Genomic DNA, 56289 nt, shown 5'->3' with positions numbered 1-56289 from the left:
CTTCGGCCCGACCTGGACGCTGATCGGCCTGGTGCTGGGCAACCTGCTCGGCGGCATCGCGGTGGTCGAGACGGTGTTCACCATCCCCGGGTTGGGCCGGTTGCTGGTGGACGCGATCTTTGCGCGCGACTACCCGGTGATCCAGGGCTGCCTGCTGTTCGTGGCGGTGGTGTACGTGGTGGTGAACCTCGTCATCGACCTTTGCTACCCCCTCTTCGACCCTCGAGTCGCCGTCGAATGAGCACGATGAAACGCAAGAAGCGAATTCCCCTCAACGCCTTGATCGGCATCGTCATCGTCGRCCTGATCGTGGCAGCGGCGCTCGTCAGCCTCGTGTGGACGCCGCACGATCCGCTGCGCATCAATTTCGGCTCGCGGCTCAAGCTGCCCGGCGGCCGCTACCTGCTGGGCACCGACGAGTTCGGCCGCGACGAGCTGTCGCGCCTCATGGCCGGTGCCGCCACCAGCGTGTGGATTGCCGTGCTGACCGTGACCTTCTCCATCGTGGTCGGCAGCATCGTCGGCGTGCTGACGGGCTTTCTGCGCGGCTGGACCGACCGCATCGTGATGGCCTTCAACAACGCGCTGCTGGCCTTTCCGGGCCTGCTGCTGGCGCTGGGCCTGCTCGCGGTGGTGGGCGCCAACCAGTACGGCATCATCCTCGCGCTCGGGCTGGCTTACACGCCCTCGGTGACGCGCATCGTGCGCGGCACGGTGCTCTCGCTGCGCGAAAAGGAGTTCATCGAATCGTCGCGCGTGCTCGGCAACTCCGAGCTCTACACGATGGTGCGCCACGTGCTGCCCAACTGCACCGCGCCGCTCACGGTGCTGGCCACCTCGATGTTCGGCTGGGTGATCCTGGCCGAGAGCGCGCTCTCGTTCCTGGGCCTGGGCGTGCCGCCGCCGGCGCCCACCTGGGGCAACATGCTCGCATCGGCCCGCCCGTTCATGGCGCAGGCCAGCTACCTTTCCATCCTCCCGGGCCTGTGCATCGCGCTGACGCTGCTGGGCATCAACCTGCTGGGCGACGCGGTGCGCGACTGGCTCGATCCGCGCATGAAGGGCGTGCAATGACCCCCACGACGAACACGCCCCTGGTCAGCGTGGAAGGCCTGACGATCGCCGTCGGCATGGGCGGCCGCGAGATCGTGCGCAACGTGTCGTTCGACATCGCGCCGGGCGAGATGGTCGGCATCGTCGGCGAATCCGGCAGCGGCAAGACGCAGGCCGCACGCGCCCTGATGGGCCTGACGCCACCGCCGCTGGTGCGCACGGCAGGACGCATTCTTTTCGAAGGCGAAGACCTGGCACTCGCCAGGCCGGCACGGCTGCGCGAACTGCGCGGGGCGCGCGTCGGCATGGTGTTCCAGGAGCCGATGACTTCGTTGAATCCGTCGATGACGATCGGCAGGCAGCTCGGCGAGGCGCTCGCACTGCACCGCCGCGACCTGTCGCCGGCCGCGCGCGAAACGCGCATCCTCGACATGCTGGCGCGCGTCGGCATCCGCGATCCTCGGGGCGCGCTCGCGGCCTGGCCGCACGAGTTCTCGGGCGGCATGCGCCAGCGGATGATGCTGGCCTCGGTGATGCTGCTGGAGCCCGCGCTGCTGATCGCCGACGAACCCACCACCGCGCTCGACGCCGTGGTGCAGCGCGACGTGCTGGAGCTGATGGTGGGCCTCACGCGCGAGCATCGAACCGCCGTGCTGATGATCAGCCACGACCTGCCGATGGTCGCGCGCTTCACGCAGCGCATGGTCGTGATGCGACACGGCGAAGTAAAGGAGATCGGCAACACCGACGACCTGCTCGAACAGCCGAAGCACGACTACACCCGCGAGCTGCTGCAGGCCATGCCGCGCCGGCTGCCCGCGCGGCAGGTGGTGGACGATGCGCCCGTCGTAGAGGTGCGCAACCTGGTCGTCGACTACCCCGGCCACCGCCGGCTGTTCGCCAAGTCGGTGCCCAAGCGCGCGCTGCACGGCATCGACCTCGTGGTGCGGCCGCGCGAAGTGGTCGCGGTGGTTGGCGGCTCGGGCTCGGGCAAGACCACGCTGGGCCGCACCATCGCCGGCCTGCTGAAACCGAGCGGCGGCGAGATTCTTTTTCGCGGCCGCCCGATCGCGCGCTCGGACGCCGGCTGGCTCGACTACCGGCTGCAATGCCAGATGGTGTTCCAGGACCCGTACGCCTCGCTCGACCCGCGCATGACCGTCGGCCAGCTGGTCGGCGAGGGCCTGCGGCTGGTCAAGGGCATGTCGTCGGCCGACAAGGCGCGCCGCGTGGCCGAGGTGCTCGACGAGGTCGGCCTCGGCACCGCCTTTGCGCCGCGCCATGCGCACGAACTGTCGGGCGGGCAGCGGCAGCGCGTGGCCATTGCCCGCGCCATCGTGCGCCGCCCGGCCTTCGTGATCGCCGACGAACCGGTCTCCGCGCTCGACGTGACGGTGCGCGCCCAGGTGCTGGCGCTGTTCGCCGAACTGCAGAAGCGCCATGGCTTCTCGTGCCTCTTCATCAGCCACGACCTCGGCGTGGTCGAGCAGGTGGCCGACCGCGTGATCGTGATGCAGGACGGCCGCATCGTGGAACAGGGTTCGCGCGACACGGTGTTCGACGCACCGCAGCAGGACTACACGCGCAAACTGCTCTCGGCCATCCCGGCGCTGGAGCCGACCGATGCCGGCGGCGTGCGGCTGCGCTGGCGCTTCGGCGCCGAAGCCGCCCTCGCCTGACCGCCCATTTTTGTTGTATCTGCCCGCAGGAGTTCTTCATGCCCCGCTCTCTTTTCCGACCCGCAGCCATCGCCGGTGCCTGCCTCGCCTGCGCCACCGCGCTCGCCCAGACCACCGTGACGGTCGCGCAACCGGCCGACATCCGCTCCACCAACCCCGGCGTGAACCGCGACAACACCACCGACGGCATCGTGCTCAACATGGTCGAGGGGCTGGTGGGCTACCGCCAGGACGGCAGTGTCGGCCCGCTGCTCGCGCAGTCGGTCGAGACCTCGAAGGACGGCCTGACCTACACCTTCAAGCTGCGCAAGGGCGTGAAGTTCCACAACGACGCGCCGCTCACCTCGGCCGATGTCGCCTGGAGCTGGCAGCGCTACATGGACCCGAAGACCGACTGGCGCTGCATGAGCGAGTACGACGGCCGCAGCGGCCTCAAGGTGGTCGAGACCTCGACGCCCGACGACGCCACCTTCGTGATGAAGATCAACCGGCCCTCGGCGGTGTTCCTCGACACGCTGGCGCGCTCCGACTGCGGCATGACGGCCATCCTGCACAAGAGCTCTGTGAAGGCCGACGGCAGCTGGGACAAGCCCGTGGGCACCGGCCCGTTCAGGTTCGGCGAATGGAAGCGCGGCGAGTACGTCACGGTGACCGCCTTCAAGGGCTATACCTCGCCCCCGGGAGCCACCAAGGCCGACGGCTACGTGGGCCTGAAGGCCCCGTTGGTCGACACGGTGCGCTTCCTGGTCGTGCCCGATGCGGCCACGGCCGCGGCGGGCCTGAAGTCGGGCGCCATCGATRCCGCACAGATCACCTCGAGCGATGCGCAGGAGCTCAAGGCCGACCGCAACCTGGGGGTGCAGGCCCCCACCGAAGCCACCAAGAACGTGCTGCTGATCCAGACGCGCGACCCGCTGCTGAAAAACGTGAAACTGCGCCAGGCCATCGCGGCCTCGCTCGACATGGAACAGATCGTGGCGGCCGCTTCGGAGGGGCTGGGCACGGTCAACAACGCGGCCATCCACAAGACGTCGGCTTTCTACGGCGCCGCGCAGAAGAAGGGCTTCCACTACGACCCCGCGCTGGCCGCGAAGCTGCTGCGCGAGGCCGGCTACAAGAACGAGAAGATCACCATCCAGACCAACAAGCGCGCCCACGTGCCGAGCTACACGGTGGCGGTGCTGGCGCAGGCCATGATGCAGGCGGTGGGCATCAACGCGCAGATCGAGGTGCTCGAATGGGCCACGCAGCTCGACCGCTACAACAGCGGCAACTACCAGATGAGCTCGTTCACCTACTCCTCGCGCCTGGACCCGGCATTGAGCTTCGAGCAGTTCTCGGGGCCGAAGGACAAGCAGCCGCGCAAGATCTGGGAAGACCCGCAGGCGCTGAAGCTGATCGACGAGAGTTTCGCCGAAGCCGATCCGAAGAAGCGCCAGGCGCTGTTCGACCAGATCCATGCGCAGATGATCCAGCAGGTGCCGATGATCATGCTGTTCAACGGCATCGATGCCTGGGGCGTGCGCAAGCGCCTCAACGGGTTCTCGGTGTGGGAAGGCAAGCCGCGGCTGTGGGGCGTGTCGGCTGCGGCCAAGGCGGGCTGAGTTGTTCAGGGCGCGCTCACGCCGACGGGGTACCTTGCTCCGCGAATGTCCCCCGGCGCGGCCTAGGGCCGCAGGCCTCCTCCTTTATTTCGCTGCGCAAGGCACCCCATCGGCGTGATCGCTCAGAGCACTTGTTGATCAGCTCGCATAAGCGCTGCGCCCATCGTGCACAGGGCACCGGGTGCTCCCCGCAGCGAAATAAAGGAGGAGCGAAGCGGGGGACATTCGCGGAGGGGAGCACCCGGTGGCCTGTGCACGCACCCCGAATCAGCTGCGCACCACGCCGTGCAACTCGCCCCTGTCGCGCCGCGTGCGCAGCGTGATCGAGTAGCGCAGGGCTTCGGTGGGTGCGATGCCATGCTGCCATCCCCATCGTGCAGGCCCGCGCAACAGGTAGATCGAACGCGGCTCGACCAGCACCTGCAGGGCGGGCGCCTGCGAGGCGTAGGCGCCATCGGCGCGGTAGGGCCTGAACTGCATCACCGCATCGCCCAGCAGAGAGACGCCCACGATCTCCTCGAAATCCGGCACGTCGCGGTGCCAGCCGAGCGGCGTGCCGGGCTTGTACTCGGCGATCAGCACATGCGCGAGCGCTTCGGGCGCAACGCCGAGCCAGGCGGCTGCGCGAGCACGCAGCGGATGCAGCACCTCGGGCAACGGCACGCCGGGCCTGAGCCGGTTCGTGTCGAAGTCGTAGCTGCCGCCGAAGCCGATGCCACGGCGGCGCGCGGTGTATTCCTTGTACCGCATCTCCTTGAGCGGCAGGGCCTGGACGATGCGCAGCAGCTCGGTCTCTTCGGCGGCGGCCAGGAAGCCGCGCTCATAGCGCAGGCCTTCGATGGCGGCCACGGGCGCTTCGCCGAAGAGGTCGTCCTGCCCGGCATGTTCGAGGCGTCTAGCGGAACGCATTGCCGCCCCGCCCTGCCTGCACATGCCACCAGCGCGGCAGCAGTTCCCGGATCTCGGCCCGCGCGAAGCGGTCGTCGAGCAGATGCAGCACCCCGCGGTCTTCCTCGGTACGGATGACGCGGCCGGCCGCCTGCACCACCTTCTGCAGGCCCGGGTAGAGGTAGGTGTACTCGTAGCCCTTGCCGAAACGCGACTGCATGCGCTCGCGCGTGATCTCGTTGAGCGCGTTGTACTGCGGCAGGCCCAGGCTGGCGACGAAGGCGCCGACCAGCCGGCTGCCCGGCAGGTCGATGCCTTCGCCGAACGCACCGCCGAGCACGGCAAAGCCGATGCCGCGGCCACCCTCTTCGAAGCGCGCGATGAAACCGTGGCGGTCGGCCTCGCGCATGCCGCGCGTCTGCGCCCACACGGGCACGCCGGGATGCTGCGCCGAGAAGGCCGCGCGGGCGTTCTCCAGGTACTCGAAGCTGCTGAAGAAGGCCAGGTAGTTGCCGGGCATGCGCTCGAACTGGGCGCCGATGATGTCCGCCACGTTGCGCAGCGACCCGGCGCGGTCGCGGAAGCGGGTCGACACGTCCATCGCCACCTCGACCCGCAACTGCCGGCTGCTGAACGGCGAGGCCACATCGAGCAGCGCGGTGTCCGCCGGCAGGCCGAGCGCATCGCGGTAGAACTCGAACGGCGACAGCGTGCCCGAGAAGCAGGTGACCGACACCGCGTCCGCGAACCGGCCTTCGAGGAACGGCGCGGGCACGAGGTTGCGGATGGCGAGGGTTCGCTCCTGCTGCGCCGCACCCAGGGTGCGCTCGAACACGGAGTGGTCGTCGAAGACCTCGGCGAGCCGGGCGAAGTGCAGCGCATCGAAAAAGAAACGCTGCAGCGGCCCCTGCGCGGCCTCGGGCTTGGCCGCGAAGTATTCGGCCATTGCCATGTTGGCCGCCTGCAGGGCGCGGATGAAGCGCTCGGGAATCTCGTCGGCGGTCTCGTAGCTGGCGTCCTGCGACTGCTGGACGGTGTCCCACTCGCGGAACAGCCGGCCCAGCGGGCCGCGCACCGCGGCGGGCGCGGCGCGGTGCGCCTCTTCGAGCGCCGCGCCGTCGAGCTGCGCGGTGTACATGCCGCGCGCCCGCTCCAGCAGGTTGTGCGCTTCGTCCACCAGCACGGCAACGCGCCAGTCGGCGTCCTTCATGGTGGCGAAGAGGAAGGCGCTGCCGTCGAAGTAGTAGTTGTAGTCGCCCACGATCACGTCGCTCCAGTGCGCCATTTCCTGCGCCAGGAAATAGGGGCACACCTCGTGCGCCAGCGCAACCTGCCGCAGCGCCTGCCGGTCGAGCCAGCCGGCTTGCGCGGCCTCGGCGCGGGCAGCAGGCAGGCGGTCGTAGAAGCCCTTGGCGAGCGGGCACGAATCGCCGTTGCAGGCGCGGTCGGGGTACTCGCACACCTTTTCTCGGGCTGCGAGTTCGAGCACGCGCGGCTGCGCCCCGCCCTGCGCGCAGCCCTTGCCGAGCACCCGCAGCGCATCGAGCGCCACCGGGCGGCCAGAGGTCTTGGCGGTGAGAAAGAAAACCTTGTCGAGCTTCTGCGCCGCGCGGGCCTTGAGCAGCGGGAAGATGGTGGCCAGCGTCTTGCCGATGCCGGTGGGCGCCTGCGCCATGAGGCAGCGTCCGCCGGCGGCTGCGCGGTAGACCGCCTCCGCCAGTTCGCGCTGGCCGGTTCGGAAAGCCCGGTGCGGGAACTCGAGCGTCGCCAGCGTCTCGCCGAGCACTGCGCGGTGCGCGGCTTCGCGATCGGCCCAGGCGCCGTACCGGTCGCACAGCAGCTCGAAGTGTTCGCGCAGCGCTTCTCGGGTGTGCCGTTCTTCGAGCACGGTTTCCTCGCCCGTGGCCAGGTCGAGGTAGACGAGCGCCACCGTCATGGCCTCGTGGCCGTGCAGTTCGCACAGCATCCAGCCGTAGGTGCGGGCCTGGGCCCAATGCAAGGCGCGGTGGTTGCCGCGGATGGCATCGAAGTCGCCGCGGAAGGTCTTGATTTCTTCCACGCGGGGTTCGGCGGCTTCGTAGCCGTCGGCGCGGCCGCGAACCCGCAGCGTGCCGCCGGTGGCGGCCAGCGCCACCTCGCTCTGATAGTTGCTCCCCCGCCGGCCCTGCACCAGCGCATGGCCGGCCATGCCTTCGAGCGCGCTGGGCGCGGGCACGAAGCGCAGGTCGAGATCGCCCGCCTTCGCGCCGAAGGCGCAGAGCGCCTTGACGGAAACGACGTGCGCAACGGCCGCTGAATCTGAGGGATGAGAGGAAATCGGAGCCATCTCGCGATCACTGTATGAAATTACAGTATAGCGAGCGATGCCCCGTGGCCGCCGCCGGTCGGGTTCTGGTTTCGGGGTCTGCTCCGACAGGACAATCCTTGAATTTCGGCAAAACTCAAGAGGTTTTGCTTACAAGCGCGCCGATGAAAACTCCCACCGCCATCGATCCCGACGATTTCGACCGTCTGCTGAGCCGCAACCTCAAGCTCCCGCTGCTGGGGGGACTGTTCGGCGCCGTGGTGTTCGCCGGGCTCATCGCGTTCCTGCTGGCGACGCTCGGCTGGGTGGAGCACACCGACCGCGTCACCCGCGCGGCCGGCGAGCTGCAGCGGCGCAGCATCGACATGGAAACCGGCATGCGCGGCTTCCTGATCACCGGCGAGGAAAGCTTTCTGGAGCCCTATCAGAGCGCCGTGCCTCGTCTGAAAGCCGACACCGACGCGCTGCGGCGCATGGTTTCGGACAACCCCCAGCAGATGGAACGGGTCGACCGCATTGCGGGGCTGCAGGAGGCCTGGAACGAATTCGCGAGCGACCTGATTGCCGCACGCCGCGCCAATGCCGACGTGCAGGCCAAGCTGCGCCTCGGCCGCGGCAAGCGGCTGGGCGACGACATGCGCGCCGAATTCACCGGATTCCTGGAGACCCAGCAGGCCCTGCGCTTCCAGCGCAACAACGATGCCAATCGCACCAGCTGGTTGGTGGTGGGCCTGTTCCTGCTGTTCACGCTGACGATGACCGGGCTGATCGCCTACTTCGGCCGCCGCCAGCTGATACGGCTGTCGGACAGCTACGACGTCGTGCTCAAGGCGCAGGCGGAGCATACCGAGCGGCTCTCGGAAGAAGCCTGGCTGCGGGGCGCGCAAACCGAGTTGGTGGGCGAACTGGTCGGCGAGCTGAGCGCGCCGGACATGGGCCGCAAGATCCTTGCCTTCTTCTCGCGCCACCTGGGCAGCGCGGTCGGTGCGATGTACGTGCGCGAGCGCGCCGGCCCGCTGCGCCGGGCGGCGAGCTACGGTTTCTCGGACCGGGCGGAGGCCTCGGCGCAGGTCTTCTCGCCCACCGGGAGCCTGGTGGGGCAAGCCGCCGCCGAGCGGCGCCGCATGCTGATCGACCCGATCGACGCCGACTACCTGAAGGTCAATTCCGGCCTGGGCGAGATGGCGCCCAAGGCCGTGCTGCTGATGCCGGTGATGAACGGCGGCATGGTGAACGGCGTGATCGAACTCGGGCTGCCCGGTGCGCCCGACGAACGCGCGAGCGAACTGCTCGAGATGGTGGCGGACGACATCGGCACCTCCCTCGCGGCAGCACGCTACCGCGAGCAGCTCCAGGAGGTGCTGACCGAGACGCAGCAGCTCAACGAGGAACTGCAGGTGCAGCAGGAAGAGCTGCGCACCGCCAACGAAGAGCTGGAGGAACAGTCGCGCGCGCTGCGGGCTTCGCAGGCCATGCTGGAAAACCAGCAGGCCGAGCTGGAGCAGACCAACAGCCAGCTCTCCGAGCGCACCGAGGCGCTCGACCAGCGCAACGCCGCGCTGCGCCGCGTACAGCGCGACCTGGAAGACCGCGCCGACGAGCTGCAGCGCGCCAGCCGCTACAAGTCGGAGTTCCTGGCCAACATGTCGCACGAGCTGCGCACGCCGCTCAACAGCGCGCTGATCCTGGCCAAACTGCTGGGCGACAACCCGCAGGGCAACCTGTCTCTCGAGCAGGTGAAGTTCGCCGAGTCGATCTACGCGTCGGGCAACGACCTGCTGGTGCTGATCAACGACATCCTCGACATCGCCAAGGTCGAGGCGGGCAAGCTCGAGCTGGTGCCCGAGGACGTGGCGCTCGACAAGCTCGCCCGCAGCCTCGAAAGCACCTTCGGTCCGCTCGCGATGCAAAAGAGCCTGGGCTTCCGGCTCGAGCTCCGGCCCGACGCGCCGGCCTCCCTGGTGACCGACCGCCAGCGGGTCGAGCAGATCCTCAAGAACCTGCTGTCGAACGCGCTCAAGTTCACCGACCGGGGCGAGGTGACCGTGGTGGTTTCCGGCACGGCGGACGGCGGTGCAGCCTTTGCCGTCTCGGATTCGGGCATCGGCATCGATCCGCAGCAGCACGAGCTGATCTTCGAGGCCTTCCGCCAGGCCGACGGCACCACCAGCCGCCGCTATGGCGGCACCGGGCTGGGCCTGTCGATTTCGCGCGACCTCACGCAGCTGCTGGGCGGCACGCTGACGGTGCAGAGCCAGCCGGGCCAGGGCAGCACCTTCACGCTTCAATTGCCGGCCAAGGCGCCGCAGGTTTCGGGGCAGCAGCCTGCGGCGCCCCGGAGCATGCCGACTTACGCCCCGGGCCATCGAAGCCCAGTCGCCGCCCCCGTGCCGCAGGCGCCGGCGCCCAAGGCCGTGGTTCCCGCGCCGCAGTTCGCCGACGACCGCTCGCTGCCGCGCGACCAGGTGCGCCGCGTGCTGGTGATCGAGGACGAGCCGCAGTTCGCGCACATCCTCTACGACCTGGCGCACGAGCTGGGCTACCGATGCCTGGTGGCGCACGGCGCGGCCGACGGCTTCGAGCTGGCCACGCAGTTCGTGCCCGACGCGATCCTGCTCGACATGCGACTGCCCGACAGCACCGGGCTCGACGTGCTGCAGCGCCTGAAGGATTCGCCGCACACGCGCCACATCCCCATCCACGTGGTCTCGGCCGCCGACAACGGGCAGGCCGCCGCGCTGCACATGGGCGCCATCGGCTATGCGCTGAAGCCGGCCACGCGCGACGAGCTGACGAAGGTGTTCGGCCGGCTCGAGGAGAAGCTGACGCAGAAGGTCAAGGTCGTGCTGCTGGTGGAAGACGACGCGATGCAGCGCGAAAGCGTGATCCGGCTGATCGGCGACGACGACATCGAGATCGTCGCGGTCGGCTCCGGCAAAGAGGCGCTGGCGCTGCTGCGCAGCCGCGTGTTCGACTGCATGATCACCGACCTGCGGCTGCCCGACATGCAGGGCAGCGACCTGCTCAAGAGGATGGCGGCCGAAGAGATCGTGTCGTTCCCGCCCGTCATCGTCTACACCGGGCGCAACCTCACGCGCGACGAGGAGGCCGAGCTGCAGCGCTACTCGCGCTCGATCATCATCAAGGGCGCGCGCTCGCCCGAGCGGCTGCTCGACGAGGTGACGCTGTTCCTGCACAAGGTGGAGTCCGAGCTTTCGAGCGAACGCCAGGGCATGCTGAAGACGGTGCGCGGGCGCGACCGCATCTTCGAGGGCCGGACCATCCTGCTGGTGGACGACGACGTGCGCAACATCTTCGCGCTGACGAGCGCGCTGGAGCAGCGCGGCGCGACGGTCGAGATCGGCCGCAACGGCCGCGAAGCGCTCGAGAAGCTCGACCGGGTGAGCGAGATCGACCTCGTGCTGATGGACGTGATGATGCCGGAGATGGACGGCCTCGAGGCCACGCGGCGCCTGCGCGCCGACCCGCGCTTCGAGAAGATGCCGGTGATCGCCATCACCGCCAAGGCCATGAAGGACGACCGCGAGCAATGCCTGGCCGCAGGCGCCAACGACTATCTGGCCAAGCCGGTCGACCTGGAGCGCCTGTTCTCGCTGCTGCGCGTGTGGATGCCGAAGATGGAGCGCCTGTGACGAAAGCCGCCGCACCGAACACCCTGCCGCTGCAACCGCTGCAGCCGTTGAGCGACACCGAGATCGAGCTGCGGCTGCTGATGGAAGCCATCTACCTCAAGTACAGCTACGACTTCCGCAACTACACGGTGGCCTCGCAGAAGCGCCGCGTGCTGCATGCGCTCGACCAGCTGAGGCTGCCGAGCATCTCGGCGCTGCAGGAGAAGGTGCTTCGCGATGCGGCGCTCTTCGGCCGGCTGCTGCAGTTCCTGACGATTCCCGTGAGCGAGATGTTTCGCGACCCGCCCTACTTCCTGGCGCTGCGCCGGCATGTGGTGCCGATCCTGCACACCTACCCTTCGGTCAAGGTGTGGGTGGCCGGCTGCAGCACCGGCGAGGAAGTGTTCTCGCTCGCCATCCTGCTGCGCGAGGAAGGCCTGCTCGAACGCACGCAGATCTACGCCACCGACATCAACCCGGCCTCGCTGGAGAAGGCGCGCCTGGGCATCTTTCCGCTCGAGGCCCTCCGTGGCTACACCGCCAACTACCAGCGCGCGGGCGGACGGAATGCGTTCTCCGACTACTACACAGCGGCCTACGATGCCGCCCGCTTCGACCCCTCGCTCTGCGCCGACGTGATCTTTGCCGATCACAGCCTGGCCACCGACAGCGTGTTCGCCGAAACGCAGCTGGTGTCGTGCCGCAACGTGCTCATCTATTTCAACCGCCAGCTGCAGGACCGGGCCCTGGGGCTGTTCCACGAGTCGCTGTCGCATCGCGGCTTCCTCGGCCTGGGGTCGAAGGAAAGCATCGATTTTTCGAGCTACGCGGACCGCTTCGCGCCCCATGCCCGCGCCGAGCGCATCTATCGCAAGGGCACATGAGAAAGCCGTCTTTCTCCTCCGCTCGCAAGCGCGTGGAGGCCATCGTGCTCGGGGCTTCGGCCGGCGGCATCGATGCGCTGTCCGTGCTGCTGGACGGCCTGCCCGCAAACTGGCGCATTCCGATGACGGTCGTGCTCCATCTGCCCGAGGCGCACGAGAGTCATCTGGCCGAGATCTTCGCGCAGCGCCTGCCCATCCCGGTGCACGAGGCCGCCGACAAGATGCCGCTCGCGGCCGGCAGCCTCTACTTCGCGCCGCCCGGCTACCATCTCTCGATCGAGCGCGAGCGCTGCTTCTCGCTCAGCTGCGAGCCGCCGGTGCTGTTCTCGCGGCCGTCCATCGACGTGCTGATGGCTTCCGCCGCCGACACCTACGGCCCCGCGGTGGCCGGTTTTCTCCTGACCGGCGCCAACGACGACGGCGCCGAAGGCCTGTACCGCATTCACCTCGCCGGCGGGCTCACCGCCGTGCAGGACCCGAAAGAAGCCCTGATTTCCATCATGCCCAGCGCCGCCATCGCGCGCCACGCCCCCGACCACGTGCTTCCCCTTCGCGAACTTCGCACCCTGCTTCTGCAACTGGAGTCCGCCCATGCCGTTTGACGTCCAAAGCAAGCTGCTGATCGTCGATGACCTGCCGGAGAACCTGCTGGCACTCGAAGCGTTGATCCGCGCGCCGGACCGCAGCGTCTACCGCGCCGGTTCGGCCGAAGCCGCGCTCACGCTGCTGCTCGAGCATGAATTCGCGCTCGCCATCGTCGACGTGCAGATGCCCGGAATGAACGGCTTCGAGCTGGCCGAGCTGATGCGCGGCACCGAGCGCACGCGGCACATCCCGATCATTTTCGTGAGCGCCGCCGGGCGCGAACTGAACTACGCCTTCCAGGGCTACGAGAGCGGTGCGGTCGACTTCCTGCACAAGCCGCTCGACCCGCACGCGGTGATCAGCAAGGTGAGCGTGTTCGTCGACCTGTACCAGCACCGCAAGGCGCTGCGGCACGAAATGGAATCGCTCGCGGCCGCGCACCGCAAGCAGGAAGAGCTGGTGCAGCAGCTGCAGCAGACGCAGCACGAGCTGGAGCACGCGGTGCGCATGCGCGACGACTTCATGTCGATGGTCTCGCACGAGCTGCGCACGCCGCTCAATACGCTGTACCTCGAAACGCAGCTGCGGCAGCTTCACCTGTCGAAGGGCAACCTCGCCAACTTCGCTGCGGACCGCCTGCCCGCGATGATCGAGCGCGACCAGCGGCAGATCCGCAACATGGTGCGGCTGATCGACGACATGCTCGACGTCACGCGCATGCGGCGCGATGCGCTGTCGATCCAGACCCAGCCGGTGGACCTGGCCGTGCTGGCACGCGCGGTGGTGGAAAACCTGCGGCAGCAGGCCGAGGCCGCGGGCTCGGTGATCACGCTCGAAGCGCCGGCCGAGTTGCATGGCGTGTGGGACGAGTTCCGCATCGAGCAGGTGCTGACCAACCTGCTGACCAACGCGCTGCGCTACGGCGGCGGCAAGCCGGTCGAGATGGTGGTGCAGCCTGTCGGCGACATGGCGCGCGTGAGCGTGCGCGACCGCGGCATCGGCATTGCGCCCGAGGACCACGAACGCATCTTCGAGCAGTTCGAGCGCACCGAGGGCAGCCGCCAGCATGCGGCCGGGCTGGGTCTCGGGCTCTACATCACGCGCAAGATCGTGGACCTGCATGCCGGGCAGATTGGCGTGGAAAGCACGCCCGGCCAGGGGGCCACCTTCGTGGTGGACCTGCCGCTGCACACCGGGGCGGCGAGCACGGACCCGAAGGCATAGGAACATGCCTATGGCACACCGGGCGCACGCCGCCATACTGCACCATCCGAACCCCATGGAAAGAAACCCGCCGTGAACGTGCTGATCGTCGACGACAACCAAGCCGCTGCCGACCTGCTGCAGGAACTCCTCACGCTGCAGGACCACACGGCCCGCTGCACCTACACCGCACAGCAGGCGCTGGATGCCGCAGCCACCGAGCGCTTCGATGCGGCGCTGATCGACCTCACCCTGCCCGACTTTCCGGGCACCGAGGTGGCGCGGCGGCTGCGCGCCAGCACGACCGAAGGCACGCCGCGGCTGCTGGTGGCGATCTCGGGCTTCTCGGCGCAGGATGCCGCGGGAGCCTCGGCCGAGGGCCTCTTCGACCACCACCTCCAGAAGCCGATCGACATTGCGCAGCTCGATCGCATCCTCGCGCCGCCTCCCGCCTAAGCAACGTCGCGGCTGGCCGGCCTCAGTGTTCCACCGAGGGCATCGTCGATGTTGCGGTGAAAGCGCAGCACCTCGTGTTCGAGCCGGCCGAGATGGAAATCCGTGTTGGCGCCACTGGACAGGCCGCGCTGGATCGCCACCGCGGTGGCGATGTCCTCTTGCTCGAAGACCGTCTGCTCGATGAGCTGAAAGGTCTTCTCCCAATGAGGGGTCCAGTCCTCCCCGGTGCGATCCGGCGGAATCAGCATCGTGTGCACCCAGCGCACCTGGCCCACCGCCGGCGAGAACATGCCGATCAGGCTCACGTAGTCGGGATGCCATATGAGGAAGGTGTTCGGAAACAGGAGCTGCGTCGGCGTGGCCAGTTTGCACAGCGCCTCGCGGTCTTGCGGCGGCGCGAAGGCTTCGAAGGCCGTTCGCCGCGCCACCAGCGAGTCCTGGTGCGGCCCGGCATGCAGGTTGACCGTGTACGCGTCGGCAAAGAAGGGATAGATCGTCTCGCGATGCAGCACGCGGATGTGATAGCCCTCCAGGAACGCGTCGACCGTCAGCTTCCAGTTCGCTTCGTACACCCGGTCGACCTTGCGGAACACGACCATCCGGGGCAGGCCCATCCAGTGCAGGTGCGCGTCCAGTCCCTGCAGGAACACCTCGGCCGAGAACGCCGCACCGGGCGTGCGCCTGACGAGAACAAGCCCGCCGGCTTCGTCGCAAGGCAGTTCGACCAGGTTCAGCGTGGCCGGATCGATGCCCTCGAAGGTCTGCGCATGCAGGCGATGCCGCAGCCGCCCATCGAGCTCATAGGTCCAGGCGTGATACGGGCAGACCAGCGCCTTGCAGGCCTTGGCCGGTTCGGAGCCGCCGCCGGCGACCAGCGCCATGCCGCGATGCCTGCAGACGTTGAAGAAGGCGCGCGCGCGGCCGTCGGCCGCCCGGGTCAGGACAATGGGGACGCCGAGCGCATCGAAGGGCAGCGCCGATCCGACCGGAAGCTCCGCGCTGTGGGCCGCGACGATGGGCCACTCGCCGAACAGCGACGCCTGCTCCTGCTGCCAGTGCAAGGGGTCGGTGTAGCGGCTGGTGGGCACGGTGGCGGCCTCTTCGCCCTCCTCGCGCCTACCGGTGCGTCGCGCCTGGTCGAGACGGTGAACCAGGCCGGCCAGCGTGGCCGGCATCTGCGCAGTGCTTGGATTGTTCATCCGGATCAGCTTAGGCCCGATGCATGCCGGGCGTGTTCGGGTTCTGCCGCGCGGCCAACCCGGTCGCGGCACAGGCGTCCCGTGGGCTGCCGACGCAACGATTCATGACGCCTCCGACCGGGGGTGTTCAGCTTTACCCCGCCGACCGGAGCCGCCTTGCAGCGGCCGCCGCGAACCCCGAAGATGGGCGCGCTCCCTTGGGGCCGCGACCACGGCCAGACCTATGAACTCGATCGTGAAACCCCGCCGCAAGCCCCTGCAGTCACGCGCCTGGATGACCAGCGGCGCCATCCAGGATGCTTTCGTCCTGCTGCTGGTCGAGCGCGGCTACGAGAAGGTGTCGATGCGCGAAATCGCCGGCGTCGCGGGTGTCGGCCTGGGCACCCTGTACCTGTACTTTCCCGGGAAGGACTCGATTGCCGCGGTCACCGTTCGCAGCTGGATGCGCAAGCAGGCCGCGGTCCTGGCGGAGGCGGCCAGGGCGCCGGTGCCGCGCACGGTCGAGCAGACGATCCGCGCCATGGTGGCCGCGCACGTGCGAAGCCTGCTCGGCCAGGCGAACGAATGGCGCGCACTGATGTACCTCGAGCGCCGCATCTCCTCGCCTGCGAGCTACCGCGAGATCTATCGGGAGTTCGTGGGCCTGTTTCGCGATGCCCTCGCCGCATCTTCCGACTGGCCGGCGACGCTCGAGCCGCTGCGCACGGCGTTCAATGCGTTCTCGATGGTCTACGCCATCGTCGAGCAGGCCCTGCTGGTGCAGGACGCCTGTCCCGACACGGAAGAACTCGTGGACGACGTGGAGTGCGCGGTCGGCGGTTACATCCTGAATGCGGCGAACAAGGCAACGGCGAACTTCGCCCGTAGTGGTAAACCATAGGGTCGAAATTGGTGAACCACTTTTAAACTGGCTCACCAATCATGGCAACCATCCACGAACTCCCCCATCTGCCCTCGGCTGAGCCGGACTCCGACCGCTCGTACCAGAAGCTTGCGGCCAGCATTGCCGGCCTCATCACCGAGGGCGAATTCAAGGTGGGCGACCGCCTGCCCTCCGAGCGCGCACTGGCCGACCGCTTCGGCGTCAGCCGCACGCTGGTGCGCGAGGCGATCATCGTCCTGGAGATCCAGGGCAACGTCGAAGTGCGCGGCGGCTCGGGCATCTACGTGTGCGCACCGGCGCCCGGTGCCGTAGCGCCCGCGTCCGCCTACACCCTGTCGCCCGGCCCGGGCCCCTTCGAACTGCTGCGTGCACGCTGCCTGATCGAAGGCGAAATCGCCGCCGTCGCGGCCGAGAACCGCAAGGACGGCGACCTCGACCGCATCTATGCCGCGCTGGCCGAGATGCGCGAGAACATGCACGACAAGGTCGCCAACGAAGCGGCCGACCGCCTGTTCCACCTGCGCATTGCAGAGTCCACCGGCAACAGCGTGCTGCTGCAGATGGTGACCGCGGTGTGGGACCACACCAAGGCGCCGATCTGGTCGCAACTGGAGGCGCACTTCCATACACCGGCGTTGCGCCGTGCCTCGCAGGACGACCACCAGCGCGTGTTCACCGCCCTGCTCCAGCGCGAGCCCGACGCCGCCCGCAAGGCGATGCGCGACCACATCGAACGCGTGATCAGCGAATTCGCACAAGCCTGGCGCTGAGCGCGCGAGAGCGCGCATTCGGCGGTGCGCCGATTTTTTCGATATCGAAACGGAGACAAGACCATGAAATTCCCCCTCCTTCGGGGCCGGGGCAGCCGCGCTGTTGCCCGCTGCACGGCAGTCGCACTGCTTGCCACGGCCGGCGCAGCCGCATTCGCACAACCCGCTCCGGGCGCCAGCCCGCGCATCGACGCGATCCGCAAGGCCGGCGAACTGCGCGTGGGCGTGCTGCAGAACGCACCCTGGCTGATGGAGAACACCACCGGCAACGGCGAGCCCTGGAGCGGTCCGGCCTGGCTGCTGGCCAACGACTATGCGCGGCTGCTCGGCGTGAAGCTGCGCACCGTGCCGGTCTCGCACGAGACCAAGGTGCCGGTGCTCGCGGCCAACCAGGTCGACATGACGATCAGCCCGCTGGGCGAGACGCCGGAGCGGCTCAAGGTGGTGGACTTCGTCATCTACTCCGCCACCAGCGTGTGCATGTTCGGGCGCGCCGACAACGCGAAGCTGAGCCGCGCCACCTCCGTGGACGCGCTCAACCAGCCCGACGTGACCATCGCCTACTTCACCGGCGGCGCCGAAGAGAACTGGGTCAAGGAGCGCTTCCCCAAGGCGAAGCTGCGCGCGGTTGCCAGCTCGGGCGCCACCGCGCCGATCGAGGAAATCATGGCCCGGCGGGCCGATGCGGCGCCGATCAACCGCGTGCCATGGGTCGGCCTGCAACAGAAGGTCAAGGGCCTGGCCGTGCTGCCGAAGGACAACAACTGCCAGTCGAGCACCGAGAAGGCCTCGCCGGTCGGGCTCGCGGTGGACAAGAACCAGCCGGCCTACCTGGACTGGCTGCGCGAGGTGGCACGGGCGCAGAAGCCGCGCCTCGATGCCGACGAAGCCCGCATCGTCGGCGGGCTGAAGTAGAGGCGCCGCGTGCGCACCGCAACACAAACATCCAGCAGGAAGCTCGCCATGAATCCCAACTCTTTTCTGGCCCGCGCATCGCGCGGCGCCGTGCTCGCCGCAACGTTCGCGGCCTTCGGCCCGGCTGCCCTCGCCCAGACGCCACCGGCCCCCGGCGCCAGCCCACGGGTGGATGCCATCCGCAAGGCCGGCGTGCTGCGCGTCGGTGTCGTCAACAACCCGCCCTGGCTGGCGCAGAACACGACCGGCGACGGCGAAGACTGGTCCGGCCCCTCGTGGACGCTGGGCAAGGAGTTCGCCAAGCTGCTGGGCGTGAAGATGGTGCCGGTGCCGGTGAGCCACGAGACCAAGGTGCCCGCGCTGGTCGCCAACCAGATGGACATCATGATCGGCCCGCTGAACCAGACGGCCGAGCGCGCCAAGATCATCGACTTCGTGACCTTCTCGAGCACCGGCGTGTGCATGTTCGGGCGTGCCGACAACCCCAAGTTCACGAGCGCCAAGACGCTCGAGGACTTCAACAAGCCCGAAATCACCGTCGCCTACTTCTCGGGTGCGGGCGAAGAACCGCTGGTGCGCCAGCAGTTCCCCAAGGCCAAGCTGCGCGGCGTGGCCAACTCGGGCTCGGTCGCGCCGATCGAAGAAGTGGTGGCCGGCCGCTCCGACGTGGCGCCGCTCAACCGCATGCTGTGGCCCAACATCAGCAGGAAGGTGAAGGGCCTGGCCGCGTTCCCCAAGGAAAACGACTGCCAGGACAGCAAGATCTTCGAGATCGAGGCCGGCATGGGCGTGGCCAAGGACCAGAAGGTCTACCTCGACTGGCTGCGCACCGTGGCCCAGCGCATGCAGCCCGCACTCTCCGACGAAGAGCGCCGCATGACAAAGAACCTCAAGTGAGCTGAGCGCACAGCCAGCCGCACGTCTCACACGACGCCGCCTGCCGGGCCGCCGCATCGGCGTCGCCCGCGGGTGCCCCTTCGTCTCTTCCAACCGCTCTCGAAGAACCCATCATGCTGAACTGCGAAATTCACGGTGCACGCGACCTGCGCGTGGCCGACATTCCGACCGAAACGCTGTCGCCCACGCAGGTTCGCGTGGCCGTCAAGGCCGTGGGCATCTGCGGCTCCGACCTGCACTACTACCAGCACGGCCGCGTCGGCGATTTCCTGATCCGCGCGCCGCTGACGCCGGGCCACGAAGCGTCCGGGCAGGTGCTGGAGGTGGGTGCGCAGGTCACGTCGGTGCGCCCCGGCGACCGTGTGGCCCTGAATCCGTCGCGCACCTGCGGCCATTGCCGCTTCTGCCGCATGGGCGCTTCGAACCATTGCGAGAACGTGCACTTCTTCGGCAGTGCGAGCAAGTGGCCCCACATGCAGGGCGCGATGCGCGAGCAGGTGGTGGTCGACGCGAGCCAATGCCTGCCGGTGCCCGATGCGCTGTCCTTCGAGCTGGCCGCCTTCGGCGAGCCGCTGGCGGTGGCGCTGCACGCGGTGCAGGAAGCCGGCTCGCTGCTGGGCAAGACGGTGATGGTGGTCGGCGCCGGCCCCATTGGCGCGCTGATCCTCATGGCCGCAAAGCTGGCGGGCGCGAGCCGCCTGATCGCGGTGGACATCGTGGACCAGACGCTGGCGGCCTGCGTTCGCGTGGGCGCCACGCAGACCATCAACGTCGCCAAGGACGCAACGCCGCTGGACGCCTTGGCCGAAGGCAAGGGCCAGGTCGATGTGTGCTTCGAGGTGTCGGGCAACTACGCGGGCCTGGCCAACTGCATCCGGGTGACCCGCCCGCGCGGCACCATCGTGCAGGTGGGCACGCTGAGCGGCAGCAGCGAGGGTTGCCCGCTGAACCAGATCATGGTCAAGAGCCTGTCCTTCGTGGGCAGCTTCCGCTTCATCGACGAGTACGCATGGGCCGTGGACTACCTGAGCCGCGGCGTGCTCGACGTGTCGCCGCTCCTGACCGAGGCCGTGCCCGTGGCCCGCGTGCACGAGGCCTTTGCGCTGGCCGCCGACCGGCAGCGCGCCATGAAGGTGGTCGTCACGTTCTGACGGCCGCCATGCCCTTCCTCTTCCGGAGCTTCCATGGACTTCGACTTCTCGCCCATCGCGGACAACTGGCGCTTCTTTGCCAGCGGTCTGGGCATGACGGTGCTGCTGAGCGTCGTCAGCGCGGTCACCAGCCTGCTGGCCGGGCTGGTGATTGCGCTGCTGCGCCTCTACGGCCCGCGCTGGCTGCGCCCGCTGCTGGTGTTCTACATCGACTCGATGCGCGCCATCCCGGTGCTGGTGGTGCTGATATGGATCTACTTCGCGTTCCCGATCCTCGCGAACGTGACCTTTCCGCCCTTCTGGGCCGCGCTGGTCGCGCTCACGCTGCACATCGCGGCCTATGCGGCCGAGGTCATCCGCGCCGGCATCGAATCGATCCGGCCGGGGCAGACGCGCGCCGCGCTGGCGCTGGGCATGTCGCGCGCCCAGGTCCTGCGCAAGGTGCTGCTGCCGCAGGCCATCGTGCGCATGCTGCCGGCCTTCGGCTCGATCCTCACCATCGCGATCAAGGACACGGCCATCGCCACCGTGATCGCGGTGCCCGAGCTGATGCACCGCGCCGAGACCGTGGCCGGCCAGAGCTACCGCCCCGTGGAGGTGTTCACCGCGGTGATGGTGGCGTACTTCTGCATCCTGTTCCCCGTGACCCGAGGGGTGGACCGGCTGTACCGCCGCTTCGCGCACCTCGGCCGCTCGTAGAAGGGACGCAACCATGACATTCGATTGGTCCGTGATCTGGACGCACCGCGCGGCATTGCTCGAAGGCGCGGCGCTCACGGTGGGCCTGACGGTGCTCACCATGCTGCTGGCGGTGCCGGGCGGCATCGTGCTCGCCTTGATGCGCCTGTCGCCCAACAAGCTGCTGCAGTCGGCCTCGCTCGCCTTCGTGGAGTTCTTTCGCAACCTGCCGCTGATCCTGGTCATCTACTGGGCCTTCTACGTGATGCCCATGGCCTTCGACGTGCAGTTCTCGGCGATCACCACCGCGCTGGTGGCCCTGGTGCTCAACGTGGCGGCCTACAACGCCGAGACCTTTCGCGCCGGCATCAACTCGATCCGCAAGGGCCAGATGGAGGCCGCGCTCGCCATGGGCATGTCGCGCCGGCAGGCGATGTTCAAGGTGGTGATCCCGCAGGCCGGGCGCCGCATCCTGCCGGTGATGGCGAGCACTTGGATCTCGCTGTTCAAGGACACCTCGCTGGTGTCGGTCATCGCCGTCAGCGAACTGGCCTACACCGCCATGCAGATCCGCGCGCAGACCTTCCGCGTGCTGGAGATGCTCACCGCCATGGCCGTTCTCTACTGGCTCATGGGCTACCCGCAAGCCAAGCTGGTGGACTGGATCCACCGCAAATACGGAGTCAAGGAATGAACGCTACTGCATCCCCGCCGGCGCGCAAGAACGCCGACCAGCCGCCCGTGCTGGTCTATGAAAACGTGCGCAAGCTCTATGGCGATTTCGAGGCGCTGCGCGGCGTGTCGCTGCAGGTGCAAAAAGGCGAAGTGATGTGCCTGATCGGCCCCTCGGGCTCGGGCAAGTCCACGCTGCTTCGCTGCACCAACGCGCTCGAAGCCATCGATGGCGGCCGTGTGCTGGTCGACGGCGTTGCGCTGCCGACGCAGGAGTCGCAGGTCCGCAAGGTGCGCCAGCGCATGGGCATGGTGTTCCAGAGCTTCGAGCTGTTTCCGCACAAATCTGCGCTCGACAACGTGGCGATGGGCCCCATCACCGTACTGGGCATGCGCGAGGCCGAGGCCAGGGAACGCGCCATGGCGCTGCTCGAGAAAGTGGGCCTGGCGAACAAGGCCGGCAACTTTCCCGCCAACCTGTCGGGCGGCCAGCAGCAGCGCGTGGCCATTGCCCGCGCGCTGGCCATGGAGCCCGAGGTGATGCTGTTCGACGAGCCCACCTCCGCACTCGACCCCGAGACCGTCGGCGAAGTGCTGACCGTGATGCAGAAGCTGGCGCACGAAGGCATGACCATGATCGTGGTGACCCACGAGATGGGCTTCGCGCGGCGCGTGGCCGACTGGGTCGTGGTGTTCGAGGCCGGCGCCATCATCGAACAGGGCCCGCCGACGCAGATCTTCGACAACCCCACCATGGAGCGCACCCGCGACTTCCTCGGCCACCTCGGCTGGAACGGCTGAACCCCACAAACCCTCAAGACACCAACGCCATGAAAATCACCAACGCCCGCGTCATCGTCTGCAGCCCGGGCCGCAACTTCGTCACGCTCAAGATCGAAACCGATGAGGGCCTCACCGGCATCGGCGACGCCACGCTCAACGGGCGCGAACTCTCCGTGGCGGCGTACCTCACCGAGCATGTCATTCCCTGCCTGATCGGCCGCGATGCGCACCAGATCGAAGACATCTGGCAGTACCTGTACAAGGGCGCCTACTGGCGCCGCGGCCCCGTGACGATGACCGCGATCGCCGCCGTCGACACCGCGCTGTGGGACCTCAAGGCCAAGGCCGCGAACATGCCGCTCTACCAGCTGCTGGGCGGCAAGAGTCGCACCGGCGTGATGGTCTACGGCCACGCCAACGGCCGCGACACCGAGCAGACCGTCGACGAGGTGTTGCGCTACAAGGAAGAAGGCTACCTCGCGATCCGCGCCCAAAGCGGCGTGCCGGGCCTGGAGAAGGTCTACGGCGTGGGCCGCGGCACCATGTTCTACGAACCGGCCGATGCCGACCTGCCGAGCGAGCACGACTGGTCGACCGCCAAGTACCTGGCGCACACGCCGAAGCTGTTCGATGCGGTGCGCAGCGCGGTCGGGCCCGACATTCATCTGCTGCACGACGTGCACCACCGCCTGACGCCCATCGAGGCCGGGCGCCTCGGCAAATCGCTGGAGCCGTTCAACCTGTTCTGGATGGAAGACGCCACGCCGGCCGAAAACCAGGACGCCTTCAAGCTGATCCGCCAGCACACGACCACGCCGCTGGCCGTGGGCGAGATCTTCAACAGCATCTGGGACTGCAAGGACCTGATCCAGAACCAGCTGATCGACTTCATCCGCACCACGGTGGTCCATGCGGGCGGCATCACCCAGCTGCGCCGCATTGCCGACCTGGCCTCGCTCTACCAGGTGCGCACCGGCTGCCACGGCGCGACCGACCTGTCGCCGGTGTGCATGGGCGCGGCGCTGCACTTCGACCTCTGGGTGCCCAATTTCGGCATCCAGGAGTACATGCGCCACACGGACGAGACCGACGCGGTGTTCCCGCATTCATACACCTTCGAGAACGGCATGCTGCATCCCGGCGAAGCGCCGGGCCACGGCGTGGACATCGACGAGGCGCTGGCCGCCAAGTACCCCTACCAGCGCGCCTACCTGCCGGTGAACCGGCTGCAGCACGACGGCACGCTCTGGAACTGGTGAGCATGCAGCGCCTGAACCCCGACGCCCTGCCCCGCGTTCCCCCGGAAGTCGCCCGGCCGCTGTACCGGCGCGAAGCGCTGCAGGCCGGCATCGTCCACCTGGGCGTGGGCGCCTTCCATCGCGCGCACCTCGCGGTCGTCAACGAGGCGGCGCTGCATGCGAGCGGCGACCTGCGCTGGGGCACGGTCGGCGTGTCGTTGCGCGCCGCCGACACGCGCGATGCGCTGCGGCCGCAAGGCGGCCTCTACACCCTGGCACTGCGCGACGCCGCCGAAGACGGCAGCCCGCGGGAGTCGCTGCAAGTCATCGGCAACCTGCTCGACGTGTTGGTTGCGCCGGAAGACCCGCAAGCCGTGCTCGAGCGCATCGCCCATCCGGACACGCGCATCGTCGGCCTGACGATCACCGAGAAGGGCTACCACCACGACCCGGCCACCGGCGTACTGCGGCTGGACGATGCCGATATCGCGCACGACCTCGCGCACCCCGAAGCGCCGCGCACCATGCCCGGCTTCGTCGTGCATGCGCTGGGCCTTCGGCGCCGCCGCTCGCTGGCGCCGGTCACGCTGCTGTCCTGCGACAACCTGCCCGCCAACGGCGACACCTTGCGCGGCATCGTGCTGGCCTTCGCGCAGCAGGTGGACGACGGCCTGCGCGAATGGATCGAGGCGCACTGCACCTTTCCCAATTCGATGGTGGACCGCATCGTGCCGCGCACCACCGACGACGACCGCGCGCGCATCTCGGCGCGCCTCGGCGTCGAAGATGCATGGCCCGTGATCGGCGAGCCCTTTCTCGAATGGGTGGTGGAAGACCGCTTCGCGAACGGGCGGCCGGACTGGGCCGCAGGCGGTGCGCGCTTCGTCGAGCACGCCGAGCCCTTCGAGCGGCTGAAGCTGCGCATGGTCAACGGCAGCCATTCGGCGCTCGCTTATCTGGGCGCGATGGCCGGGCTCCGCACGGTGGACCGCGCGATGGCCGAACCGGCGCTGCGCAACTACATCGACGCCCTGATGCGCGAGGAAATCGCCCCCACGCTGCCGGCGATGCAGGGCCTCGACCTGGACGGCTACCGGACGCGCCTGCTGCAGCGCTTCTCGAACCCCGCGCTGCAGCACCAGACGAAACAGATCGCGATGGACGGCTCGCAGAAACTGCCGCAGCGCCTGCTCGGCACGGTGCGCGACCGGCTCCGTGCCGGCCTGCCCATCGACCGGCTTGCGCTGGCGGTGGCCGCGTGGATCCACTACCTGCGCGGCACCGACGAAACCGGCGCCTCGCACGAAATACAGGATCCGCTGGCCGCCGCTCTGGCCGCCAGGCTCGCGCAGGCAAACACGGCCGGCTCGGTGCACGACCGCATCGCGTTCTTCACCGGCTTCGCACCGGTCTTCGGCGAGCTGGGCGGCGAGCCGCGCTTTGTCTCGGCGGTGGCCCATCAGGTCCGGCTGCTCGAGGAATGCGGCGTGATCGCGGCCCTGGAGAAAACTAGCGCATCGCCTTGAAGCGGTAGAGCCGGAACCCGTCCTTCTGCACGAAGCTGATGGGCTCCCAGCCGCGCGCCAGCGCGCGATCGGCGATCTGCGCCATCTGCAGGCCGATGGCATCCTGCAGGTTGTCCGCCACGGCGAGGTCGAATTTCCGGATCTCGCGGTCGAACCCCTCCACGGCGGCGATGGCGTCGTCCACCTCGGTGAAAGGCATCACGCTCATTGAAAAACCTCCGCGCCTCGCGCTGCGGCACTGGAAACAGCCCGGCGGCTCATTGGGTAACCTCCGTGCTACGCACTGCGGTGCGAGCTTGCTTGGGGCGGCCCGGCGCGGCGCTCATGCCATGAACCCCACGTCTCTCGGATAGGCAATGCCGCTCGGCGCGGTCATGCCGAAGTTCTTGAGGTTGGGCAGGATGCCGTTGAGCTCGGCATCGGGCACGCCGAACCAGCGCGCCAGCGTGCCCGCGTACTGGTCGACCGAGGTGGTGGGCAGCAGGCGGCCCTGGCCCACATGCCATTGGTCGGCGTCGGAGATGGTGTTGGTGATGCTCACCGGCGGCGCCGTGCCGTACAGCGCGTTGCCCTTCACCGCCCCGCCGACCACGAAATGATGGCTGCCCCAACCATGGTCGGAACCATTGCTGTTGCTCGACAGCGTGCGCCCGAAGTCGGACGCGGTGAATGCCGTCACCTTGTCGGCCACGCCGAGCACGCCCATCTGGTCGTGGAAGGCGACCAGCGCATCCGACAGCTTCTGCATCAGACCGGGCTGCCGCGTGATCAGGTCGTCGTGCAGGTCGAAGCCGCCCATCGAGACGAAGAACACCTGGCGCTTCACCCCCAGCGCACTGCGCCCGCGGATCAGGCGCGCCACCATCTTGAGCTGGTCGGCCAGGTTGTTCTGGGCCGGGAAGGTGCCGGGCGCGAAATCCGACTGGATGGCGTCGGTGATCTTTCCCTCGGCGGCAACCGCGCGCTTGGTGACCTTGTTGTATTCGTTCTCGAGCGTGTGGCCGCTCTCGCGCTGCGTGATCTGCTGCATGGCGGCTTTCACCGTCGCGGAACCGAAGAGATTGCCGCCGGCGCCGCTCACCGCGCCGATGCGAACCGCACCGCCCGTTCCCACCTGGTACTGCAGCGCCTGGTCACCCGACAGGAACACGGCATTGCCCGCCACCGACATGCAGGTGAAGAGCGACCCCGCGTTCGGCGCGAGCGCCAGGTCGCCCAGGTTGCCGCCCCAGCCGACGGTCGAACCTTCGGGCGAGGACGACTGCCAGATCGATTGCTGGTCGTTGTGCGAGAACAGCTTGGGCGGAATCGGAAAGTCCCGGCGGTTGCTGCCGTTGTACTGCGCCCGCGTCAGCGGCTTGATCAGCGGGCCGACGTTCAGCTGCACCGCGACCTTGCCCTGGTTGTTGAAGAGATCGGCCAGCTTCGTCATCGAGGGATGCAGGGCATACACGCGGCCATCGGGCAGTGCCTGCGCCGGCCTGAGTTCGGTCGCTGCCAGCGCGGCCCGCGCCAGCGCAATGCCGCCGCCCGCCTCGCCGTCGCCACCGCGGATGAGGCTGTATTTGCCGTAGCTGTCGGCGTCGTAGGTGACGACCGTGTTCGCATAGTCGTTGCCGCCGAAGAGAAAGACGCACACCAGCGCCCGGTAGTCGTCGCCGGGCGCGGCCTGCGCGGCGGCTTCGCCCATGGCGGCGAGGTTGAGCGCGAACGGCAGCGCGGTGCCGGCCATCGCGAGTTGGCCCGTGCGGCGCAGGAAGGCGCGGCGCGTGTGCTGGGCGGGATTGATCAGGTACATGGACAAATGGCTCCCGCGTTATTTCTGGACAAGGTATTCGGGCGAACCCATCACCATGAGGATGGCGGCACAGATGCGATTGAGCTTCGCGCCGTCGCTGCTTGCCGCCGTGAGGTTGGGCGTGCCGAGCGCGGTGGTGATGAGGGTGACGGTGGCGGGCATCAGCTGGTTGCCGGTCAGCAGCAGGTTGAGCCGGCGCACCAGCGCCGCCGGGTCGAGCACCAGCGCCTTCTCGGCGGCGTAGCTCGCCACCACGTCCTTGCTGTTGAAGCCGTTGGGCAGCACGTTCTGCATGAAGTTGAGATAGCTCCCCACGCTGCTTTCATTGACCAGCTGGAACTCGGGCGCGACCAGCTTGTTGCTGGCGATGGCGGTCGACGGCGGCACGTAGCCGGGCCGGAAGAAATTGAACACCGAGGGCGAGCGCAGCGGGCTCTGGCCGATGCCGAAGCTCGCATCCGAGGTGATGCCGATCTTCCAGGCGTCGGTGGCCGAGCCGATGCCGCAGGTGCGGCCCCATTGCACGAGCCGCAGCATGGGCTCGCGCAGGCGCCCGAAGTTCGGATCGGACAGGCCGGCCGGGCCGCGCGCCTCGTCGTCGAGCAGCACGGCCGCGAACACGCTCTTCATGTCGCCGCGCACGCCGGTGCCGTTGTTGGCAAAGATGTCGGCCACGCGCTTGACGTAGGCCGGGCTCGGGTTGCTCGTCACCAGCCGCTGGATCAGCTGTTTGCCGATGAAGGGGCCGACGTTCGGGTGGTTGAAGAGCGTGTCGAGCGCGATCTTCAGCGCAGCCGGCCCGGGGGTGCCGCCGGGCACGGTGGCACCGAGGAACCGGGCCTCGAGCATCGAGTGGTTCCCGGCCGTGTAGGCCATCGGGCGCCTGGTCCAGTCCTTGGTGTCGAAGGAGCCCCCCCCGCCCGGTGGCGTGAAGCCGTTGCGCTCCGCCGTCTTGATGTCGAGGTCGTAGCCGGTGAAGACGCGCGCGAGGTTGGTCACGTCGTCCTGCGTGTAGGTGTCGAGCGGCTGGCCGTCGGAACCGGTCTTCACCGTGCCGTCGGCATTGAGCTGCGACAGGCCGATGGTCATGAGCTGCATGACTTCGCGCGCGTAGTTCTCGTCGGGCTGCCGGCCCCTGCCGTCTTCCTTCCGGTTGCCCCGGGTGTTCAGGTAGAAACCCATCGCGGGATTCAGCGTCACGTCTTCCAGCAGGTTGCGGAAGTTGCCGGTGACGCCGGCCACCAGCATGTCCCAGTACTGGCACATCGTGGCGCTGGGCCAGTTCGAGCCGATCTCGTTGGCGGAGACCACGAAGATCTCGCTGAGCGCCAGCGCCATGCGCTTGCGCGCCGGGTCGACCGACGCCATCAGTTGGCGCCAGATCGCGGCATCGATGTCGGCCGTGTCGTAGGGCTTGCTGTCGAGCCACTCCCAGGCCGACTGCGCGCGCGGCGCGCCGAACTGTTCGCTGAGCCAGGGCAGGTAGCCCTTGTTGCGCACGTCCGCGATCTCGGCGTCCGAGGCCGAGAACTGCGCCTGCAGCAGGAAGCGCGCGGCTTCGTCGTCGGTCTTCGCCTGGGGGTATCGATAGGGTCCTGCATCGGGTGCCTGGCCACCACCACCGCCGATCGGCAAGGCAAAGCCTCCGCCTCCCCCACCGCTTCCGCCGCCGCCACCACCGCAGGCCGCCAGTGCGGCCGCGATGGAAAACGTCGCCAGCGCCTTCAAGGGCCGGGACGATGCCGGCGCTGCTTGCGCATCGGCCGTATCTGCTGTCGGCGCATCGACGTACGCCAATTCGTCGGCCACGCTTGCGCTGCCGGCTTCAATCCGTTCCACCATGTTTCCTCGCTCCTGCGGCGTTTCGCGCCGGTAGAGCTGCTCAAGGCAAGTGCTGTGCCCTGCGGAAATCGGTGGCCGACCCGCGCAAAAACGGGTGCGTCAATCCAATAATTGTGACTTTATGTGACTTTTTCGTCACCTAAGAAACAAAATTGGCAACTCAAAAGGCCTCATTCGGCATCCATCGCTCAGAGCCCCATCTCGCGGCGCGAAAGCATCACGTCGCCGCCGGTTGTGTTGAAGGCAATGGTCGGGGCGCTGAAATCGCTCAGCGGCGCGCCCAGGCCGATTTCGCCGCGGCCATGCAGCACGCATTCTTCGCGGCGCAATGCGATCTCGGTGCTCGGCCCGCCGTTGCCCTGGAAGCGGACCCAGGTCCCGTAGGTGCTGATGTCGATCAGCACGCAGCTGCCCTGCCGCATCTCGATGCGCGCATGCAGCCGGGACACGCGGGGGTCGTTGACCACGAACTGGGCATCGTTGACGCGGCCCAGGTGAATCGGCAACTGCTCGCTGCTGAACATGGAGCGGACGTCGAGCCAGGACAGCTCGATCTGGCCAAACGTCGAGTCCGGTATCCGCAGCGGTGCCAGCGCGGCCGGCACCGTGAGAAAGGAGGTCACGTCCTCCTGCCAGTCGATCCGGTGCACCACCGACATCTCGCTGCGGCCGCGGATGTTGATCAGGCCGAGGTCGCGGTGCTGCACCGTACCATCGCGCAACTGCGAGATCACCGCGTCGGTCACCCAGATCTGCCCGGGTCCGGCCAGGTCGCTGAGCCGCGATGCCAGGTTGACCGCATCGCCGAAGCAATCGCCTTCGACCTCGACCACCTCGCCGCTGGCCACCCCGATCTGCAGCGCCATGCGCAGCGGCGCGGGCCAGCCCTGCAGGCGCTTCTGGTGGTAGCGCTGGAGTTCGATCACCGCGTGCGTGGCGGCTGCACCGCTCGTGAAGATGGCGAATACGCCGTCTCCGAGCGACTTCACCACGCGCCCGCCGTGCGCCTGGCATACGCCGCCGATCCATTGGGTCAGACGCGTCACCGTCTCGGTGGCTCGTGCATTCCCCATGGCCTCGAAGACCCTGGTACTCCCAGTCAAGTCCGCGAATACGACTGTGGAATTGACACCCATACTTTTGTGTATCTCGATAGCAATCGCCGGTTGATTATGGTCAAGATTCCTTGCGGGCTCCTGCAGGCGTTTTGTTTGACGTATTCCTGCTGCGAAAACGACGATCCGTGTAATTCCTTCGTTGAAGTTTCACCCTTGTGCCGACAACATGAGAGGAACAGATGCCCGAATCGACCCCGCGCGAGTAGTACTTTTGATATCACATTTCAACGGGCATTGAAAATGATACGTAAAGCTTGTTGTTTACAAACAAGAAACACTGTTTCATATCTTGTGCAACGGTGAACTGGAGCTTAAGGTAGCGGCCGTCCTGGCTTTACTGCTTTTAGTCACATGGTGCTCCTCCGCCGCATTTTTCGTCTCCTGAACGTGCCCGGTTTCGGTTCTCGCCAGGCGTCGGAGAGCCAATTGGGACGGATCCGCACGGCCATGCTGTCGGTGCTCCCGGCCCACGGTGGCCATTCGATCCAGCGCGTCAGCCAGCGCGTGCGCTTCGCAGTCGATGTCGAAGCCCTCTGGTACCTGCGCCAGGACGTGATGACGGCCCTCAGCGCCATCGATGGCGAATCGGCCGCCCGCCGCCAGATGAAAGCCATCAACACCATGTTCGAGGGCGGCCTGCCTGGCTCGATGGGTCCTCGCACCCATCAGCGCTTCACCAACAACTGAGGCCGGCGCGGCCTTCGACGGCCGTCCCTCCTCGTGTTGTTCCGGTCAGTGCGCGTGATCATGGTCGTGCGAATGGGCATGCCGATGCCCCCACACAAGGAACACGTCGCGCCCTTCGGCCGCCAGCGCCACCTTGGCCCCCACGGGCAGCAGCACCTTCGTCGGCACATGGCCGAACGGCAGGCCGGTGAGCACCGGCACCTTGAGTGACGCGCGAAGCCGATCCACCACTGCATCGAACCCGAAACCCCGGTCGTAGCCCGGCACCTTGCGCATGCCGGTGAACTGGCCGAACACGATGGCCCGCTGACGCGCCAGCACGCCGGCCATCTTCAGCTGGTCGAGCATGCGCTCGATGCGGTAGGGATGCTCGTTCGTGTCCTCGATGAACAGCACGCCCTTGTCGACCGCGGGGAAGTACGGCGTTCCGAGCAGGCTGGCCAGCACGCAGAGGTTGCCGCCCCAGAGCACGGCGTCCTGCACCGGCTTCACCTTCAGTTCGGCATCGCGCACCGGCATGCGCCAGCCGGTACCTTCGCCCTGCCCGCTCAGCAGGTCGTCGAAGCAGGCCTCCATGATGTCGTCGGCGCCCGCTTCGGCGCCGAAGTCTTCGCCGACGGCGGGACCGGCCCAGGTGACGGCACCGGTCTTGGCGAGCAGCGCGCTCTGCAGCGCGGTGAAGTCGCTGCAGCCGACGAACTCGGTGCCCTTCTGGATGGCCTTGGCCACGGCCTTGTACGGAATCGCATCGAGGATGCGCGTGAGGCCGTAGCCGCCGCGCGCGATGAGCGCGATGTCGGCACCGCTGGCGGCGGCGCGCGAAATGGCCGCGAGTCGCGTGGCATCGTCGCCCGCAAAGCGTTGGTGAGCGGAGAGCGCCGCCTCGTCGACCTCGACTTCATGGCCCAGTGCCTTGAGCCTCTTGACGCCGCGGCGGAAGGCGGCCTTGTCGCGAATCGCGCTGGAGGGAGAGTAGATGTAGATGTGTTTGGTCACGAGGTCGAGTATCCCATTGCGTTGCGCACCTGCTCTGCAAGCGTCGCGGCTTGCGCTGCTGTCGGACCCGACGAGGAAGCGATGGGCCCCAGTGTCCGCAGCGCGGCTTCGTAGCCGCGATCGGGATAAGGCGCGCACCATGCGTCCTTGATGCGCGCGCCGCCATCCGGCGCGACGAGCACGGCCGCGAAGCGCCCGGCCGCAGCCGACCGCAGCAGCGATGCAAGGCCGGACGCGGCGGCGCTGTGCACCAGCACCATCGGCCCCGGCTGCGCGCGGTCCAGCCATTCGAGCAGCACATCGCGATGCCATTCGAGCCGGTGTGCGGTCTTGCGCTTGGGCTTGTCGCTCTTGCCGAAGCCGATCAGGTCGGGCACCAGCGTGCGCAATCCCGGCGAGCCAACCAGGTGGCGGAAAAAGTAGCCCCATTCACCGGGACCGTGCAGGCACAGGCAGCAGGCGACCTCGCCGTCTTCGCTGCGGGGCCGCTCTTCGTCCACGTAGTGCATGCGCCAGCCCTGCAGGCTCTGCAGGTCCTGAACGTAGTGCGGCGCGAAGGCGTACTCGCCCAGGGCGGCAAAGCGCTCGGCCGGGGTGCGCAGCGCATCGTCGCGCAAGGGCTGCGCCTGCTCGCGCGCCGCGCTGCGCCGCAGCTGGAAGAAATCCTGCAGCACCGCACTGCACGCCTCGGCGAGCACTCCACCCTGCACCCGGGTGTGGTGGTTCAGCCGCGGCTCGGCGAAAAGGTCGAGCACCGAACCGGCCGCGCCGGTCTTGGGGTCGGCCGCGCCGAACACCACCCGCGACAGGCGCGAATGCAGCATCGCGCCCGCGCACATGGCACAGGGTTCGAGCGTGACGAACAGCTCGCAGCCGTCGAGCCGGTAGTTGCCGAGCGCGGCGGCACCGGTGCGCAGCGCATTGATCTCGGCGTGGGCGCTCGGGTCGTGCTGCGCCACGGGCGCGTTGCGGCCGGTTGCGATGACCCGGCCGTCCTTGACCAGCACCGCGCCGACGGGCACTTCGCCCGCTTCGGCCGCAAGGCGCGCCTCGGCCAGCGCGAGCGCCATCCAGTGCGCGTCGCTCGCCTGCGAAGGTGACGCAGACTCAGTTGTCATCCGGCAGCTTGCGCGCCTGCGCCGCGGCGTCGAGCGCTTCCTTGACCTGCTTCTGGACCTGTTGGGCCTGCGTGCGCACATCGGCAGGCGCTTCGCCGGGCGCGGGCGCGGCGGCACCGGGCACGGACGGCAATGCGGTGGCAGCGGAAGTCGTCATCTGTTTTTTCGCGATCAATCCGACGATCACGAGTGCCAGCACCAGGCCGAGCAATCCGAACATGCGCATCTCAGTTTTCCATCTCTTGTTGTGTTGCGGGGGGCTTTTGTTCAGGGTGCTGTTGTTCGGGGCGCGTGCACAGGGCACCGGGTGCTCCCCTCCGCGAATGTCCCCCGCTTCGCTCCTCCTTTATTTCGCTGCGGGGAGCACCCGGTGCCCTGTGCACGATGAGCGCTGCTCTCGTGCTGGCCGATCAACCGCTGCGCTGAGCGATCACGCCGATGGTGTGCTCTGCGCAGCGAAATAAAGGAGGAGGCCTGCGGCCCTAGGCCGCGCCGGGGGACATTCGCGGAGCAGAGCACACCGTCGGCGGGATCGCGCCCCGAACAACGAGCGTCAAACACAACAACGCGACGAACAGAAATGCAAGGTTTCATCCTAGTTCCCTTCCGTCGCAGGAACTTCGGCGGTCATTCCAAGGCGTTCCATCCACACGGCCAGCGCCTTCTCGTCCGGCGTACCGGCGTTGTAGACAGCGCGCATGGCGGCATGCGACTCCTTGCGGTGCTGGTTGAGTTTGACCTTGCATTGCAGCGCGGTCACACGCATTTCGAAACCGACGATGCCGGCCAGCATCTTGAGCTGAAACTCCTCGCCCAGGTCGCGCCACTGCTGTGCATAACCGGGCTCGTGGTCGCCGATGAGCTTCTTGAGCAAGGCGTCCTTGGCCATGGGTTCCTCGATGAGCCGGGCCTCGACGGTGCAGTGGACCGCGAGGTAGTTCCAGGTCGGCACGCGCGCCAGATCGGGATAGACCGCGGGCGACAGGTACGAATGCGGGCCGAGGAAAGTGACGACCGCCTGCGGCCGCGCCTGCAGGTAGCGCCAATGCGGATTGGGCTTGGCGCAATGCCCCAGCAGCACCGGTAGGTCGCCCTGCCGCTGCTCGGCGACCAGCGGCAGGTGCGTGACGAACGGCAGGCCGTCGTCGTCGTTCGAGATCAGGCTCGCAAACGGGTGCGAGCGCATCAGCTCCAGCGCGATGGCCGGGTCCTTGGCACTGAACTGCGGGGGCATGTACATGGAGCGGTTTCCTCGTGGCGAGGCCCGATTGTCCCCGAGCCGCCGCTATCTTGCCGGGCGCGGCGCTTCCAGCAGCTTCACCATGGCCGTGTAGCCGCGGGCCCTGGCCAGCTGCAGCGGCGTGTTGCCCTGGCGGTCGGTCAGCTTGAGGCTGGCGCCGGCATCGATCAGCGCAGCGAGCGTGCGCTGGTGACGCGGACCGCCGTCGCCGAGCACGATGGACTCGATCACCGCCGTCCAGTGCAGGTTGTTGACATGGTCGAGCGGCGCGCCGGCCGCGACCAGGCGGCGCACCACCTCGTCGTGGCCCAGGTGCGCGGCGGCGATCAACGCGGTGCCGTCGTAGCGGCTCGTCGTCTGCCCGGCATTGGCGCCGAGCGACAGCAGCAGCGTGAGCGTGGTGACATCGTCGGCCACCGACGCGATGGTCACGGCGTCGTAGCGGTCGTCCTCGAGCAGGTCCATGTTCGCGCCCGCCCTGGCGAGCAGCTTCACCGCCTCGCGCTGCCGTGCATGGGTTGCGACATGCAAGGGCGTGCGGCCCCGCGCATCGCGCGCATCGAGATTGGCGCCGGACGCGATCAGGCTCTTCAGCTTCGGCAGATCGCCATGCCAGGCGGCCCGGTGCAGCCCTTCATAGGCCAGCACCTCGGCCGCCAGCGGCGGCACCTGGGCCGACACGCCGGCCGATGCGCCCAAGCCGAGCGCCACCGCCAACACCCCGGACCAGATCCCGCGCTTCATCATCAACCCAGCAAGCCCTTGACCTTCTCGAGCGCCGCATTGGCGCACTGGTCGTCCAGGTGGCCGCCCGGCGCACCGCCCACGCCCACGGCGCCGATCACTTCGTTGCCCGACTTCACCGGCACGCCGCCGCCCAGCAGCAGGAAGCCCGGCAGGTACACGAGGTTCGCGGCGCCGGGATTCTTCTGCGCGCCTTCCATCATGGCCTGCGTCGGGCTCTTGGCCGAGGCCGAGGTCCAGGCCTTGCGCTCGCTCGAGGCCAGGGTGTGCGGGCCGGCGTTGTCGGCGCGCTGCACGGCGCGCACGGTGCCGGCGCGGTCCACCACGGTGGCGGCCACGTTATAGCCATTGGCGGCGCAGGCGGCCACGGCTTCGGCCGCGATCTGGTTGGCCAGCGCGAGCGAGATGTTCTTTTCGGTGCGCATGGCGGGGGCCGGCGTCTGGGCTTGGGCAGCCGATGCGGCGAGCAGAACAGCGAGGCCGCCGAGGCGAAGAATGGAACGCATTTTTGATTTCTCCAGTGGATGCAGGGTGATGGCGCCGGCCTGTTGCCGACGGCTGCGCCACTATAGAAAACGCCGGCCTCCGAGGCCATTCGTACGGCTACGCCCGGCGCTCCGTAGAACTACGGAGCGAGGGTCTCAGTCTTCCCCGGTCACCAGCACCGCGTAGCGCCGGATCAACTGCGCGAGCGAATCGCAGTCGAGCTTCGCGAACAGGTTTGCGCGGTGCGTTTCCACGGTGCGCGGCGACAGCGCCAGCGTGCGCGCGATCTCCTTGTTGGTGAGCCCCTGCACGATGAAGGCCAGCACCTCGCGCTCGCGCTCCGACAGCTGCGCGACGCGCTCGCGCGCAGCGTTGTCGGCCTGCGAACGCTCGCGCGACCGCACGTGCTGGCGCACCGCCTGCTGCAGCGCCTCGAGCAGTTGCTCGTCGTCCACCGGCTTCTCGAGGAACTCGGCCGCGCCGGCCTTGAAGGCACGTCGGCACATCTCGACCGTGCCATGGCCGGTCAGCATGATCACCGGCTGGTCGACGCCCTGCGCCACCAGCCGGTCGAGCACCGTCAAGCCGCTGATGCCGGGCATGCGCACGTCGAGCACGATGGCGCCGACACTCGCGCGGTCGAAGCCGTCGATGAAGGCCTGCGGGTCAGCCCAGCCCTGCACCCTCAGGCCGACCGTGCCGATCAACAGCGAGAGGCTGTCGCGCACCGCCTGGTCGTCGTCGATCAGGTGGACCAGCGGCGACTGCGGCTGGTGGGTGGCCGAGGTGTTCATGCCGAACGCTCCGTGGACGGCGACACCAGCGGCAGCAGCAGCGTGAAGCGCGCACCGCGCGGCGCGGCATTGGCCGCGCTCAGGCTGCCGCCCATGCCGCTCGCCAGCGTCTCGCTGAGGCTCAGGCCGAGGCCCAGCCCGCCCTCGCGCGTACTGAAGAAAGGCTCGAAGAGGCGCGGCATGGCTTCGGGTGCGATGCCGCGGCCGTTGTCGGTCACCGTCAATACGCCCTCCTCGCCATTACGGCCGACCGACACCACGAGGCGGCGTTCGGCCGCAGGCACGAGGTCGAGCGCCTGCAGCGCGTTCATCAGCAGGTTGTGCACGATCTGCTCCAGCGCCACCGCCTCGGCCTGCACGCGCACCGGCGCCTGTGCGGTGGCGTCGAACTGCGCGGCAACACCACGCTGGGTGAATTCGGGCGCCAGCAGGTGCATGGCGCTGCGCACCACCTCCTGCAGCACCAGCGGCTTCACGTCGCCGCCGGCCTCGGGGCGTTCGATCACGCGACGCAAGCGGCCGACCACGCCGGCTGCGCGGCGGGCCTGCTCGACCGCCTGCCCCATCGCATCGCGCGCGGTGGCCAGGTCAGGCGGGTCATCGTCGAGCAGGCGGCGCGCGGCCTGTGCATTGGCGAGCACGGCCGTCAGTGGCTGATTGAGTTCGTGGGCCAACCCCGCCGACAGCTCGCCCAATGCATTGAGCCGCGCCACCTGGCCGAGCCGCAACAGCTCTTCGGCCCGGCGCCGCGCAATGCGCTGGCGCTGCGCCGCCCACAGGCCTGCCAGCAGCAGCGCCGTGGCCGCGGCCCARCCGGCAATGCTGCGCCACGGCAGCTCGCCCCAGCCCACATGACGCTCGGCCACCAGGTCGAAAGGCTGGCTCGGGGATGCCAGCGCCTTGGTGAGGTCGAAGCGCCAGCCGTTCGCGGCCGGCCGACCCGGTTGCAGCACGAACTGCTGCCCGTCGCGCTGCAGGCTCACGCGCACCGGGCTGCGCTGCGGGTTCATCGGCCAGTCGCGCCACGGCACCGAGCCGGCCAGGTCGATCTCGAGCGCGTAGCTGAACGGCGTGGCGCCCATCACGAGCTGGTAGCGGCCATGGGTAAGATCGAGCGCCGCTAGCTCGGCGCGGTGCTGGCTGCGCGAACGCGCTTCCGCGGCGGCCAACGCGCTCGCCTGCTTTTCGTCGGGCCAGGGCGCATCGCGCTCGCGCCGCTGCACGCGCAGGATCGACGAATACACCGATGGCAGGCGCTGTTCGGGCTGGCCCGCATCGGCGCCGGGCTCCAGCAGCGCGAGCGTGGCGAGCACCGCGTCGTACTGCACTGCCTGCTGGCTCATGAGCCGATGGGCGATGCGCACGTCGGTCTCGAAATCCTGGTGCAGCTGCGCCAGCTCGGCGCGCGCCAGCCACACCGCGCCCACGGCCGTGAGGACCAGCCATGCCAGCCACCAACCGCCCTGCGTGCGCAACCACTGTTTCATGGCGCGGATTGTGCCCCGGCCCTGCGGACCCGCCCGATGTTGGCCGAGAATGCGCACCCAGACATGGCTGAAGTGCAGGACTCCCTTTTCCCCGATCTTCCGCGCCCGCAAGAGGCGCCTGCGGCTGTGCCGCCGCCCGAGGCCGAACCGCCCGCGAAGAAGAAAACACGCGGCGGCACCGTGGCGCCGGCGCCCACCGATCCGGCGCTCGTCGAGCTGGCCGCGGCGCTCCCGCCCGGCCTGCGGCTCGGCACATCCTCATGGAGCTACCCCGGCTGGGCCAACCTCGTCTGGGACGGCGAGTACGCCGAGACAGCGCTCTCGAAGAACGGACTTGCTGCGCTGGCGCAGCATCCGCTCTTTCGCACGGTGAGCCTGGACCGCAACTTCTACCGCGCGCTCACGGCGAGCCAATACGCCCGCTATGCGGCCATGGTGCCCGGCGACTTCCGCTTCGTGGTGAAGGCGCCGAGTCTCGTGACCGACGCCACCGTGCGCGACGAAAGCGGCCGCGGCACCCAGGTCAACCCGGTGTTCCTGAACAGCGAGATCGCCATCCAGGAATTCGTGCAGCCGGCCCTCGAAGGCCTGGGCGAGCGCATCGGCGCGCTGGTGTTCCAGCTGAGCCCGATCCCCTCGCAACTGCTGGCCGACCAGCCCGCGCTGCTGGCGCGCATCGGCGAGATGCTGGAATCGCTCCCCGGCCTGAAGCCGGCCGCGCCCGACGCGGTGATCGCCGTCGAAGTGCGCGACCCGCAGTTGCTGTGCCCGGCCTTCGCCGACATGCTGCGCAGCGTGGGCGCGACCTTCTGCATGGGCCTGCACGCCAAGATGCCGCCGATCGAAGACCAGCTGCCGATGCTGCGTGCGCTCTGGCCCGGGCCGCTGGTGTGCCGATGGAACCTGCACCACCGCCATGGCCGCTTCGGCTACGAGGATGCGGAAAAGCTCTACGGGCCTTTCGACAGGATCGTCGATCCCGATCCCCAGACGCGCGAAGCGCTGGCGAAGGTGATTGCCGGCACCACGCGTGCAGGCCAGAACGCCTTCGTCACCGTGAGCAACAACGCCGAGGGGTGCGCGCCGCTGACGATTGCTTCGCTGGCGCGGGACATCGTCGATCTGCAGTCACGTTAGAGCCTGTTTACGATCTATTTGGGACCATGCAGACGCCTGTTGGGGTGAGCTGCAGGGTGTTGTGGTTCGCGGTCTGTTCGGGGCGCGTGCACAGGCCACCGGGTACTCCCCTCCGCGAATGTCCCCCGCTTCGCTCCTCCTTTATTTCGCTGCGGGGAGCACCCGGTGCCCTGTGCACGATGGACGCAGCGCTTGTGCGAGCCGATCAACGATTGCTCTGAGCGATCACGTCGACGGTGTGCTCTGCGCAGCGAAATAAAGGAGGAGGCATGCGGCCTTAGGCCGCGCCGGGGGACATTCGCTTCGCTGCGCACACCGTCGGCGTGAGCGCGCCCTGAACAGCAGCACCCCAACACAGCCCCAAGATCGTAAACAGCTCTTAGTCCGGCCTTGGGGGGTGGACAGGGAATCCTATTCACGTAGCATGAGCCCGCCACCCACTTCCCCCAGTCAGAGGACACCTTGGTCATGAGCACCGTGCCATTGCTTCGCACCCTTTTCAGCTACCGGGCCTGGGCCAACGATGAGCTGCTGGAAAAAATGGAAGGCTTCGATCCGGAGCGGCACGCGGATGCGCGGCATGCCGCCATCCGGTTGATGAATCACTGCCTTGTGGTGGACCGGATCTTCGCGGCGCATCTCATCGGTGCGAAGCACGAATTTTCTGCCGACAACACGCAGGAAACGCCCTCGCTGAAGGAGCTTCGCGCCGCGGTAGCGGCACTGGATCGCTGGTACCTCGAGTACCTGGAAACGGCGACCCCGGAATTGCTGTCCGAATCCGTGCCCTTCACCTTCACCGACGGCGACAAGGGATGCATGTCGCGCGAGGAAATGCTGGCCCATGTCGTCACCCACGGCGGCTACCACCGCGGTGAAGTCGGGCGGATCATGAGACAGCATTCCGTCGGCCTGCCATGGGACACCTTTGCGGTGTACCTGCACACGACCGAACCTTCGCGCCGCCTGCGGACACCCTAGGCTGCAGGGCGTTCAGCCCTTGGCGGCGACCGTCATCTCGACTTCGACGGTCGCGTTCTTCGGCAACTGGTAGACACCGACCGCGGTGCGCACATGCACCCCGGCATCGCCGAACACGCGGTGCAGCAGGTCGGACGCCGCATCGGCCACCTCGCTCTGCTGCGTGAAATCGGCGCTGCACTGCACGAAGACGCCCACGCGCAGCATCTTCTCGACGCCATCGAGCGAGCCGAGTTCGCGCCGCAGCAGCGTCAGGCAGCGCAAGGCGCAGATCTGCGCGCCTTCGCGGGCTTTCTCGAGCGACACCTGATCGCCCGCGCGGCCGGTGACCACCACCGTGGTGCCCACGCGCGGCACCTGGCCGCTGGTGTAGAGCGTGCGGCCGTCTCGCACGATGGGCACGTAATGCCCGCCGGCAAGCAGCTCGCCCTCGAAGCTGTGGCCGAGCTCGGCGGCAATCTGGTCGGCAATCTGGTCTCGGCTTTGCACTGTCATAGGTCTTCCATGGAACGGAGTGCCATTGTCGCCATCCATCTCCGGAAGAACAGATACAGATCGCCCGGACCGGATGCAGAACAGATGGCCGGAGCGCTTCCGTCAGGGTTCCAGGGCCAGATAGATCCGCCCGCCCTCGATCTTCACCGGATAGCTGCGCAGATCTTCGGTGAGTGGCGCGCACATGGCCTTGCCGGTGCGCACATCGAAGCGGCCCTGGTGCAGCGGGCATTCGATCTCGTGGCCTTCGAGAAAGCCGTCGCACAGGCGCGCATGGCCGTGGGTGCAGATGTTGTCGGTGGCGTGGATGCCGTCTTCGGTGCCATAGAAGGCAATGTCCCTGCCCTGCACCTCGATGCCCACCACGTCGTCGGAGGGAATGTCGTCGACCGCCGCGGCGTCGACCCATGTCACTGTGCTCATGTCTTTTCCCTTCGTTCAGTTGTCGGGCTTGAGGCCGGCGCGTTCGATCACCGGCTTCCAGCGGCGCAGTTCCTCGCCCATGAATCGGGCCAGCGCCTCGGGCGTGCTGCCCACGGGGTCGAAGTAGGCCGTCTGCAGGCGCTTCTGCGTCTCGGGTTCCTTGAGCACGGCCGCAATCTCGCGGCTCATGCGCTGCACCACCTCGGGCGGCGTGCCCTTGGGCGCCATGTAGGCGAACCACGGCACGGCCTGGATATCGGGCAGGCCCGATTCGCGCAGCGTGGGCAGATCGGGCAGCAAGGCCGAGCGCTCGGCCGAGGTCACGGCCAGCGCCTTGAGACGACCGGCCTTGGCCTGAGGCATCACCGCGACGGGCGGCAGGCAGGCGTACTGGACGTCGCCCTGGATGATGGCCGTGACCGCCTGGCCCGAAGATGCATACGGAATGTGCACCGCGAACGAGGTGGTCTTGAGCTTGATCAGCTCCACGCCAAGGTGCGAGATCGATCCGTTGCCCGTCGAGGCGAAGTTGAACTTGCCGGGGTTCTGCTTCATCGCGGCGAGCCAGCCCTTGACCGAATCGACGTTCATCGCATTCGAGACCGCGCAGACGTTGGGCGTGGTCGCGGCGAGCGACACCGGCACCAGGTCCTTGAACGGGTCGTACGGCAGATTCTTGTAGAGCACCGTGTTGTAGACCAGCGGCGCATTGACCGAGAGCAGGAAGGTGTAGCCGTCGGGCGCCGACTTGCTGGCTTGATCGGTGCCGGTGTTGCCGCCGGCGCCGGGCTTGTTGTCCACGATCAGCGGCTGGCCGATGCGCGCGGCGAGCTTGTCGTTGACGATGCGGGCCAGGATGTCGGGGGACGAGCCTGCGGCGAACGGCACCACGATGCGGATGGGGCGTTGCGGCCACTCCTGCTGCGCGTGTGCGCCGGCAACCGTGAAGAGCGCGGCGATGGCCAGGGGCAGCGTGCGAACCGCGCTCATGAACGCGGCTCCACATCGACCATGCCCTGGTGGTCCTGCTGCTCGCGCGCGATGAAGCCCGCGATGAGCGCGCGGTAGGCCGCCTCGACCACTTCGGGGTATGCGCCCTCCTTCTCCGCCAGCGCCCTGACCTTGTCGATCACCTCCTGCTGGCGTTGCGGCGCCGACACCTGGAAGGCATCGCGCTTGAAACGCGCCGCGTCCTTCACGTAGCGGCCGCGCTCGGCCAGCAGCGCGACGATCTTTCGATCGAGCGCATCGATGTTCTCGCGGACCTCGGCGAGGTTGCCGCACAGCGGCTGGTAGGCCGGGTCGACAAAGCGCCGCAGCGGCGCACCGTGGGTCTCGGGTTCTTTTTCTTGCATGGCTCAGATGGGGTAAATGATGGAGTTGGGGATCATCTCGCTGTCGAAGACGCACAGGCGCGACGCGAACTTCAGGCCCTCGGGCGTCGGCACGACCTTGTCGATGTAGCGACCGACGTTGAACACCGTCGAAGGCCCGTCGAGCTTGGTGCGGAACACCGCATAGTTGGCTTCGCTGTGGATCGCACCGTCGTCGTCCACCGAATGCACCACCGGAAGACCGACGACATGGCGCTGGTAGTACGGGTCGTGGAACAGCGTCTCCTGGATGCCGTAGACGCGGTCTTCGAGCATGCCTCGGCTCTCGAACGACAGCGTGGCAAGCGGCAGGCCGCGTTCGTGGTTCTCTCGCGGCTGCAGCCGGTAGCTGCATTCCTCGATGAAAAACGCGGGCCACAGGTCCCACTGGCCGGAATCCACGGCGTGGGCGTAGGCCGCATAGAGGCCCGCCAGTTCGAGGTAGGCGTTGGCATCGAGCTTCATGCGGCCTCCATCACTTCGCGCCAGTAGCGGTACATGCCGCGGATCAGGGTCTCGGTCACCATGTGGTCGGTGTTCTCCACCTCGCGTCCGCCCAGCTCGGCGAGCGTGCGGTGGTAGGGCTTCTGCTCGAAGCCTTCCTGCGAGAACTCGATCACCTCGCCGTCGTCGGCCGAGACAAAGCCGGCCGGCCCGAACAGGTTGGCCTGGCGCAGGCGCCGTTGCGTCATCTCCTCGGTGTCGTCCTCGAAGCCGAAATGCGTCCACACGAAATCGAAGGCGTCGTGGCCCACCGGCTGGATGTGCCGCGTCGACACGCTGTTGACCTGCTGCTGCAGGATCAGGCTCGGGAACAGCGTCATCATCACCGCGGTCGGCCCGCCCCACCAGGGCTCGGGCACGATGTCCAGAAAGCGCGGGTCCTTGAGCTGCATGCTTTCCTTGAAGCTCGACACCTGCGTCACCTGTGCGGCCTTGCCGGCGCTGCCGCGCGTGGAAATCATCGCGGCGTGACGGCCGCGTGCATCCATCTTGAGCTCCGACTTGTTGTCGGCACGCCAGAGTCCGAAGGTCACGAACCACGTGTGCAGCAGACCGGGGTGGTACGGGTCCTTGATGTTCTCCTGCATCAGCTTCCAGTTGCCCGGAATGCGCTGGCGGCTGTAGCCCAGGATGGTGAGCTTGCGGCCGTCGAACAGGCGGTCGAAGTAGTGAAGGATGTCGGGTCCGAGGAAGTCTTCGAACGACTCGATGTCGTGGTCGAACGACGCGAACACCACGCCGCCGCGCGAGGCCACCCTGAGCTTGTTGAGGCCGTTGTCCTCGGTCTTGAAGTCGGCCGGCATGCCGCCGTGCACCTTGCCGTCCTGCTTCACGCCGCGGCGGAACGGCACGCCCTGCAGGTCGCCCTTGAGCGTGTAGTTCCACTGGTGGTACGGGCAGACGAACTCCTTCCTGTTGCCGTGGCGTTCGCGGCAGAACTGCATGCCGCGGTGGGCACAGACGTTCTCGAACACGTGGATCGCGCCCTCTTCGTCGCGCGACAGGATCACCGAGCGTTCGCCGATGGCGGTGCGCTTGAAATCGCCCGGGTTCGGGATCTCGGCTTCGAGGCCGACGTAGCACCAGTGCTTTTCGTAGAAGAAGCGCTGCAGCTCCTTCTTGTGCAGCGCCTCGTCGGTGTAGGCCATGAAGGGAATGCGGCTGGTCTTGTCGCTCTCCCAATGCAGTTCGATGGGGAACACGGGTTGCGTGGTCATCGGGGGTCTCCTTTTCTTGTCAGTCTCTGTTCTTCAGGTGCCTTGCAGGTAGAAGGCATCGGCATGGGTCTGCTCCGGCGCGAGGCCGCGGGCGCGCACCAGCTGCGTCACGGCCTCGACCATCGGCGGCGAGCCGCAGAGGTAGGCGCGCCAGCCGTCGAGGTCGCCGGACCAGTCGGCTCGGATGGCATCGGTGATCAGGCCCAGACGCTGGCCGTCGCGTGCCGGGCCGGTGACGACCACCACGTGCACCTTCAGGCCCGGATGCTGCGCCTGCAGTTCGCGCAACGCCTGCAGGCCGTAGACGTCGGCATCCGAGCGCACGCCCAGGTAGAGGTGGATCGGCTGCGTCAGGCCGGCCGCGATGGCGCCCCGCACGATGGAAAGAATCGGCGCCAGTCCGGTGCCGCCCGCCGCGCAGAGCATCGGGCCGCGGTGCTTCGTGCGCAGGTAGGCCGTTCCGAGCGGCCCGCTCACCCGCACCGAATCGCCGATATGCAGCTGTTCGAAGATGTGCGCGGTGACGCGCCCACCCGGCACCCGGCGCACATGGAATTCAAGCTCCGCATCGCGGCTCAGCCCGGCCATCGAATAGGGCCGCGCCAGATCGGGCGCGAACTGCAGCTGCGCATACTGCCCCGGCGAAAACTCCAGCGGCTTGTTCGGCTTGAGCCGCAGGCGGCGGATGTCGTGCGTGAGCACATCGATGCCGGTGACCGTGGCCTTGAGGATGCGCGCCGGATGTACCACCACCTCGTCGGGCTCCGGAATCTCGATGGCGCAGCTCTCGGTCAGCGTGCTCTGGCAGGCCAGCACGTAGCGCTCGCCCTGCCCGTCCGGCCGGATCGCGTCCTGCCCGCCGTCGAGCACCTGGCCCGACACCACCTTGCAGCGGCAGGTGCCGCAGCGCCCCGACATGCAGCTGTACGACACCGGGACATGGTGCTCGCGCAGCACTTCGAGCAGGTTCGCGCCGGGGCGGACCTCGAGGGTGCGGGCAAGGGGGTGAATGTGCAGGTCCATCGTCGGGCTCTCTTTGCACCGGCCTGGTGACCGGCTTGTCTCTGGGATGGATGATGCGCGGCCGATGGAGATTGACCAATAGAATCTGGTGAATCGACTCCATCACGAATGTGAATAAAGGTCCGGCATGCAACTCAAGGACATCGACCTCAACCTGCTGCTGGTGTTCGACCGGATGCTGGCCGAAAAGCGCGTGTCGGCGGTGGCCGAGTCGCTGGGGCTTTCGCAGCCGGCCATCAGCAATGCGCTGGCGCGTCTGCGCAAGCTGCTGGGCGATGAGCTTTTCCTGCGCACGGCGCGCGGCATGGAGCCCACGCCTTTCGCGCTGCAGCTGGCCGAGCCGGTGGCCTATGCGATGGGCGCATTGCACACGGCGCTCAACCAGCAGGTGGTGTTCGACCCCGCCACGAGCACGCGCAGCTTCACGCTCGCGATGACCGACATCGGCGAGATCTACTTCACGCCCAGGCTGATGGAGGCGCTGTCGGTCGCGGCGCCGGGCGTGACGATCAGCACGCTGCGCAACAACGCCGCGACCAGCCTGCGCGACGAACTCGAAGCCGGCCACGTGGACATCGCCATCGGCCTCTTGCCGCAGCTCAAGGCAGGCGTGTTCCAGCGCAGGCTGTTCCTCCAGCGCTATGTGTGCCTTTTCTCGGGCACCCACCCGCTGGCGCGCAAGCGCAGCGTGTCGCTCAAGGACTTCAGCGCGGCCGACCATGTGCTGGTGCAGGCGGCGGGCACCGGGCACGGCAAGGCCGACGACGTGATGGCCGCACAGGGCGTCCACCGGCGCATCCGGCTCAAGGTGCCGCACTTCGTGGCCATTGGCCACATCCTGCGTTCGAGCCAGATGATCGCCACGGTGCCCGAACGGCTGGCGCAGAGCATCGCCGAACCCTTCGGACTGGTGTGGCGCCCTCACCCGGTGGCGCTGCCGCAGATTGCGATCAACCTGTTCTGGCACGCCAAGGTGCATCGCGATCCGGGCAACCAGTGGCTGCGCGGATTGCTGTTCGACAACTTCGCGGACGGCGACTAGGCGCTTGCGCGGCGAGCGACGATGCCGAGCGAGATCCACGCCTCGAGCGCATCCACCACATCCCAGTGCTCGACCAGCAGCCCGTCCTGCAGGCGATAGCGGTCGGCCGTTGCGAAGTGCAGCGCCTTGCCCGTGGCCGGCACGCCGAAGAAGACGCCGGTGTGCGTGGCCTCCCAAAGGGTCATCGCCATGAGGCCGGCGTCCTCGACAACAAGCTCCTGGCTCACCGGCCTCAGGTCGGGCACGCCGACGTGGAAGGTCTTCACGAACTCCTTGTAGGTCGGCCGCACGTCGACGCGCGGGGCATCCGCTGCGAGCGCCGCCTGTCGCGCGGCCTCCAGCCTGGGCCTGACGTTCGCGCTGTGGCTCGAGAACTCGGGATGCAGATGGTCGTCGACGGCAGTGAGGTCGTGCGCGCCGTAGAGCCGGCGGCGAAAGTCGAGAAAGCGTTCCCGGATGCGGGCAGTGGATGTCATTCGATGGTCCTTCGTTGGTTGAAAAAAGCAGCGTAGAAGGCCTACCATCCCCCGACAAGACAAGAACTTATCCGGGTATAAAAACCACCGGCCTCACGCCATGACCCCACCGCTGACCGCGCCGGCGCGCGCTGAAATGGCCGCCTTTCTCAGGAACCGGCGCGAGCGCCTGCAGCCCGCCGAGGTCGGCCTTCCGACGACGGCGAGGCGGCGTACGCCAGGACTGCGGCGCGAAGAGGTCTGCCAGCTCGCAGGCGTCGGGCTGGCCTGGTACACATGGCTGGAGCAGGCGCGGGAGATCGAAGTCTCGGCGCATTTCCTCGATCGCATCGCGCGGGCGCTGAAGCTCGATGCAACCGAGCGTGCGCACCTCTTCACGCTGGCCCACAACCGGCCGCCGCCGATCGTGCCGGGCCCCTCGCTCACGGTCACGCCACACCTTCGCCGCATGCTCGATGCGGTCACCGGRCCGGCCTACCTGGCCACCGCATCGATGCACGTGATCGCGTGGAACACGGCGCTTTCTGCGGTGTTCGGCGACCTCGCGGCGCTGCCGCCCGAGGACCGGAACATGCTGTGGCTGGTGTTTGCCAGCCCTGTTCACCGCGCAGCGATTCCGCAATGGGAGACCGATGCGCGTGCCATGCTCGCGCGCTTTCGCGTGGAATTCGGCCGGCATCGCGACGACCCGGCATTTCTTGCGCTGATCGAGCGCCTGCAGGCGGCGAGCCTCGAGTTCAGGCAATGGTGGCCTGACCACGACGTCAGCATGCGCACCGACAGGGCCAAGCGCTTCGAGGTGCGCGGCGTCGGGCGGATGGAGCTGGAGCAAAGCGCGTTCATGGTCGAGGAATCGCCGGACATGCGGCTCGTCGTCTATACGCCGGTCGATGCGCAGAGCGCGCAGAAGGTGAAGCTGCTGCAGCGCCGGTGGAATGCGCAGAAGGCAGCGTAGCCGCGCGGCGCCAGCGGCATTCAGGCGGAACGGTCCGGCGGCCAGTGCCCGAGCACCTCGTGGACGCCCTCCCCGGTGTGGCTGTCGATCAGGGCAAATGAGCTGGCGGCCCACCGGACGGGCTCCACGGCATGCTTCCCGATCTTCCGGCGGGTGTAGGCGAGGGTCATGTGGGGTGTGAAGTCCCGCTCGGGCTTGAATCCCGCATCCGCCAGCGCTTCACCCAGGCGTTGCCTGAAGTCCGCCAGCGCTAAGACGCCCTCTTCGCCGCACAGCACGAAGGCCTTGCTGTTCGCATAGGTCATGACCCGATCGAACACGACATTGAACGACGGCGGCGCCACGGTGGCGGCGGCCTCCAGGGCGGCCTGCACTTTCCTGGTCTCGCAGCCGCCGAGGTGGTGCAGCGTGACGTGCAGGCGATGCGGCTTGATCGGCGTTTCTTTCAGCGCATGGAGATCATGGAGATGGGCACCTTGTGCCGCGATGGATGCGGCGTCTTCGGCGCCCGGAAAGATCGCGAAGAAAAGCGAGTGGGACGGACGCTCCTTGCGCTGCGCCTTGGCCCGCGGTCGTCGCAAAGGCGGCGGTGGCGGATCGATCCCTGGAAGAAGAAGCTGTTCTGACATGCGTCGATCATCGCGCATGGCCAGCCCTCTTCACGCGGCCTTCAGGCGAAAGGCGGGATGCTGTCGATGGGCTTGCGCGTCAGCTTCTGATCTTCAGGAAACGCAAGGACGAAGGCGCCTCGCGGCGCCTTGCCTTGAGGCACCGGATTCAGGCTTGCTGCCCGCGGTCACGGCGTGACTGTCTTGTCGGCGCGGCCTTCCATGAGCTTGCGCAAGCGGTTGCGCGCCCGCGACAGGCGCGACATCACCGTGGCCAACGGAACACCCGTGACCACGGCCACCTCCTCGTACGACATGTCTTCCAGATTGACAAGCAGCAGCACGGTGCGCTGATCTTCCGGCAGCCGCATCAGGCAATGGTGCAACGCCTGGGCCATGTCCGAGCCCGCGTTGGTGGCAGCGAGTTCGCCGTTCACATTTTCCATATCAACCATCCTTCCCGCTCTATCGGACCTTCCCTTGGGCGACATCCATCACCATACGCGCGGCCAGGTACAGGCGCGGCTGGACGGAGTCGATGAGCACATATTCGGCATTGCCCGAATGAGCGCCGAAACCCTGCAGGCCAAAGCGCTCGATCACTGGTGCCTTCGTCTCCAAGCCGGCATACGCGGCATCCGTGCCGCCGCCTTCGGGGTTGGGATCGACCACCAGGTCCTTGCCGATTTCCTTGTAGATGCGCTGCGCGTGGGCGGCCAGGGCGCGCGAAGCTTCGGTGGCTTCCAGCGGCGGACGGCCGTTCTCCAGCTTCACGTCCACCTCCGACTCGGGCAGCAACCTGCTCTTGATGATTTCCCGGATCCTGGTTTCCAGGCCGGCCAGATCGCTCGCCTTCCGCAGGCGGATATCGCCCCAGGCCTCGGCGCCGGGCGGGATCATGTTGCGCACCACGCCGGCCTTGGCAACGGTCCAGGTCAGTTTCAGGCCGCGCTCGGGTTCCGACAGGCCGCGCAACTGCAGCAGCTGGTGCGACAACTCGTACAGCGCATTGACGCCACGCTCCGGCGGTCCACCGGCATGCGAGGCGCGGCCGCGTACCGTGAGCGTGGCCGAGGCGATGCCGCTGGTGGCCAGCGCGATCTTGTCTGATTCGGCGCGCGAGGCCTCGAACGACATCACGGCGTCGTGCTCGGCGCCCAGCCGGGTCAGGAGCTTGCGCGATGCGTGCGAGCCGATTTCCTCGTCGCCATTGATCAGCACGGTCAGCGTGCCGTAGTCCTTGACTTTCAGCGCCTGCAGCATCGCCACCGTGTGCAGGATCGTGGCCACGCCCTGCTTGTCGTCCGCGATGCCAAGACCGAAAGCCTTGCCGCCTTCGGTCCGGTACGGCTGCTGCGCAAGCGTGCCGGCGAGGTACACCGTGTCCATGTGGGCGATCAGCAGGATGCGCTGGCTGCCCGTGCCCTTGAAGGTGGCGCGCACCATGCGGCCGATGTCTTCTGCTTTTTCCGGCACGCCTTGCCTTCGAGGGATATCGGCGGCCACGGGCTCGATGTACTGCACCTCGCCGCCCAGGGCCTTGAGCCGCGCGCCCACCAGCGCCGAGAGCTTGTCCAGGCCGGCGCGGTTGGTGCTGCCGGACTCGATCTCGACCAGGGTCTTGAGCGTCTCCATCAGCTTGGGCTGCTCGCTGGCGGCGAGGCTCCATACCGGCGCCACCGGCTGGGCCAGGGCGGTGGCGGCAAAGGCCAGGGCTGCAAGGGCCCAGAGATTTTTCTTCATGATGTCTTCCTTGTTGTGAATATGCGGGAGGGGAACGGGTCGTTCATGCCGCGGGATCACCGTGGTCGTGGCTCGCGACGGCTCACGGTCATCCACAGGGGTTCCGCGGGACGAAGGGTTACCTGCGCCATGGGTGTGGGCTCCAGGCTGGCTTTGCTCATCCGAATGCGAACCGACTTCAGCAAAACGGCCAGAACGGCGGTGGCTTCCACCGTCGCGAACGTGGCGCCGACGCAGACACGCGGGCCGGCCCCGAACGGCATGTAGGCATACCGGTGCCTGTCTTTGCCGGACTCCGTCGAAAAGCGCGTTGGATCGAAGTCGTCGGGCCGCACCCACAGCCGGCGGTTGCGATGGATGGCGTAGATCGGCACATGGATCGCCATGCCGGCCGACAGCGCAAAGTCACCCAACCGAAAACTATGCCCCACCGTGCGCACAACGATCGGCACTGGCGGATAGAGGCGCATGGCCTCCTGAATGACCTGCCTGGTCCAGCTCAATGATCGAATGTGCTCTGCCCGAACGGGGCCTTCCCCGCAGATGGTTTCGATTTCCTCGAGGATTCGCGCCTCGGCGTCGGGATGCCGGCAAAGCAGACAAAACGCCCATGTGAGGGCCAGCGCCGTCGCCCCGTGCCCGGCTGAAGTCAGGGTGAAGAGATTGTCGATCACCTCCTGATCCGTCAGGGCACGCCGGCTCTCGTTGTCCACGGCGGACATGAGCCTCTCCAGGAGGTCGTCATGGCCTGTCTTGTCGTGTCGACGCGCTGCGATCGTCCGCGCGAATTCAGCCTTCAGGTGGGCCATGGCGCTGCGCGCTTTCCTCCGGCCCGGGTAAGGGAGCCATTCGGGTGCGGCCAACAGGCTCGATGCCAGCATCCAGCGGGTGGGCCTCGAACAATCGCCGATGCAGCGTTCGAACCGTTCGCTACCGAAGTCGCCACGGTCCGACAACATGGCTGCCGCGATGATCTCGAACGCCGTGTGCCTCAACTCGCTGCCGACGTCGACCACCCTCTCCTTCGGCCATGAGAGCCAGCGATCGCGCGTCGCTTCCGCGGCGGCGATCATCCGGGGGAGATACGCCTGCAGCGAGTCCATGTGAAGAATCGCTGCCATGGCCTGCCGCTGCTGCCGCCGGTGGGCGCCATCCGCGGCCGGAAGCCCCGAGCCGGGTCCGGGCCCCGGCCCTTTGACGAGTGCTCCGGCATTGACGACCAGGGCCTCGTGAATGAGCGCCGGGTCGGTGATGTGGATGCGCGTCATTCCGGCCAACCTGCTGTAGACCAGCTTTTCATGAAAGGCTTCCGCAGGAATGGCATTCAGCGGATTGCGAATCACCGACGCAAGCACCGACATCGACAAGCGCCGGCTGACGGCAACCCCTGGGGTGGTTGCGGAGAGGATGGGAGGCCAGCGCGCAGTCATTTCGATTCGTCAACCGCCCGTTCATTCAGTCGATCGATCGATCCAGCCAGGCACTTTGCCCCGGTTACAGCACGGTGATGCCTTGCTGGATCCACACGTCACCCAAGGTGTTGGTCATGGCGCTGTGGCGCCAGACGTCATAGGTGACGCCACCCACCGTCTGATCGCCGACATCGCTCCACGTTCCGCCGCCATCGACAAGATCCACGGTCGACAGCGCGCCGCCCTTCACTTCCAGGTGGCCCAGCTCGGCGGTGGACTCCGGCTCGTTGAGCACGTCGGAAAGACGCAGATGCAGCGTGTTGCCGCCGCTGCTCAGATCGAACCGCTCGAAGCCCTGGACGCGATTGCCGTAAGCCGCCAGGTCGAGATTCATGCCGGAGCCGGCCAGCGCCAGCGTATCGGTGCCGGTGCCGCCCGCGACCCGGGTGAAGACCAGTCCGTTGAGCGAGATGAGGTCGTCGCCCATGCCGCCGTAGGCCACGTCGTGCAGCGTGCCGGTTGCGGTGGTGCCGGTGGTGTCGGTGCCGATGCCGGTAATGGTGTCGTTGCCCTGGCCGCCGCTGATGCGGTCCACGCCATTCACGATCGCGGGCGCGCCGATGCTGGTGCCGCCAGCGGCCAGCGTGTCGTTGCCGGTGGTGTAGGTTTGCGTGAGTTTGCTGGCCGAGCCGATGAACGAATAGATCTGCCCGTTGTCGCCCGCTCCGCCCTCCCAGGCGCCCGTCGCATAGTCGGCAATGCCGTCGCCGTTCCAGTCGCCCACGGCGATGCCGGTCCCCAGGAAATCGCCCGCAGCGGCGCCGTTGATCTGGACGGCGCTCCCGGCACCGACCATGGTCTCCAGATTGCCGCTCGCGAATCCGCCTCCCGCCTGGCCATACACGAGGTAGACCTGCCCGGCATCCACCGCGGCGGCATCTCCGGCCGCGGCACCGACAAGGAAGTCGTCGATGCCGTCGCCGTTGACGTCTCCCGCGCCGGCAATGGTGTAGCCGAGCAACTGGTCCGTGGCGGCGGAGCTCGTCAAGGTGAACCCGGTGCTGCCGCTGGCCTGCGTCGCGATGGGGCCGCTGGCCCAGCCCGAGCTCTTGCCATAGACCACGTAGACCCGCCCCGGCGCGAAACCGTCCCGCTGCCCCGCGTCGCCCCATTCGGGCGAGCCGACGGCAAAGTCGTCGATGCCGTCGCCGTTGATGTCGCCGACGCTGCTGATGGTCCTGCCTTCGCCGGAAYACCAGGCATCGGCGGACCCGTTATTGCCGTAGTCGAAGGACAGGCCGCCCAGGTTCTCGTAGTCCATGGCGCCATCCAGGCGAATGCCCTGAGCCGGGGTCAGATTGGCCAGGTTGAAGTCGTCCCCGATGCTGCCTTGCTGGCCGAAGATCAGGAATGCACTGCCTCGTTCGGTGCCGCCGCCCGCCATCAGAGAGTCCGTCACGATGTAATCGTGGATACCGTCCGCGTTGACGTCACCGACGTCCTGGATTTTCATGCCGAGGGCGTTTGCCGTCGGCAACGAGGAGCCCACCGTGGTGTGCGTACCGCTCGCCAACTGGGTGTTGAGGGCGTCGTTGAACAGACCCGCAGGTCTGGCGTCCAGGTTGACCCATGCCGCGGCGCCGCTGCCGGCATGGCCATACAGGATGTAGTACATCCCGCCGCCGCCCGAACCGGCCGGCGTGCTCTCCGGCGAGTTGCCGTCGGCGCTGGCCAGCAGCAGGTCGGCATAGCCGTCGTTGTTGTAGTCGTGCCCGCCACCACCGTCGGAACCCAGCCAGCCACCCGTGCTGTTGTTGTCGATCCAGAAGCCGTCGGCCGTCGACCCTGTGTTCAGGGTGCTGAGGCTGAWTGAGGGCGTGGCGGCGCTGCGCCCGAAGATCACATAGGCCCGGTCWTTGATGCTGCTGGCCAGCAGCACGTCGCCGAATCCGTCGCCATTGATGTCGCCGATGCTGGAAGCGACCAGTCCTTGAATACTGGCGTCGCCCGCCGCTGCGCCGACGTTGGTGATGTGCAGCGCCTGCGCGGACGTCAAGGTATCGATGTTGGCAGTCGTCGGCAAACCGTTCTGCGTCCCGAACAGCACATAGAAGTCTGCTGCGTTGGGCGCCGTGGCGCCGTACTGGTCATGCGGAGCAGTGACGATCATGTCCTCGTAGCCGTCGCCGTTGAAGTCGCCTGCGCTGTCCATGGCGAAACCCAGGCCGTCGCTGGGTTGCAGCGAGGTGGCCACGCTGGCGCTGGCGATCGTGCCGTCGTGCTGGATGGTCAGGTTCTGGCCGGTGCCGTCCAGGGTGGATGTCTTGACGTTGCCGGCGAGGTCGACGGTCTGCACCTTGACCGGGTGCGCGCCGTCGTACAGCGAGGGCAGCGTCGCAGTGACGCTGGCCGTGCCGGTGCCGCCACCGCCGGTCGCGGTGAACGCCAGCGAGCGCACGTGGACCGTCTCCGTGGCGTCGATCACGTTGTCGCCGTTGGTGTCGTCCCACAGCGTCATCACGATCTGCCCTGCATTGATGCTGTTGACATCGGCGGTGGAAAGGCCGCCCAGGGCCACCGTCATGGTCGGCGTGACCACATTGGTGATGTTGTCGCTGGTCAATCCACCGCTGTCGCTGGCCGAGACGAGGTCGAGCGTCATCGTTCCGACCGGTGCGATGGCGTCGACGGTGACCACGAAGTCCGGCGTTGCCGGGCTGACGTTGCCCGCCACGTCCGTCTGGGTCGCGGTGAACACATAGGCGACGCCGCTGCTGTTGGTGCCGCTGCCGCCCCCCAGCGCGGGCGAGGTGTAGGTCCAGTTGCCGGAGGCGTCGGCTGTCACCGAACCCTGGCTGACGGCGTCACGAAGGATCTGGACGACCGCCCCGGGCTCTGCGGTTCCACTCAGCGCAGGGGTGGTATCGCTGGTGTTGTGATCGGCGGAACCGACACCGGAATCGACGCTCATGCCGGCAATCACCGGTGCCGCGATGGCTGTGTCCACCCTGACGGAGAAATTGGCGCTCGGGCCGCTGACATTGCCCGCAGCATCCGTTGCCGTGGCCGTGTAGTTGTACAGGACGCCCGTGCTGGCCGGGCCGCCGGCCAGCGCCGCCGCTTCGGTGTAGGCCCAGTCGCCCGTGGGATTGGCCACGGTCGTTCCGACCAGAACGCCGTCGCGGTAGACGCTGATCGTGGCGTTCGCCTCCGACGTGCCCTGGATGGTCGGTGTGGTGTCGAACGTGATCTCGTCGCTGGTGCTGCCACCGGTATCGGTCAGCACATCGGTCGGCACCGGCACGGCGGGCGCGCTGGTGTCGACGGTAACGATCTGGGTGTCCACCGCGCCGGTCAGGCTGGCGGCATTGATGACGCGAGACTGCAAGGTATGGGTGGTCGCGCCCAGGGGAGTGGGATTGTCGTAGTGCCAGGTGCTGCCCGTGTCCTGGACGACGTCGACCCAGGTGGCACCGTTGTCGAACGAGAGTTGCACCTTCTCGCCCCACGCCGGGTTCACGTTCAGCACGCCGTTGGTGCCGCTGACGGTGAGTGTCGTGTCGCTGGTGATCCAGTCGCCCGCAACACCGCTGTCGGTACCGATGGCAGCGATGTTCGTGACGACCACAGGCGGGTCCATGATGATCTGCACCGCCTGCGTGTCGGTGACGACGGCATTGCCGCCGGCATCGATCACGCGCGTCTGGAAGGTCTGCGGCCCGTCGGACAGCAGGTTGGCCGTGTTGTTGTAGCTCCAGGCCGTGGCGCTCAGCATCGCCACATCCACCCAGGTGCCGCCGCCGTCCAGCGACAGCTGCACTTTCTCGCCGGCGGCCAGCGCGGTGTTGCTGCCGTCGATGATCAGCGTGCGGTCGCTGGTGATGTAGTCGCCCACGATGCCGCTGTCGTTGCTGATCGCCGTGATGTCGGCCGTGGCCGTGGGCGGCGCCAGGTCGATGACCACCGCCTGGCTGGTGGCCGCGCCGGGCGTGCCGTAGGCGTCGACGATGCGGGTCTGGAAGGTGTAGCTGGTTTCGCTGCCCGGCGTGCCGAGCGGGGTGGCCTGGGCGTCGTGGCTCCAGATGGTGCCGGCGCCGGCTGGCTGGCCGCTCGCGTCCAGCCAGCTCGTGCCGCCGTCCAGCGAGACCTGCACTTTTTCGCCGGCCAGCAGCGCGGTGCTGATCGTGCCGCTGACGACGAGGCTCTGGTCGTTGGTGATGAAGTCGCCCGCCGTGCCGTTGTCGTCGGTGATCGCGGTGATGCGCGAGACGGTCGCCGAGGGCGAGGTGTCGATCAGCACCGCCTGGCTTGCAGGCAGGTTCGTGTTGCCGGCGATGTCGATGACGCGGGCCCGGAAGGTGTAGCTGCCGTCGGGCAGCGTGGTGGCGGTGGCGTCGTGGCTCCAGCTGGTGCCGGCACCGGGCTGGCCGCTGGCGTCGAGCCAGCTCGCACCGTTGTCCAGCGAGATCTGCACCTTCTCGCCGGCGCCGAGCACGGCCCCTACCGTGCCGCTGACCACGAGGCTCGGGTCGTTGGTCTGGAAGTCGCCGGCGATGCCGTTGTCGGCCGTGATCGCGCCGATGGCGATCGTCGCCGTCGGCGGCGTCGTATCGATCTGCACCGTCTGGCTCGCGACCGTGCCGGGGTTGCCGGCCGCGTCGATGACGCGGGTCTGGACGCTGTGGCTGCCGGAAGACAGCGTGTTGGCGGTGTTGTCGAAGCTCCAGCTGGTGCCGGTCAACTGCGTGACCGCCTGCCAGGTTGCACCGCCGTCAAGCGAGACTTGCACGGCCTCGCCCGCCGCCAACGGGCTGTTGGCGCCGCTGATCGCCAGCGTCGGGTCATTGGTGATGAAGTCGCTCGGAGAAGTACCGCTGTCGGTGGTGATCGCCGTGATCGAAGACGTCGATGTCGACCCCGCCGTATCGATGGTGACCACCTGGCTCGACACCATGCCGGTGTTGCCGGCGCCGTCGATGACCCGGGTCTGGAAGCTGTAGACGCCGTCGGCCAGCGTCGCGCCGGTGTTGTCGAAGCTCCAGCTGGTGCCGGCCAGTTGCGTGACCGCTTGCCAGGTCGCGCCGCCGTTCAGCGAGATCTGCACCGCCTCGCCCGCCGCCAGCGGGCTGTTGCTGCCACTGATCGCCAGCGTCGGGTCGCTGGTGACGAAGTCGCCGCCGGTTCCACTGTCGGTCGTTACCGCCGTGATCGTCGAGATCGACAGCGGCGCCGCCGAGTCGAGCGTGAAGGTCAGCGGCGCGCCGGCCGGGCTGGTGTTGCCGGCCGCGTCGGTCTGGGTGACGGAAACGCTGTAGCTGCCGTCCATGAGGTCAGACCCCGGCGTGAAGCTCCAGGCCCCTGCCCCGTTCGCCACCACCGTGGCCGTCATCGGCGTCGGACCGGAGATGGTGACGGTCATCGTCGCGTTCGGCTCGGCGGTCGCGCCGCTGATCGCCGGGCGCACATCGTTGATCGTCGAGCCGTTGGCGATGGTGCCGGTCACCGGTGCCACGTCGTCCGTGCCGGTGAAGGCCGGTGCTGTGGGCACCGTCGCATCGACCGTGAAGGAAAGCACCGCCGCGGGGCTGA

General features: G+C 67.7%; 52 protein-coding genes (1 of these 52 only partly in view). 24 read left to right on the top strand and 28 right to left on the bottom strand.

The window, feature by feature from the left end; all coding sequences use genetic code 11:
- The 4 genes in view from AC1DXX_RS03535 to AC1DXX_RS03520 are tightly spaced (at most 38 nt apart) and all read left to right on the top strand, a layout consistent with a single transcriptional unit that may run on beyond the window.
- Positions 1 to 241, top strand: partial view of an ABC transporter permease gene (locus AC1DXX_RS03535; RefSeq protein ID WP_478132776.1) — the final stretch only. The gene continues 704 nt to the left of window position 1, outside the view; 241 of the gene's 945 nt are visible here — the last part of the coding sequence; the start codon falls outside the window, past its left edge; the stop codon is at positions 239 to 241.
- Between the two features lie 5 nt (positions 242 to 246).
- Positions 247 to 1074: an ABC transporter permease gene (locus tag AC1DXX_RS03530; protein WP_478132775.1), complete on the top strand. Its 828-nt coding sequence runs from the start codon at positions 247 to 249 to the stop codon at positions 1072 to 1074.
- Complete coding sequence (locus AC1DXX_RS03525; protein WP_478132774.1) at positions 1071 to 2732, top strand: ABC transporter ATP-binding protein; 1662 nt, start codon at positions 1071 to 1073, stop codon at positions 2730 to 2732. Before AC1DXX_RS03530 ends, AC1DXX_RS03525 begins: the two co-directional genes overlap by 4 nt.
- Positions 2733 to 2770: 38 nt before the next feature.
- Entirely contained in the window at positions 2771 to 4336 is a 1566-nt protein-coding gene (locus AC1DXX_RS03520) for an ABC transporter substrate-binding protein (protein ID WP_478132773.1), read from the top strand.
- A gap of 267 nt (positions 4337 to 4603) precedes the next feature.
- Here the strand turns inward: AC1DXX_RS03520 and AC1DXX_RS03515 are convergent, their stop codons facing one another.
- A complete protein-coding gene (locus AC1DXX_RS03515) occupies positions 4604 to 5245 on the bottom strand; it encodes an alpha-ketoglutarate-dependent dioxygenase AlkB (protein WP_478132772.1) in 642 nt (213 codons plus the stop codon).
- Positions 5232 to 7550, bottom strand: coding sequence for an ATP-dependent DNA helicase (locus AC1DXX_RS03510; RefSeq protein ID WP_478132771.1), 2319 nt, complete (start codon positions 7548 to 7550; stop codon positions 5232 to 5234). Before AC1DXX_RS03510 ends, AC1DXX_RS03515 begins: the two co-directional genes overlap by 14 nt.
- Positions 7551 to 7693: 143 nt before the next feature.
- Between AC1DXX_RS03510 and AC1DXX_RS03505 the strand changes: the two genes are divergently transcribed.
- The 5 genes from AC1DXX_RS03505 (at position 7694) to AC1DXX_RS03485 (ending at position 14289) form a co-directional block, all read left to right on the top strand.
- Complete coding sequence (locus AC1DXX_RS03505; protein WP_478132770.1) at positions 7694 to 11182, top strand: response regulator; 3489 nt, start codon at positions 7694 to 7696, stop codon at positions 11180 to 11182.
- 80 nt (positions 11183 to 11262) lie between these two features.
- Positions 11263 to 12045 carry a CheR family methyltransferase gene (locus AC1DXX_RS03500; RefSeq protein WP_478132859.1) on the top strand — a complete coding sequence of 261 codons (783 nt, stop codon included), beginning with the start codon at positions 11263 to 11265 and terminating at the stop codon, positions 12043 to 12045.
- Positions 12042 to 12647 carry a chemotaxis protein CheB gene (locus AC1DXX_RS03495; RefSeq protein WP_478132769.1) on the top strand — a complete coding sequence of 202 codons (606 nt, stop codon included), beginning with the start codon at positions 12042 to 12044 and terminating at the stop codon, positions 12645 to 12647. The genes AC1DXX_RS03500 and AC1DXX_RS03495 overlap by 4 nt, the downstream gene beginning before the upstream one ends.
- The gene (locus AC1DXX_RS03490) at positions 12637 to 13854 is read left to right on the top strand and encodes a hybrid sensor histidine kinase/response regulator (protein ID WP_478132768.1); all 1218 of its coding nucleotides are present in this window, start codon (positions 12637 to 12639) and stop codon (positions 13852 to 13854) included. The genes AC1DXX_RS03495 and AC1DXX_RS03490 overlap by 11 nt, the downstream gene beginning before the upstream one ends.
- A gap of 72 nt (positions 13855 to 13926) precedes the next feature.
- The gene (locus AC1DXX_RS03485) at positions 13927 to 14289 is read left to right on the top strand and encodes a response regulator (RefSeq protein WP_478132767.1); all 363 of its coding nucleotides are present in this window, start codon (positions 13927 to 13929) and stop codon (positions 14287 to 14289) included.
- On the opposite strand, the gene AC1DXX_RS03480 is transcribed toward AC1DXX_RS03485, so the two are convergent.
- Positions 14286 to 15488, bottom strand: coding sequence for an aromatic ring-hydroxylating oxygenase subunit alpha (locus AC1DXX_RS03480; RefSeq protein WP_478132766.1), 1203 nt, complete (start codon positions 15486 to 15488; stop codon positions 14286 to 14288). The two genes, AC1DXX_RS03485 and AC1DXX_RS03480, sit on opposite strands and share 4 nt — an antisense overlap.
- 223 nt (positions 15489 to 15711) lie before the next feature.
- On the opposite strand from AC1DXX_RS03480, the gene AC1DXX_RS03475 reads away from it, so the two are divergent.
- From AC1DXX_RS03475 to AC1DXX_RS03430, 10 genes are all read left to right on the top strand, one after another.
- Entirely contained in the window at positions 15712 to 16368 is a 657-nt protein-coding gene (locus AC1DXX_RS03475; protein ID WP_478132765.1) for a TetR/AcrR family transcriptional regulator, read from the top strand.
- Positions 16369 to 16409: 41 nt separating this feature from the next.
- Positions 16410 to 17141, top strand: a complete 732-nt coding sequence (locus AC1DXX_RS03470) for a FadR/GntR family transcriptional regulator (RefSeq protein ID WP_478132764.1) — start codon at positions 16410 to 16412, stop codon at positions 17139 to 17141.
- A 63-nt stretch (positions 17142 to 17204) separates the two neighbouring features.
- Positions 17205 to 18056: a substrate-binding periplasmic protein gene (locus tag AC1DXX_RS03465; RefSeq protein WP_478132763.1), complete on the top strand. Its 852-nt coding sequence runs from the start codon at positions 17205 to 17207 to the stop codon at positions 18054 to 18056.
- A 48-nt stretch (positions 18057 to 18104) separates the two neighbouring features.
- On the top strand, positions 18105 to 18953 hold the full coding sequence (locus AC1DXX_RS03460; protein ID WP_478132762.1) for a substrate-binding periplasmic protein: 849 nt from the start codon (positions 18105 to 18107) through the stop codon (positions 18951 to 18953).
- A 113-nt stretch (positions 18954 to 19066) separates the two neighbouring features.
- The gene (locus AC1DXX_RS03455) at positions 19067 to 20104 is read left to right on the top strand and encodes an L-idonate 5-dehydrogenase (RefSeq protein ID WP_478132761.1); all 1038 of its coding nucleotides are present in this window, start codon (positions 19067 to 19069) and stop codon (positions 20102 to 20104) included.
- Positions 20105 to 20137: 33 nt separating this feature from the next.
- Entirely contained in the window at positions 20138 to 20803 is a 666-nt protein-coding gene (locus AC1DXX_RS03450) for an amino acid ABC transporter permease (RefSeq protein WP_478132760.1), read from the top strand.
- 13 nt (positions 20804 to 20816) lie between these two features.
- Positions 20817 to 21476, top strand: a complete 660-nt coding sequence (locus tag AC1DXX_RS03445) for an amino acid ABC transporter permease (protein ID WP_478132759.1) — start codon at positions 20817 to 20819, stop codon at positions 21474 to 21476.
- A complete protein-coding gene (locus tag AC1DXX_RS03440) occupies positions 21473 to 22255 on the top strand; it encodes an amino acid ABC transporter ATP-binding protein (RefSeq protein WP_478132758.1) in 783 nt (260 codons plus the stop codon). Before AC1DXX_RS03445 ends, AC1DXX_RS03440 begins: the two co-directional genes overlap by 4 nt.
- Positions 22256 to 22284: 29 nt before the next feature.
- A complete protein-coding gene (manD, locus tag AC1DXX_RS03435; protein WP_478132757.1) occupies positions 22285 to 23496 on the top strand; it encodes a D-mannonate dehydratase ManD in 1212 nt (403 codons plus the stop codon).
- A gap of 2 nt (positions 23497 to 23498) precedes the next feature.
- Positions 23499 to 25001, top strand: coding sequence for a mannitol dehydrogenase family protein (locus AC1DXX_RS03430; protein WP_478132756.1), 1503 nt, complete (start codon positions 23499 to 23501; stop codon positions 24999 to 25001).
- On the opposite strand, the gene AC1DXX_RS03425 is transcribed toward AC1DXX_RS03430, so the two are convergent.
- From AC1DXX_RS03425 to AC1DXX_RS03410, 4 genes are all read right to left on the bottom strand, one after another.
- On the bottom strand, positions 24985 to 25209 hold the full coding sequence (locus AC1DXX_RS03425) for a hypothetical protein (protein WP_478132755.1): 225 nt from the start codon (positions 25207 to 25209) through the stop codon (positions 24985 to 24987). The two genes, AC1DXX_RS03430 and AC1DXX_RS03425, sit on opposite strands and share 17 nt — an antisense overlap.
- Positions 25210 to 25323: 114 nt before the next feature.
- Positions 25324 to 26799 carry a DUF1501 domain-containing protein gene (locus AC1DXX_RS03420; RefSeq protein WP_478132754.1) on the bottom strand — a complete coding sequence of 492 codons (1476 nt, stop codon included), beginning with the start codon at positions 26797 to 26799 and terminating at the stop codon, positions 25324 to 25326.
- Between the two features lie 18 nt (positions 26800 to 26817).
- Positions 26818 to 28641: a DUF1800 domain-containing protein gene (locus AC1DXX_RS03415; RefSeq protein ID WP_478132753.1), complete on the bottom strand. Its 1824-nt coding sequence runs from the start codon at positions 28639 to 28641 to the stop codon at positions 26818 to 26820.
- 188 nt (positions 28642 to 28829) lie between these two features.
- Positions 28830 to 29777 carry an adenylate/guanylate cyclase domain-containing protein gene (locus AC1DXX_RS03410; RefSeq protein WP_478132752.1) on the bottom strand — a complete coding sequence of 316 codons (948 nt, stop codon included), beginning with the start codon at positions 29775 to 29777 and terminating at the stop codon, positions 28830 to 28832.
- Positions 29778 to 30206: 429 nt separating this feature from the next.
- Here AC1DXX_RS03410 and AC1DXX_RS03405 point away from each other — a divergent pair, with 429 nt between their 5' ends.
- Positions 30207 to 30446 (top strand): hypothetical protein, encoded by a 240-nt coding sequence (locus tag AC1DXX_RS03405; protein WP_478132751.1) that lies wholly within the window; start codon positions 30207 to 30209, stop codon positions 30444 to 30446.
- Between the two features lie 45 nt (positions 30447 to 30491).
- Here AC1DXX_RS03405 and AC1DXX_RS03400 read toward each other — a convergent pair whose 3' ends face one another.
- From AC1DXX_RS03400 to AC1DXX_RS03365, 8 genes are all read right to left on the bottom strand, one after another.
- Positions 30492 to 31442, bottom strand: coding sequence for an LD-carboxypeptidase (locus AC1DXX_RS03400; RefSeq protein WP_478132750.1), 951 nt, complete (start codon positions 31440 to 31442; stop codon positions 30492 to 30494).
- The gene (gene tadA / locus AC1DXX_RS03395; protein WP_478132749.1) at positions 31439 to 32560 is read right to left on the bottom strand and encodes a tRNA adenosine(34) deaminase TadA; all 1122 of its coding nucleotides are present in this window, start codon (positions 32558 to 32560) and stop codon (positions 31439 to 31441) included. The genes AC1DXX_RS03400 and tadA overlap by 4 nt, the downstream gene beginning before the upstream one ends.
- Positions 32550 to 32786 carry a hypothetical protein gene (locus AC1DXX_RS03390; RefSeq protein WP_478132748.1) on the bottom strand — a complete coding sequence of 79 codons (237 nt, stop codon included), beginning with the start codon at positions 32784 to 32786 and terminating at the stop codon, positions 32550 to 32552. Before AC1DXX_RS03390 ends, tadA begins: the two co-directional genes overlap by 11 nt.
- A 369-nt stretch (positions 32787 to 33155) precedes the next feature.
- Positions 33156 to 33800, bottom strand: a complete 645-nt coding sequence (locus tag AC1DXX_RS03385) for an FMN-binding negative transcriptional regulator (protein WP_478132747.1) — start codon at positions 33798 to 33800, stop codon at positions 33156 to 33158.
- Between the two features lie 45 nt (positions 33801 to 33845).
- Positions 33846 to 34547: an ankyrin repeat domain-containing protein gene (locus AC1DXX_RS03380; RefSeq protein ID WP_478132746.1), complete on the bottom strand. Its 702-nt coding sequence runs from the start codon at positions 34545 to 34547 to the stop codon at positions 33846 to 33848.
- The gene (locus AC1DXX_RS03375; protein ID WP_478132745.1) at positions 34547 to 35050 is read right to left on the bottom strand and encodes a GlcG/HbpS family heme-binding protein; all 504 of its coding nucleotides are present in this window, start codon (positions 35048 to 35050) and stop codon (positions 34547 to 34549) included. Before AC1DXX_RS03375 ends, AC1DXX_RS03380 begins: the two co-directional genes overlap by 1 nt.
- Before the next feature lie 135 nt (positions 35051 to 35185).
- Positions 35186 to 35824 (bottom strand): response regulator transcription factor, encoded by a 639-nt coding sequence (locus tag AC1DXX_RS03370; protein WP_478132744.1) that lies wholly within the window; start codon positions 35822 to 35824, stop codon positions 35186 to 35188.
- Entirely contained in the window at positions 35821 to 37311 is a 1491-nt protein-coding gene (locus AC1DXX_RS03365) for a sensor histidine kinase (RefSeq protein ID WP_478132743.1), read from the bottom strand. The genes AC1DXX_RS03370 and AC1DXX_RS03365 overlap by 4 nt, the downstream gene beginning before the upstream one ends.
- 63 nt (positions 37312 to 37374) lie before the next feature.
- Between AC1DXX_RS03365 and AC1DXX_RS03360 the strand changes: the two genes are divergently transcribed.
- Both AC1DXX_RS03360 and AC1DXX_RS03355 read left to right on the top strand, forming a co-directional pair.
- Positions 37375 to 38448 carry a DUF72 domain-containing protein gene (locus AC1DXX_RS03360; protein WP_478132742.1) on the top strand — a complete coding sequence of 358 codons (1074 nt, stop codon included), beginning with the start codon at positions 37375 to 37377 and terminating at the stop codon, positions 38446 to 38448.
- Positions 38449 to 38916: 468 nt separating this feature from the next.
- On the top strand, positions 38917 to 39429 hold the full coding sequence (locus tag AC1DXX_RS03355; RefSeq protein ID WP_478132741.1) for a DinB family protein: 513 nt from the start codon (positions 38917 to 38919) through the stop codon (positions 39427 to 39429).
- 12 nt (positions 39430 to 39441) lie between these two features.
- On the opposite strand, the gene AC1DXX_RS03350 is transcribed toward AC1DXX_RS03355, so the two are convergent.
- The 7 genes from AC1DXX_RS03350 to AC1DXX_RS03320 form a co-directional block, all read right to left on the bottom strand.
- A complete protein-coding gene (locus AC1DXX_RS03350; protein WP_478132740.1) occupies positions 39442 to 39924 on the bottom strand; it encodes a RidA family protein in 483 nt (160 codons plus the stop codon).
- A 102-nt stretch (positions 39925 to 40026) separates the two neighbouring features.
- A complete protein-coding gene (locus AC1DXX_RS03345) occupies positions 40027 to 40347 on the bottom strand; it encodes a non-heme iron oxygenase ferredoxin subunit (RefSeq protein WP_478132739.1) in 321 nt (106 codons plus the stop codon).
- Between the two features lie 15 nt (positions 40348 to 40362).
- Complete coding sequence (locus AC1DXX_RS03340) at positions 40363 to 41337, bottom strand: Bug family tripartite tricarboxylate transporter substrate binding protein (RefSeq protein ID WP_478132738.1); 975 nt, start codon at positions 41335 to 41337, stop codon at positions 40363 to 40365.
- The gene (locus tag AC1DXX_RS03335) at positions 41334 to 41702 is read right to left on the bottom strand and encodes a chorismate mutase (RefSeq protein ID WP_478132737.1); all 369 of its coding nucleotides are present in this window, start codon (positions 41700 to 41702) and stop codon (positions 41334 to 41336) included. The genes AC1DXX_RS03340 and AC1DXX_RS03335 overlap by 4 nt, the downstream gene beginning before the upstream one ends.
- Before the next feature lie 3 nt (positions 41703 to 41705).
- Positions 41706 to 42185: an aromatic-ring-hydroxylating dioxygenase subunit beta gene (locus AC1DXX_RS03330; protein WP_478132736.1), complete on the bottom strand. Its 480-nt coding sequence runs from the start codon at positions 42183 to 42185 to the stop codon at positions 41706 to 41708.
- The gene (locus tag AC1DXX_RS03325) at positions 42182 to 43441 is read right to left on the bottom strand and encodes an aromatic ring-hydroxylating dioxygenase subunit alpha (RefSeq protein ID WP_478132735.1); all 1260 of its coding nucleotides are present in this window, start codon (positions 43439 to 43441) and stop codon (positions 42182 to 42184) included. Before AC1DXX_RS03325 ends, AC1DXX_RS03330 begins: the two co-directional genes overlap by 4 nt.
- 33 nt (positions 43442 to 43474) lie before the next feature.
- Positions 43475 to 44464 (bottom strand): 2Fe-2S iron-sulfur cluster-binding protein, encoded by a 990-nt coding sequence (locus AC1DXX_RS03320; RefSeq protein WP_478132734.1) that lies wholly within the window; start codon positions 44462 to 44464, stop codon positions 43475 to 43477.
- A 127-nt stretch (positions 44465 to 44591) separates the two neighbouring features.
- Between AC1DXX_RS03320 and AC1DXX_RS03315 the strand changes: the two genes are divergently transcribed.
- Positions 44592 to 45506 carry a LysR family transcriptional regulator gene (locus tag AC1DXX_RS03315; RefSeq protein WP_478132733.1) on the top strand — a complete coding sequence of 305 codons (915 nt, stop codon included), beginning with the start codon at positions 44592 to 44594 and terminating at the stop codon, positions 45504 to 45506.
- On the opposite strand, the gene AC1DXX_RS03310 is transcribed toward AC1DXX_RS03315, so the two are convergent.
- Positions 45503 to 45982 carry an ester cyclase gene (locus AC1DXX_RS03310; RefSeq protein WP_478132732.1) on the bottom strand — a complete coding sequence of 160 codons (480 nt, stop codon included), beginning with the start codon at positions 45980 to 45982 and terminating at the stop codon, positions 45503 to 45505. The genes AC1DXX_RS03315 and AC1DXX_RS03310 overlap by 4 nt on opposite strands.
- Positions 45983 to 46082: 100 nt before the next feature.
- Between AC1DXX_RS03310 and AC1DXX_RS03305 the strand changes: the two genes are divergently transcribed.
- Positions 46083 to 46937, top strand: coding sequence for a helix-turn-helix transcriptional regulator (locus tag AC1DXX_RS03305; protein WP_478132731.1), 855 nt, complete (start codon positions 46083 to 46085; stop codon positions 46935 to 46937).
- A gap of 20 nt (positions 46938 to 46957) precedes the next feature.
- Here the strand turns inward: AC1DXX_RS03305 and AC1DXX_RS03300 are convergent, their stop codons facing one another.
- The 5 genes from AC1DXX_RS03300 to AC1DXX_RS03280 all read right to left on the bottom strand — a co-directional run bounded on the left by AC1DXX_RS03300 (position 46958) and on the right by AC1DXX_RS03280 (position 56212).
- Complete coding sequence (locus tag AC1DXX_RS03300; protein ID WP_478132730.1) at positions 46958 to 47584, bottom strand: 2'-5' RNA ligase family protein; 627 nt, start codon at positions 47582 to 47584, stop codon at positions 46958 to 46960.
- A 149-nt stretch (positions 47585 to 47733) separates the two neighbouring features.
- Positions 47734 to 47991, bottom strand: coding sequence for an RNA polymerase sigma factor (locus AC1DXX_RS03295; RefSeq protein WP_478132729.1), 258 nt, complete (start codon positions 47989 to 47991; stop codon positions 47734 to 47736).
- A 19-nt stretch (positions 47992 to 48010) separates the two neighbouring features.
- On the bottom strand, positions 48011 to 49288 hold the full coding sequence (locus tag AC1DXX_RS03290; protein ID WP_478132728.1) for a glutamate carboxypeptidase: 1278 nt from the start codon (positions 49286 to 49288) through the stop codon (positions 48011 to 48013).
- 56 nt (positions 49289 to 49344) lie between these two features.
- Complete coding sequence (locus tag AC1DXX_RS03285) at positions 49345 to 50718, bottom strand: cytochrome P450 (protein WP_478132727.1); 1374 nt, start codon at positions 50716 to 50718, stop codon at positions 49345 to 49347.
- 64 nt (positions 50719 to 50782) lie between these two features.
- Positions 50783 to 56212 (bottom strand): beta strand repeat-containing protein, encoded by a 5430-nt coding sequence (locus AC1DXX_RS03280; protein WP_478132858.1) that lies wholly within the window; start codon positions 56210 to 56212, stop codon positions 50783 to 50785.
- Positions 56213 to 56289: the final 77 nt, after the last annotated feature.

The sequence above is a fragment of the Variovorax sp. P4_B10 genome (genome assembly GCF_056402375.1).
This window is presented reverse-complemented; position numbering and strand designations above follow the sequence as displayed.

Bases quoted from the DNA above. Each gene is read 5' to 3' on its own strand.
- AC1DXX_RS03330 (WP_478132736.1), bottom strand. From the start codon at position 42,185: ATGAAGCTCGATGCCAACGCCTACCTCGAACTGGCGGGCCTCTATGCG.
- AC1DXX_RS03295 (WP_478132729.1), bottom strand. From the start codon at position 47,991: ATGGAAAATGTGAACGGCGAACTCGCTGCCACCAACGCGGGCTCGGAC.
- AC1DXX_RS03425 (WP_478132755.1), bottom strand. From the start codon at position 25,209: ATGAGCGTGATGCCTTTCACCGAGGTGGACGACGCCATCGCCGCCGTG.
- AC1DXX_RS03360 (WP_478132742.1), top strand. From the start codon at position 37,375: ATGGCTGAAGTGCAGGACTCCCTTTTCCCCGATCTTCCGCGCCCGCAA.
- AC1DXX_RS03465 (WP_478132763.1), top strand. From the start codon at position 17,205: ATGAAATTCCCCCTCCTTCGGGGCCGGGGCAGCCGCGCTGTTGCCCGC.
- AC1DXX_RS03475 (WP_478132765.1), top strand. From the start codon at position 15,712: ATGAACTCGATCGTGAAACCCCGCCGCAAGCCCCTGCAGTCACGCGCC.
- AC1DXX_RS03385 (WP_478132747.1), bottom strand. From the start codon at position 33,800: ATGTACATGCCCCCGCAGTTCAGTGCCAAGGACCCGGCCATCGCGCTG.
- AC1DXX_RS03500 (WP_478132859.1), top strand. From the start codon at position 11,263: ATGGAAGCCATCTACCTCAAGTACAGCTACGACTTCCGCAACTACACG.
- AC1DXX_RS03390 (WP_478132748.1), bottom strand. From the start codon at position 32,786: ATGCGCATGTTCGGATTGCTCGGCCTGGTGCTGGCACTCGTGATCGTC.
- AC1DXX_RS03450 (WP_478132760.1), top strand. From the start codon at position 20,138: ATGGACTTCGACTTCTCGCCCATCGCGGACAACTGGCGCTTCTTTGCC.
- AC1DXX_RS03420 (WP_478132754.1), bottom strand. From the start codon at position 26,799: ATGTACCTGATCAATCCCGCCCAGCACACGCGCCGCGCCTTCCTGCGC.
- AC1DXX_RS03430 (WP_478132756.1), top strand. From the start codon at position 23,499: ATGCAGCGCCTGAACCCCGACGCCCTGCCCCGCGTTCCCCCGGAAGTC.
- AC1DXX_RS03300 (WP_478132730.1), bottom strand. From the start codon at position 47,584: ATGCGCGATGATCGACGCATGTCAGAACAGCTTCTTCTTCCAGGGATC.
- AC1DXX_RS03495 (WP_478132769.1), top strand. From the start codon at position 12,042: ATGAGAAAGCCGTCTTTCTCCTCCGCTCGCAAGCGCGTGGAGGCCATC.
- AC1DXX_RS03310 (WP_478132732.1), bottom strand. From the start codon at position 45,982: ATGACATCCACTGCCCGCATCCGGGAACGCTTTCTCGACTTTCGCCGC.
- AC1DXX_RS03510 (WP_478132771.1), bottom strand. From the start codon at position 7,550: ATGGCTCCGATTTCCTCTCATCCCTCAGATTCAGCGGCCGTTGCGCAC.
- AC1DXX_RS03285 (WP_478132727.1), bottom strand. From the start codon at position 50,718: ATGACTGCGCGCTGGCCTCCCATCCTCTCCGCAACCACCCCAGGGGTT.
- AC1DXX_RS03410 (WP_478132752.1), bottom strand. From the start codon at position 29,777: ATGGGTGTCAATTCCACAGTCGTATTCGCGGACTTGACTGGGAGTACC.
- AC1DXX_RS03525 (WP_478132774.1), top strand. From the start codon at position 1,071: ATGACCCCCACGACGAACACGCCCCTGGTCAGCGTGGAAGGCCTGACG.
- AC1DXX_RS03445 (WP_478132759.1), top strand. From the start codon at position 20,817: ATGACATTCGATTGGTCCGTGATCTGGACGCACCGCGCGGCATTGCTC.
- AC1DXX_RS03290 (WP_478132728.1), bottom strand. From the start codon at position 49,288: ATGAAGAAAAATCTCTGGGCCCTTGCAGCCCTGGCCTTTGCCGCCACC.
- AC1DXX_RS03350 (WP_478132740.1), bottom strand. From the start codon at position 39,924: ATGACAGTGCAAAGCCGAGACCAGATTGCCGACCAGATTGCCGCCGAG.
- AC1DXX_RS03490 (WP_478132768.1), top strand. From the start codon at position 12,637: ATGCCGTTTGACGTCCAAAGCAAGCTGCTGATCGTCGATGACCTGCCG.
- AC1DXX_RS03355 (WP_478132741.1), top strand. From the start codon at position 38,917: ATGAGCACCGTGCCATTGCTTCGCACCCTTTTCAGCTACCGGGCCTGG.
- AC1DXX_RS03415 (WP_478132753.1), bottom strand. From the start codon at position 28,641: ATGGTGGAACGGATTGAAGCCGGCAGCGCAAGCGTGGCCGACGAATTG.
- AC1DXX_RS03325 (WP_478132735.1), bottom strand. From the start codon at position 43,441: ATGACCACGCAACCCGTGTTCCCCATCGAACTGCATTGGGAGAGCGAC.
- tadA (WP_478132749.1), bottom strand. From the start codon at position 32,560: ATGACAACTGAGTCTGCGTCACCTTCGCAGGCGAGCGACGCGCACTGG.
- AC1DXX_RS03455 (WP_478132761.1), top strand. From the start codon at position 19,067: ATGCTGAACTGCGAAATTCACGGTGCACGCGACCTGCGCGTGGCCGAC.
- AC1DXX_RS03515 (WP_478132772.1), bottom strand. From the start codon at position 5,245: ATGCGTTCCGCTAGACGCCTCGAACATGCCGGGCAGGACGACCTCTTC.
- AC1DXX_RS03315 (WP_478132733.1), top strand. From the start codon at position 44,592: ATGCAACTCAAGGACATCGACCTCAACCTGCTGCTGGTGTTCGACCGG.
- AC1DXX_RS03320 (WP_478132734.1), bottom strand. From the start codon at position 44,464: ATGGACCTGCACATTCACCCCCTTGCCCGCACCCTCGAGGTCCGCCCC.
- manD (WP_478132757.1), top strand. From the start codon at position 22,285: ATGAAAATCACCAACGCCCGCGTCATCGTCTGCAGCCCGGGCCGCAAC.
- AC1DXX_RS03440 (WP_478132758.1), top strand. From the start codon at position 21,473: ATGAACGCTACTGCATCCCCGCCGGCGCGCAAGAACGCCGACCAGCCG.
- AC1DXX_RS03380 (WP_478132746.1), bottom strand. From the start codon at position 34,547: ATGATGAAGCGCGGGATCTGGTCCGGGGTGTTGGCGGTGGCGCTCGGC.
- AC1DXX_RS03345 (WP_478132739.1), bottom strand. From the start codon at position 40,347: ATGAGCACAGTGACATGGGTCGACGCCGCGGCGGTCGACGACATTCCC.
- AC1DXX_RS03480 (WP_478132766.1), bottom strand. From the start codon at position 15,488: ATGAACAATCCAAGCACTGCGCAGATGCCGGCCACGCTGGCCGGCCTG.
- AC1DXX_RS03460 (WP_478132762.1), top strand. From the start codon at position 18,105: ATGAATCCCAACTCTTTTCTGGCCCGCGCATCGCGCGGCGCCGTGCTC.
- AC1DXX_RS03505 (WP_478132770.1), top strand. From the start codon at position 7,694: ATGAAAACTCCCACCGCCATCGATCCCGACGATTTCGACCGTCTGCTG.
- AC1DXX_RS03370 (WP_478132744.1), bottom strand. From the start codon at position 35,824: ATGAACACCTCGGCCACCCACCAGCCGCAGTCGCCGCTGGTCCACCTG.
- AC1DXX_RS03340 (WP_478132738.1), bottom strand. From the start codon at position 41,337: ATGAGCGCGGTTCGCACGCTGCCCCTGGCCATCGCCGCGCTCTTCACG.
- AC1DXX_RS03335 (WP_478132737.1), bottom strand. From the start codon at position 41,702: ATGCAAGAAAAAGAACCCGAGACCCACGGTGCGCCGCTGCGGCGCTTT.
- AC1DXX_RS03375 (WP_478132745.1), bottom strand. From the start codon at position 35,050: ATGCGTTCCATTCTTCGCCTCGGCGGCCTCGCTGTTCTGCTCGCCGCA.
- AC1DXX_RS03470 (WP_478132764.1), top strand. From the start codon at position 16,410: ATGGCAACCATCCACGAACTCCCCCATCTGCCCTCGGCTGAGCCGGAC.
- AC1DXX_RS03405 (WP_478132751.1), top strand. From the start codon at position 30,207: ATGCTGTCGGTGCTCCCGGCCCACGGTGGCCATTCGATCCAGCGCGTC.